The sequence below is a fragment of the Helicobacter cinaedi CCUG 18818 = ATCC BAA-847 genome (genome assembly GCF_000155475.1).
GTDB classification, from domain to species: domain Bacteria; phylum Campylobacterota; class Campylobacteria; order Campylobacterales; family Helicobacteraceae; genus Helicobacter_C; species Helicobacter_C cinaedi.
The window spans coordinates 236,183-293,853 of sequence record NZ_DS990391.1; the positions used below are offsets into that span (position 1 = coordinate 236,183).

At 38.6% G+C, this 57,671-nt stretch carries 55 protein-coding genes, 2 tRNA genes and 3 pseudogenes (2 of these 60 running past the window's edge); 40 read left to right on the forward strand and 20 right to left on the reverse strand.

Annotated elements, in window-relative coordinates:
- The 5 genes in view from HCCG_RS01345 to HCCG_RS01365 are tightly spaced (at most 37 nt apart) and all read left to right on the forward strand, a layout consistent with a single transcriptional unit that may run on beyond the window.
- Positions 1 to 1,027 carry the 3' portion of a hypothetical protein gene (locus tag HCCG_RS01345; RefSeq protein ID WP_002955570.1) on the forward strand. The gene continues 62 nt to the left of window position 1, outside the view, so the window shows 1,027 of its 1,089 coding nt (coding positions 63-1,089); its start codon lies off the left edge, out of view; it ends in the stop codon at positions 1,025 to 1,027.
- 28 nt (positions 1,028 to 1,055) lie between these two features.
- Entirely contained in the window at positions 1,056 to 2,291 is a 1,236-nt protein-coding gene (locus tag HCCG_RS01350; RefSeq protein ID WP_002955571.1) for a molybdopterin molybdotransferase MoeA, read from the forward strand.
- Positions 2,292 to 2,322: 31 nt separating this feature from the next.
- A complete protein-coding gene (locus tag HCCG_RS01355) occupies positions 2,323 to 2,739 on the forward strand; it encodes a universal stress protein (protein ID WP_002955572.1) in 417 nt (138 codons plus the stop codon).
- Positions 2,740 to 2,776: 37 nt separating this feature from the next.
- A complete protein-coding gene (gene traF / locus HCCG_RS01360) occupies positions 2,777 to 4,432 on the forward strand; it encodes a conjugal transfer protein TraF (protein WP_002955573.1) in 1,656 nt (551 codons plus the stop codon).
- Between the two features lies 1 nt (position 4,433).
- A complete protein-coding gene (locus tag HCCG_RS01365; RefSeq protein ID WP_002955574.1) occupies positions 4,434 to 5,987 on the forward strand; it encodes a glycosyltransferase family 2 protein in 1,554 nt (517 codons plus the stop codon).
- A 3-nt stretch (positions 5,988 to 5,990) separates the two neighbouring features.
- On the opposite strand, the gene HCCG_RS01370 is transcribed toward HCCG_RS01365, so the two are convergent.
- From HCCG_RS01370 to rpsU, 5 genes are all read right to left on the reverse strand, one after another.
- Positions 5,991 to 6,203 carry a hypothetical protein gene (locus HCCG_RS01370; protein WP_230197882.1) on the reverse strand — a complete coding sequence of 71 codons (213 nt, stop codon included), beginning with the start codon at positions 6,201 to 6,203 and terminating at the stop codon, positions 5,991 to 5,993.
- Entirely contained in the window at positions 6,172 to 6,966 is a 795-nt protein-coding gene (locus tag HCCG_RS01375) for a glycosyltransferase (RefSeq protein ID WP_002955576.1), read from the reverse strand. Before HCCG_RS01375 ends, HCCG_RS01370 begins: the two co-directional genes overlap by 32 nt.
- Positions 6,967 to 7,187: 221 nt before the next feature.
- On the reverse strand, positions 7,188 to 8,957 hold the full coding sequence (locus HCCG_RS01380) for a phosphoethanolamine transferase (RefSeq protein WP_002955577.1): 1,770 nt from the start codon (positions 8,955 to 8,957) through the stop codon (positions 7,188 to 7,190).
- The gene (locus HCCG_RS01385; RefSeq protein ID WP_014667227.1) at positions 8,954 to 10,924 is read right to left on the reverse strand and encodes a phosphoethanolamine transferase; all 1,971 of its coding nucleotides are present in this window, start codon (positions 10,922 to 10,924) and stop codon (positions 8,954 to 8,956) included. Before HCCG_RS01385 ends, HCCG_RS01380 begins: the two co-directional genes overlap by 4 nt.
- Positions 10,925 to 11,140: 216 nt before the next feature.
- Positions 11,141 to 11,353: a 30S ribosomal protein S21 gene (gene rpsU, locus HCCG_RS01390; RefSeq protein ID WP_002955579.1), complete on the reverse strand. Its 213-nt coding sequence runs from the start codon at positions 11,351 to 11,353 to the stop codon at positions 11,141 to 11,143.
- Between the two features lie 127 nt (positions 11,354 to 11,480).
- Here rpsU and HCCG_RS01395 point away from each other — a divergent pair.
- From HCCG_RS01395 to HCCG_RS01405, 3 genes and pseudogenes are all read left to right on the forward strand, one after another.
- Positions 11,481 to 11,557, forward strand: a tRNA-Arg gene (locus tag HCCG_RS01395).
- A 48-nt stretch (positions 11,558 to 11,605) separates the two neighbouring features.
- Positions 11,606 to 12,034: a hypothetical protein gene (locus HCCG_RS01400; protein WP_002955580.1), complete on the forward strand. Its 429-nt coding sequence runs from the start codon at positions 11,606 to 11,608 to the stop codon at positions 12,032 to 12,034.
- Between the two features lie 16 nt (positions 12,035 to 12,050).
- Positions 12,051 to 12,623, forward strand: a pseudogene (locus HCCG_RS01405) (FkbM family methyltransferase); the annotation flags it as partial.
- A gap of 61 nt (positions 12,624 to 12,684) precedes the next feature.
- Here HCCG_RS01405 and ftsZ read toward each other — a convergent pair.
- From ftsZ to HCCG_RS11630, 5 genes are all read right to left on the reverse strand, one after another.
- Positions 12,685 to 13,824 carry a cell division protein FtsZ gene (ftsZ, locus tag HCCG_RS01410; RefSeq protein WP_002955582.1) on the reverse strand — a complete coding sequence of 380 codons (1,140 nt, stop codon included), beginning with the start codon at positions 13,822 to 13,824 and terminating at the stop codon, positions 12,685 to 12,687.
- Positions 13,825 to 13,834: 10 nt separating this feature from the next.
- Positions 13,835 to 15,208, reverse strand: a complete 1,374-nt coding sequence (ftsA, locus tag HCCG_RS01415; protein ID WP_015453786.1) for a cell division protein FtsA — start codon at positions 15,206 to 15,208, stop codon at positions 13,835 to 13,837.
- A gap of 8 nt (positions 15,209 to 15,216) precedes the next feature.
- Positions 15,217 to 16,707, reverse strand: coding sequence for a peptidylprolyl isomerase (locus tag HCCG_RS01420; protein WP_015453787.1), 1,491 nt, complete (start codon positions 16,705 to 16,707; stop codon positions 15,217 to 15,219).
- Positions 16,708 to 16,999: 292 nt separating this feature from the next.
- Positions 17,000 to 17,076 (reverse strand) — tRNA-Ile (locus HCCG_RS01425).
- Positions 17,038 to 18,180 (reverse strand): FtsW/RodA/SpoVE family cell cycle protein, encoded by a 1,143-nt coding sequence (locus HCCG_RS11630; protein WP_015453788.1) that lies wholly within the window; start codon positions 18,178 to 18,180, stop codon positions 17,038 to 17,040. The genes HCCG_RS01425 and HCCG_RS11630 overlap by 39 nt, the downstream gene beginning before the upstream one ends.
- A gap of 42 nt (positions 18,181 to 18,222) precedes the next feature.
- Here HCCG_RS11630 and HCCG_RS01430 point away from each other — a divergent pair, with 42 nt between their 5' ends.
- From HCCG_RS01430 to HCCG_RS01480, 11 genes are all read left to right on the forward strand, one after another.
- Positions 18,223 to 19,302, forward strand: a complete 1,080-nt coding sequence (locus HCCG_RS01430) for an RluA family pseudouridine synthase (RefSeq protein ID WP_034547882.1) — start codon at positions 18,223 to 18,225, stop codon at positions 19,300 to 19,302.
- A complete protein-coding gene (locus HCCG_RS01435; RefSeq protein ID WP_002955587.1) occupies positions 19,232 to 20,488 on the forward strand; it encodes a fibronectin type III domain-containing protein in 1,257 nt (418 codons plus the stop codon). Before HCCG_RS01430 ends, HCCG_RS01435 begins: the two co-directional genes overlap by 71 nt.
- 21 nt (positions 20,489 to 20,509) lie before the next feature.
- A complete protein-coding gene (gene trmB / locus HCCG_RS01440; protein WP_015453790.1) occupies positions 20,510 to 21,793 on the forward strand; it encodes a tRNA (guanosine(46)-N7)-methyltransferase TrmB in 1,284 nt (427 codons plus the stop codon).
- A 3-nt stretch (positions 21,794 to 21,796) separates the two neighbouring features.
- Positions 21,797 to 22,465 (forward strand): cell division ATP-binding protein FtsE, encoded by a 669-nt coding sequence (locus HCCG_RS01445; RefSeq protein WP_002955589.1) that lies wholly within the window; start codon positions 21,797 to 21,799, stop codon positions 22,463 to 22,465.
- On the forward strand, positions 22,452 to 23,261 hold the full coding sequence (locus tag HCCG_RS01450; protein ID WP_014667235.1) for a hypothetical protein: 810 nt from the start codon (positions 22,452 to 22,454) through the stop codon (positions 23,259 to 23,261). Before HCCG_RS01445 ends, HCCG_RS01450 begins: the two co-directional genes overlap by 14 nt.
- The gene (locus tag HCCG_RS01455) at positions 23,261 to 24,472 is read left to right on the forward strand and encodes a murein hydrolase activator EnvC family protein (protein ID WP_002955591.1); all 1,212 of its coding nucleotides are present in this window, start codon (positions 23,261 to 23,263) and stop codon (positions 24,470 to 24,472) included. Before HCCG_RS01450 ends, HCCG_RS01455 begins: the two co-directional genes overlap by 1 nt.
- A 63-nt stretch (positions 24,473 to 24,535) precedes the next feature.
- The gene (locus tag HCCG_RS01460) at positions 24,536 to 24,928 is read left to right on the forward strand and encodes a FlaG family protein (protein WP_002955592.1); all 393 of its coding nucleotides are present in this window, start codon (positions 24,536 to 24,538) and stop codon (positions 24,926 to 24,928) included.
- Between the two features lie 59 nt (positions 24,929 to 24,987).
- On the forward strand, positions 24,988 to 27,036 hold the full coding sequence (fliD, locus tag HCCG_RS01465; RefSeq protein WP_002955593.1) for a flagellar filament capping protein FliD: 2,049 nt from the start codon (positions 24,988 to 24,990) through the stop codon (positions 27,034 to 27,036).
- A gap of 17 nt (positions 27,037 to 27,053) precedes the next feature.
- A complete protein-coding gene (gene fliS / locus HCCG_RS01470; protein WP_002955594.1) occupies positions 27,054 to 27,437 on the forward strand; it encodes a flagellar export chaperone FliS in 384 nt (127 codons plus the stop codon).
- Positions 27,421 to 27,657 (forward strand): hypothetical protein, encoded by a 237-nt coding sequence (locus HCCG_RS01475; protein ID WP_002955595.1) that lies wholly within the window; start codon positions 27,421 to 27,423, stop codon positions 27,655 to 27,657. The genes fliS and HCCG_RS01475 overlap by 17 nt, the downstream gene beginning before the upstream one ends.
- A gap of 148 nt (positions 27,658 to 27,805) precedes the next feature.
- Entirely contained in the window at positions 27,806 to 28,093 is a 288-nt protein-coding gene (locus HCCG_RS01480) for an HU family DNA-binding protein (RefSeq protein WP_002955597.1), read from the forward strand.
- A 21-nt stretch (positions 28,094 to 28,114) separates the two neighbouring features.
- On the opposite strand, the gene HCCG_RS01485 is transcribed toward HCCG_RS01480, so the two are convergent.
- Positions 28,115 to 29,047 carry an NAD(P)H-dependent glycerol-3-phosphate dehydrogenase gene (locus HCCG_RS01485; protein ID WP_002955598.1) on the reverse strand — a complete coding sequence of 311 codons (933 nt, stop codon included), beginning with the start codon at positions 29,045 to 29,047 and terminating at the stop codon, positions 28,115 to 28,117.
- 35 nt (positions 29,048 to 29,082) lie between these two features.
- The gene (locus tag HCCG_RS01490) at positions 29,083 to 29,796 is read right to left on the reverse strand and encodes a hypothetical protein (protein ID WP_230197821.1); all 714 of its coding nucleotides are present in this window, start codon (positions 29,794 to 29,796) and stop codon (positions 29,083 to 29,085) included.
- A 188-nt stretch (positions 29,797 to 29,984) separates the two neighbouring features.
- Here HCCG_RS01490 and gatB point away from each other — a divergent pair, with 188 nt between their 5' ends.
- The 10 genes and pseudogenes from gatB to HCCG_RS01530 all read left to right on the forward strand — a co-directional run bounded on the left by gatB (position 29,985) and on the right by HCCG_RS01530 (position 38,591).
- Complete coding sequence (gene gatB, locus HCCG_RS01495; RefSeq protein WP_034547885.1) at positions 29,985 to 31,412, forward strand: Asp-tRNA(Asn)/Glu-tRNA(Gln) amidotransferase subunit GatB; 1,428 nt, start codon at positions 29,985 to 29,987, stop codon at positions 31,410 to 31,412.
- Positions 31,409 to 31,612, forward strand: coding sequence for a hypothetical protein (locus tag HCCG_RS12460; protein ID WP_015453794.1), 204 nt, complete (start codon positions 31,409 to 31,411; stop codon positions 31,610 to 31,612). The genes gatB and HCCG_RS12460 overlap by 4 nt, the downstream gene beginning before the upstream one ends.
- Positions 31,524 to 31,730, forward strand: coding sequence for a DUF7149 domain-containing protein (locus HCCG_RS13080; RefSeq protein WP_425591293.1), 207 nt, complete (start codon positions 31,524 to 31,526; stop codon positions 31,728 to 31,730). Before HCCG_RS12460 ends, HCCG_RS13080 begins: the two co-directional genes overlap by 89 nt.
- Positions 31,684 to 35,479: pseudogene (locus tag HCCG_RS13085) on the forward strand (type IIG restriction enzyme/methyltransferase). Before HCCG_RS13080 ends, HCCG_RS13085 begins: the two are co-directional and overlap by 47 nt.
- Before the next feature lies 1 nt (position 35,480).
- Entirely contained in the window at positions 35,481 to 36,002 is a 522-nt protein-coding gene (locus tag HCCG_RS01510) for a hypothetical protein (protein ID WP_002955602.1), read from the forward strand.
- Positions 36,003 to 36,014: 12 nt separating this feature from the next.
- Entirely contained in the window at positions 36,015 to 36,260 is a 246-nt protein-coding gene (locus tag HCCG_RS01515) for a hypothetical protein (protein ID WP_002955603.1), read from the forward strand.
- Positions 36,261 to 36,484: 224 nt separating this feature from the next.
- A pseudogene (locus HCCG_RS13010) lies at positions 36,485 to 36,580 on the forward strand (type II restriction endonuclease); the annotation flags it as partial.
- Positions 36,581 to 36,629: 49 nt separating this feature from the next.
- Positions 36,630 to 36,851 (forward strand): hypothetical protein, encoded by a 222-nt coding sequence (locus tag HCCG_RS01520; RefSeq protein WP_002955605.1) that lies wholly within the window; start codon positions 36,630 to 36,632, stop codon positions 36,849 to 36,851.
- Positions 36,851 to 37,123: a type II toxin-antitoxin system YafQ family toxin gene (locus HCCG_RS01525; protein WP_002955607.1), complete on the forward strand. Its 273-nt coding sequence runs from the start codon at positions 36,851 to 36,853 to the stop codon at positions 37,121 to 37,123. The genes HCCG_RS01520 and HCCG_RS01525 overlap by 1 nt, the downstream gene beginning before the upstream one ends.
- 184 nt (positions 37,124 to 37,307) lie before the next feature.
- A complete protein-coding gene (locus tag HCCG_RS01530; protein WP_002955608.1) occupies positions 37,308 to 38,591 on the forward strand; it encodes a pentapeptide repeat-containing protein in 1,284 nt (427 codons plus the stop codon).
- 107 nt (positions 38,592 to 38,698) lie between these two features.
- On the opposite strand, the gene HCCG_RS01535 is transcribed toward HCCG_RS01530, so the two are convergent.
- Together HCCG_RS01535 and ispG are read right to left on the reverse strand one after the other, a co-directional pair.
- Positions 38,699 to 39,940 (reverse strand): glutamate-5-semialdehyde dehydrogenase, encoded by a 1,242-nt coding sequence (locus HCCG_RS01535; protein ID WP_002955609.1) that lies wholly within the window; start codon positions 39,938 to 39,940, stop codon positions 38,699 to 38,701.
- Positions 39,941 to 40,042: 102 nt separating this feature from the next.
- On the reverse strand, positions 40,043 to 41,113 hold the full coding sequence (ispG, locus tag HCCG_RS01540; RefSeq protein ID WP_002955610.1) for a flavodoxin-dependent (E)-4-hydroxy-3-methylbut-2-enyl-diphosphate synthase: 1,071 nt from the start codon (positions 41,111 to 41,113) through the stop codon (positions 40,043 to 40,045).
- A gap of 82 nt (positions 41,114 to 41,195) precedes the next feature.
- Here ispG and hypA point away from each other — a divergent pair, with 82 nt between their 5' ends.
- The 8 genes from hypA to HCCG_RS01580 all read left to right on the forward strand — a co-directional run bounded on the left by hypA (position 41,196) and on the right by HCCG_RS01580 (position 46,998).
- Complete coding sequence (gene hypA, locus HCCG_RS01545; RefSeq protein WP_002955611.1) at positions 41,196 to 41,552, forward strand: hydrogenase/urease nickel incorporation protein HypA; 357 nt, start codon at positions 41,196 to 41,198, stop codon at positions 41,550 to 41,552.
- 21 nt (positions 41,553 to 41,573) lie between these two features.
- A complete protein-coding gene (locus HCCG_RS01550; protein WP_014667244.1) occupies positions 41,574 to 41,996 on the forward strand; it encodes a hypothetical protein in 423 nt (140 codons plus the stop codon).
- A gap of 9 nt (positions 41,997 to 42,005) precedes the next feature.
- Positions 42,006 to 43,163: a lipid-A-disaccharide synthase gene (gene lpxB / locus HCCG_RS01555; protein ID WP_015453797.1), complete on the forward strand. Its 1,158-nt coding sequence runs from the start codon at positions 42,006 to 42,008 to the stop codon at positions 43,161 to 43,163.
- A gap of 96 nt (positions 43,164 to 43,259) precedes the next feature.
- A complete protein-coding gene (locus HCCG_RS01560) occupies positions 43,260 to 44,033 on the forward strand; it encodes a glycosyltransferase family 2 protein (protein WP_002955614.1) in 774 nt (257 codons plus the stop codon).
- 33 nt (positions 44,034 to 44,066) lie between these two features.
- On the forward strand, positions 44,067 to 45,890 hold the full coding sequence (locus HCCG_RS01565; protein WP_002955615.1) for an LIC_10190 family membrane protein: 1,824 nt from the start codon (positions 44,067 to 44,069) through the stop codon (positions 45,888 to 45,890).
- On the forward strand, positions 45,890 to 46,237 hold the full coding sequence (locus HCCG_RS01570) for a hypothetical protein (RefSeq protein ID WP_002955616.1): 348 nt from the start codon (positions 45,890 to 45,892) through the stop codon (positions 46,235 to 46,237). The genes HCCG_RS01565 and HCCG_RS01570 overlap by 1 nt, the downstream gene beginning before the upstream one ends.
- Positions 46,231 to 46,539: a class I SAM-dependent methyltransferase gene (locus HCCG_RS01575; protein WP_002955617.1), complete on the forward strand. Its 309-nt coding sequence runs from the start codon at positions 46,231 to 46,233 to the stop codon at positions 46,537 to 46,539. Before HCCG_RS01570 ends, HCCG_RS01575 begins: the two co-directional genes overlap by 7 nt.
- A gap of 3 nt (positions 46,540 to 46,542) precedes the next feature.
- Positions 46,543 to 46,998, forward strand: coding sequence for a GtrA family protein (locus HCCG_RS01580; RefSeq protein ID WP_002955618.1), 456 nt, complete (start codon positions 46,543 to 46,545; stop codon positions 46,996 to 46,998).
- An 11-nt stretch (positions 46,999 to 47,009) separates the two neighbouring features.
- Here the strand turns inward: HCCG_RS01580 and HCCG_RS01585 are convergent, their stop codons facing one another.
- Positions 47,010 to 49,289 carry an outer membrane protein transport protein gene (locus HCCG_RS01585; protein WP_015453800.1) on the reverse strand — a complete coding sequence of 760 codons (2,280 nt, stop codon included), beginning with the start codon at positions 49,287 to 49,289 and terminating at the stop codon, positions 47,010 to 47,012.
- A 108-nt stretch (positions 49,290 to 49,397) separates the two neighbouring features.
- Complete coding sequence (locus HCCG_RS01590) at positions 49,398 to 50,267, reverse strand: EamA family transporter (protein ID WP_002955620.1); 870 nt, start codon at positions 50,265 to 50,267, stop codon at positions 49,398 to 49,400.
- Positions 50,268 to 50,444: 177 nt separating this feature from the next.
- Here HCCG_RS01590 and HCCG_RS01595 point away from each other — a divergent pair, with 177 nt between their 5' ends.
- On the forward strand, positions 50,445 to 51,842 hold the full coding sequence (locus tag HCCG_RS01595; protein WP_174694509.1) for a sodium-dependent transporter: 1,398 nt from the start codon (positions 50,445 to 50,447) through the stop codon (positions 51,840 to 51,842).
- A 39-nt stretch (positions 51,843 to 51,881) separates the two neighbouring features.
- Complete coding sequence (locus HCCG_RS01600) at positions 51,882 to 52,259, forward strand: transcriptional regulator (protein ID WP_014667252.1); 378 nt, start codon at positions 51,882 to 51,884, stop codon at positions 52,257 to 52,259.
- Between the two features lie 39 nt (positions 52,260 to 52,298).
- Here HCCG_RS01600 and HCCG_RS01605 read toward each other — a convergent pair whose 3' ends face one another.
- From HCCG_RS01605 to HCCG_RS01620, 4 genes are all read right to left on the reverse strand, one after another.
- Positions 52,299 to 53,198 carry a methylenetetrahydrofolate reductase gene (locus HCCG_RS01605; RefSeq protein ID WP_002955623.1) on the reverse strand — a complete coding sequence of 300 codons (900 nt, stop codon included), beginning with the start codon at positions 53,196 to 53,198 and terminating at the stop codon, positions 52,299 to 52,301.
- Between the two features lie 407 nt (positions 53,199 to 53,605).
- Positions 53,606 to 53,782: a hypothetical protein gene (locus tag HCCG_RS11875; protein ID WP_230197823.1), complete on the reverse strand. Its 177-nt coding sequence runs from the start codon at positions 53,780 to 53,782 to the stop codon at positions 53,606 to 53,608.
- A gap of 14 nt (positions 53,783 to 53,796) precedes the next feature.
- Positions 53,797 to 56,052: a 5-methyltetrahydropteroyltriglutamate--homocysteine S-methyltransferase gene (metE, locus tag HCCG_RS01615; RefSeq protein WP_002955627.1), complete on the reverse strand. Its 2,256-nt coding sequence runs from the start codon at positions 56,050 to 56,052 to the stop codon at positions 53,797 to 53,799.
- A gap of 214 nt (positions 56,053 to 56,266) precedes the next feature.
- Positions 56,267 to 57,235, reverse strand: coding sequence for a phospholipase A (locus HCCG_RS01620; RefSeq protein WP_002955628.1), 969 nt, complete (start codon positions 57,233 to 57,235; stop codon positions 56,267 to 56,269).
- Between the two features lie 220 nt (positions 57,236 to 57,455).
- Between HCCG_RS01620 and HCCG_RS01625 the strand changes: the two genes are divergently transcribed.
- Positions 57,456 to 57,671, forward strand: partial view of a hypothetical protein gene (locus HCCG_RS01625; protein ID WP_002955631.1) — the 5' portion only. The gene runs 123 nt beyond the window's last position; the window shows 216 of its 339 coding nt (coding positions 1-216); it begins with the start codon at positions 57,456 to 57,458; the stop codon falls past the right edge of the window.

The following is a 57,671-nucleotide window of genomic DNA, read 5'->3' on the forward strand; positions in this document are numbered from 1 at the left end:
AAATACCTTGCTTCATTCACAAAATGTCCCTAATCCAAACACGCTTGATAGTGCCTATCTTTCACAACTAAGCCAAGATTCTAAAAACCTTGCCTCACTTTTTTCTAAAACCCACGCTCATAGTTTCAACTACACAAGCAGTGATTTTTTCACTCTTTTTTCCATTTTGCAAACACATCATTTTCATATAATCCTTAGTGTCAGTCTCCACCAGCAAAGCCTTTATGCCGCGAAAGTCAGCAAAGGCATTAAGCTTATCTCCCCAAACCAACAAGGCGTTATACAGAGCATTCCGCCACTGCCAAATGAAAGGAATCTTGCTTTTTTCCTGCCCTTTGTCAATCAAGATATTTTGACTACAAATCCCATTGAATCCTTGCTTGAAACGATTTTGCACACTTATCCAAATGCGTTTATTTTCCTTGATATTTCACTCCTTGCAAGTGTGCTAGATTCTACACAGCTCAAGCGTTTAAGCACACTTAGCCACCCGCAGATTCTATTCTTATGCAATGCTGAAAGCATAGGTTTATCCCGCCCTAGTGGATTTATTTTAAGTGATTTTAATACGCTAGAAAATAATCATATTTTAGATGAGTTTTTTCAGCTCCAGCTCCTGCGTCCTAATCTCTACAAAGCCGCATATATCGCCCTGCAAGATATACTCCAAAGCCTAAAGCCCAAAGATAGCAAAAACGAGTTTTACACAAAGCTTAAAAATCTTTTAGGTAAAAATCTCTCCCTTTTTGCCCCATTAGAATCCACCCTGCCAAATGCCCTGCCCTTAAGATTTTCTCATATCAAAGCAAGGCTTCTCTTACAGGCTTTGAGTGTGGAGGGCATTTTTGCCATTAATGGACAGGATTGCTTATTTGGTAATGCAAAACCATCTTTTGTGCTTGCTTCTCAAGGCTATGATGAGCCAAGCACACGAGAGCTTTTAAGCATAAGCTATAATGATGAAATAAAGCTAGATTCTATTACGCAACGCCTAAGCAATGCGTATTTGCAGCTTACACAATTTTGAATCCCACATCATTTAAAAAGGAGTAAAAATGATAAGTTTCACTCAAGCCCTAAAGCTTGGCACTACCCTACCACGCACAAATTGCACACATAAAATCAAGCTTTTTAACGCTCACAACACCATTTTAAGTCAAGATATTTTCGCTTCTAGGGCGATTCCAGCGTTTGATAACTCCGCAATGGACGGCTATGCGATTTTACTGCAAGATTATGATAAAACTTGTATCAATCGCGGTAAGATTCTAGCCGGGGATAATAGCACGCATATCACGCTGACACAAGGGGAAACCTACAAAGTGATGACAGGCTCAATGCTCCCGCAAAATACCCAAGCGGTTATCCAAATAGAAATGGCACAAGAGCAACAAGGCAAAGTCAGCTTCCCTAGCCTTAAACAGCCCTTGCATCAAGGGCTAAATATCCGCTACAAAGGCGAAGAGATACAAGCAGATTCACTTCTTTTACGCAAGGGAAAAAGGCTTAATCACCTTGATTTAAGCATCCTTGCTTCACAGGGTATAAGCGAAATAGAAAGCTTTGTGCCGCTCAAAATTGGAATCTTTTCAAGTGGCGATGAAGTCATCGAGCCACACCAACACGCTAAAGCGTATCAAATCTACAACACAAACGCCACAAGCCTTTATACACTTTTAGCTTCTCGTGGCTTTGCGTGTAGCTATCAAGGGATTTTACAAGATGACAAACTTGCTTTGCATAAGAAAATAGAATCTTTTCAAAGCTTTGATGTCGTCATTACAAGCGGTGGGGCGAGTGTAGGCGATGCGGATTTAATTAAACAAGCCTTACTTGAGCTTGGGGCGAAATTTATATTTGATGGAGTAAATGTCAAGCCCGGACGACATCTTGGCTTGGCTACTTTGGGAGATACTATCATTATTTTACTACCGGGTAACCCTTTAGCCCTGCTTTTACATACACATACTTTAATCCTGCCGATTTTAGAATCTTTACAAGGGGGCAGTGCCTTTTATCCAAAAGCTTTTACTTTTGAGCTAGATTCAGATTTAAATCTTAAGGCGAATACCACTTCAGCCCTGCTAGGCATGATAGAATCTTCTCGCTTCCTGCCCTACAACAACGGCAAAATCGGCTCAAGCTCCCTTGCTACAATGTGGAAAAATAATGCCATTGCCCTTTTTGATAATCCTAGCCAAAAACCTATGAGCTACGCAAAGGGCAGTGCGATTAAGGTAATTATGTATAATGCCGATTTTTGTGATATAATGGATTTTTTCAATGATTAAAACCCCAAATTAAAACTTCAAAGGAGTGAATATGACAAAGCTATTGTTTGGAGTGAGCGACACACAAGAATGCAGGAGAGCTATTCAAACTATTATCCGCTTTTTTGGCAATAGAGATGAGATTGAGCTAACACTCTTGCATGTCAATCCTGAAATCATCGTCTATGCGGAAAGTGGGATTGTGGATTATGGCACGATTGAAAATATTGAGAATGAAAAGTCAAATGCAATGCTTGATGAGTTTGAAACGGAGTTTAATAAACAAGGCATTACTTGTCAAAAGATTCTAAAAACCGGTAATCCCGTTGATGTCGTGCTAGAAATCATCAATGAGTATGATTTGCTTGTGATTGGTGCGAGTGAATCTTCGCTTTTGCATAGAATCTTTAACTCTCATCAAAATAGCTTTATTAACTCCTCTCCTATTCCTGTTTTGGTAGCAAAATAAGACAAAATTAAAATAAATCAAAATAAGGTGTAGCTTTATGAAAAGACTCTTTGGGTTTATCCTACTTAGTAGCTCATTTGTAAGCCAACTTTGTGCCTTGGAATTTGGCTCAATGGGCAATACCTCTGCGGCAATGGGTGGAGCAGGGGTAGCACTCAAGCACTCCGCTTGGGGGCTATACTACAATCCTGCCCTTTTAAGCTCTGACCCAAAAGTCAAGCTTGGCTACTCGCTTGGCGTAGGCTTAAGAGAGCAGAATCTTGCCAAACTCACTACCATTGATATAAATAATATGAGTAGCACCGCAGAGCGACTTATAATGACTTTTAGTGACAGTGGCACTAGTGCTGTGATAACAGATGTTATACAAAAAGCTCTTCAAAACACCAATAATGGAAGTGGTGGAGGTGGAGGTAGTGGAGGTGGTGGAAGCAATATACAAAATGATTTAAAAACCTATACAGACAAACATTCCGATGGCAATTATAACGATCTTATCCAAAAAATCTTGAGTGAAGTGCAACAAAATAGCTCACTCTCGACAGATCAAAAAAATTTACTTGGCAATATTGTAGGGAACATTGACTATAAGAATCTTGACTTTAGCAATGGTAGTGGCACCACCGGAGGGACTCAAAATGCCCTGCAAAATATCACCATAAGTAAAGGCGGAGATAAAGGCTTAGATAAAGCCGTAGAAGATATTAGCTCAATGCAGGAGATTCTAAAAGATAATAATCTTAATATTGTTAGCCAAAATGGCGTGATTTTGCAAATCTCAAGTAAAACAATGAATGAAAAGCTAGGCTCTTTGGGCGTGGCGTATTTTGCTTCAGCCTATTCTAGTATGTCTATCAACGCAGATTCTAGTAAAATGCGACTTATCATCAAAGGCGGAAGTGGTTACTATGAGCTTGTAGATAATGGCGGGAGCTTTAGCTTCAAGGTTTCAAGCAGTGATGATTATAGCAAATACTCGCTTATTGCTTCGCTAGAAGGCAATAGTGATGCACATAAGCTTGTTACCACAGCCTTTATGCTCTCTGAAGTGCCAATCGGCTATGCAAGGACATTCTACCTTAAGCACGGCAATTTGAATCTTGGCATAACCGGTAAGCTAATGAATGCTATCAGCACACAAAAGCAGATTAATATCAATAAAAATACAGATTTTCAAAAGGAGCTTACAAGCCTTGCTTCACTTGAAAACACCATTTCATCAAATAATTTTGGCGTAGATGTGGGAATGCTCTATGAGCTTGATTTGCCAGAGTTTCGCTATCTCACTTTTGGGCTTGTGGCTAAGAATCTAAACTCGCCTACTTTTGAATCAAGTCTCAATAATATCACCATCAAGCCGCAATATCGTATGGGGCTAGGCTACAACTCTAAGTTTTTAAATGTCGCTTTTGACGCGGATCTAACTCCAAATGATTTACTTGCTTTTAGCAATGTCAAACAACAAAGCCAAATGATTGGCGGAGGCGTGGGCTTTGATCTTAAGGCTATGGATTTAAGGCTAGGTGCGATGAAAGACTTGCGACAAGATACCGGGCTTATTCTTACAGGTGGGCTAAATGTGCTGGGATTCCTAGATATTGCCTTGCAAGTAAGCACAAAGACTACTAAGCTTGATGGAATACCCATTCCGCAATACATTAACCTCCGCCTAGGCGGCAGCTTTAGCTTCTAAAATGCAAAAGCTCCCCATAAGCGTTACAATTTTAGTCAAAAATACCAAAAGCACTTTTAGCGAGTGCTTATCGGCATTAGCTGATTTTGATGAAGTGATTGTGCTTGATAATGGCAGTGATGATGGCACTCTTGATATTGCCAAAAAATTTGCTAATGTCAAAATCTATCAAAGCGAGTTCATCGGCTTTGGTGCGTTGAAAAATCTCGCCATAAGCTATGCTACACACGATTATATTTTAAGCATAGATTCAGATGAGATTTTAGAATCTAGCACTTTAGAGCAGATACGCACAGCCCTAAGCTCCATACAACCCCACCACATCTATGCTATGCCACGCAAAAATCTCTACAATGGCGAGTGGATAAAGGCGTGTGGGTGGTATCCCGACTATGTATGGCGACTTTTTAATAAAACTTTTACGCGTTTTAATGATAACATCATACACGAAAGCATTATGCTACCTAAAAACGCCAAGCTTATTAAACTTAAAAGTGGATTAAAGCATTATGCCTTTAGGGACATTTCACATTTGCTTGATAAACTTCAGCGTTACTCAAGCCTGTGGGCTAAGCAGCACAGCTTCAAACGCTCAAGTCCGCTAAAAGCTCTTAATCACGGGCTATGGACTTTTATAAGAAACTATTTTTTTAAAAAAGGAATCTTATATGGCTACAAGGGCTTTACCATAAGTGTTTGCAATGGTTTGGGAGCGTTTTTTAAATATCTTAAACTTTATGAGTTAGGGCAAACACCGCCAACCTGCTCCCTTATCATCACCACCTACAATCAAAAAGAGCGATTAGCCCTTGTGCTAGATTCTGTAAAAAATTTAGCCTTTTTGCCAAATGAAGTGCTTATTGCCGATGATGGTAGTCTCAAAGACACAAAAGAGCTGATAGAAACTTATCAAAAAAGCTTCCCTTGCCCCCTTAAACATATTTGGCAAGAAGATGATGGCTTTCGCTTAAGCGAAATACGCAATAAAGCCATCAAAGCAGCAAGTGGAGCGTATATCATCATCATTGATGGCGATATGATTTTACATCCGCATTTTGTGAAAGATCATTTACACTTTGCAAAAAAAGGTGTATTTATACAAGGCTCTCGTGTTATCTTAAATGAAAAGAATACACAAGAAGTTATGGATTCTCTCTCCTATCATCTAGCTTTTAAATATGGCGATATAAAAGCTAAAAAAATCCCGCTCCTAGCTAAAATGATTTGTGCAACTTCCACTATCAAAGCATCATATTTTGATAAAAGAGATTTTATCAAAGGCATTCGTGGGTGCAATATGGGCTTTTATAAAGCTGATTGTGTGGCTATCAATGGATTTAGCGAAGAATTTATCGGCTGGGGCAGGGAAGATTCCGAATTTGTGGCGAGATTTTTATTTAATGGTGGAGAGATGAGACGATTAAAGTTTAGTGGCATTGCCTATCATCTCTATCATAAGGAAAACACCCGCTCAATGCTAGAATCTAACCACGCTATCTACCTGCGAACAATCCAAAACAAAAGCACATTTTGCCAAAAAGGGCTAAAAAGCTAGAATCTACAATAAAGATTCTAAACTTTTAGCAGCCTTGGCAACGCTAAAATATTGTGAATGCTCTAAGGCTTTAGCTTCAAGCTCATTTCTCCTTGTTTCTTGGCTATAAATTTCTTGCATATTTTGAGCTAAAGATAAAGCATCACCACTGACAAAAAATGCTCCACAATCGCCCAAAACTTCATTATGTAAAATTTCCTTGCTTGTGGGTATCACTAGCAATAATTGCCTTGCCCAGCACACAAGCTTCAGCTAACACAAGACCATATCCTTCATAATATGACGCCAACACCATACAATCACACATTTTTATGTAAGGGTAAGGATTCTCACAAAAGCCTAAAAACTTCACATTTTTAACCCCCTGTGCTTCTATCATGGAATCTAGCTCTTTTTTATACCGCTCCCCTTCGCCTAAAAGCCATAACTCATACTCTAACCCCTTATCTTGCAATACCTTGTTAGCCTGAAGTAATACATCTAAACCTTTTTGGTGCGTTAGTCTGCCTACTTGCAAAAATGTGAATCTTTGCTTGACTTGAGAGAGTGGAGCTTGGGATTTTTGCAAGATTAAATCCTTATCAACAGGATTATGAATAACCTCTATATGCTTATGTGCTAGCTCCGGATAAAGCTCTAGAAGTGATTGCTTCACATAGTGTGAAACACAGATAATGCTATCAAGCTCTAAATACGCCTTCGTCTCACGCTCATCGCGTTTGTTATTGCGGATTTCTTTCAAAGAAATATGAATGTAGCCTATCTTTTTGCCCCCTTGTTTTTGGGAAATATATATCGTGCTAATCCCCTCTAAAAAGCCAATATTAACATCATATTGCTCTTTAATAAAATAATTAATCAATTTTGGATTCTTCAAAACGCGTCTTTTCCAAAACTTATTTAAAAACCGCACCTTGCCAAAAATATGTGGAAAGCTAAAAACCTTATGGAGATTCTTTTCGCACCATTGCAAATACACATCTTGTTTTTTCTTTTCAATAAGGAATAAATCTATATCTGTTTTAGGATTTATACCCCCCCCCCTCGCTTTGTTTTTGCCAATAGCTCAAAAAATCAATCAAAACGCGTCAGCCCCACCACCACCAATGCCTAGGTTACAAATAAGTATTTTCATCGCTTCTCCTTGTAATTTTGACTAGATTTTGACTAGATTATAATTGTTCGTTTCTAAATTCTCCATTATTTAAAGTAGTTTTTCACAAGCTCCTTATCATAATCTTTGCGATATTCATCATTTCCTACAACCCTTGGACGCGTTTGCAAAAACTCGTTATCACTCAAAATACTCCGCTTTTTATCATAGTCTTTTATCTCAATGCCTAACATATCTAAAACACTATGCAACAAATCATCATTCATATAGCGTTGATTTTGTGCTTTTTGCAATCGCTTATAAAGCTCTGGGTGCTTATCAATAAACGCATCGCTTACATAAATAATAAATGGAATCTCCACTATAAAACGCGACATTTTGGAATTACTATGTCCAGCAAAATCTCCATTCTCATACACCTCTTCTCCGTGATCGCTAAAATACAGCACTAAAGAATCTGAATATTCAAAGCGTTTAATAATCTCTCGTAGCACAAAATCCCCATACAAAACACTATTAAGATAAGCAGCCATTTTATTTTTATCGCCAAAATCCTGCCCTATATCCTTTGGACTAAAAATATCAAACTCCTTTGGATAGCGACTTTCATATCGATCGTGGCTCCCCATAAGATGCAGGGCAAAAAACCGCAAAGGCTCATTGTGGGATTTAGAATCCACCAAACTAAATTGTTGAGATTCTAACGGGGGGGGGGGCAATACATTGTATTGCTTAAGATAAGTATCAAGCACTCCTAGTAGCTCCTCATCAAACCTTGTTAAATCAAAACTATCGCCACAATTTAAGTATTTCACCTCATCCGCCCTATTTAAAATTGTCGCTACACCATTGCCAAAAAAGCTCACTGCCTCTTGATTTGAAATAATCGTGGTATGATAACCCCCAAGACGCATAGCATCAATGAGATTTAAATGCTCATACCATTGCGAATTTTGAGCATTTTCCTGATTTGCAAAGGTTAGCACTTGCGTGAGACTTTCATAGGTTGAGCCTTGAGATGAAATCACATCATTAAAAGCAAATAGATTCTGTGGTTTTTGCTGCTTCAAACTCCATAAAAGCGGGGTAGTCGGCAGCTCATAACCATACAAGCTCATTTTGCCCCTTTGTGTGCTTTCCCCAATGACAAGCACAACATTTGCAATCTTTTCCTTGCTAGGTTTTACTTCAAATCCTTTGGCAAACTCATCAAAATGTGTTTGCAATCTTTTATACTCCTGCATAAATGCAAGGGCGTATTTGAGCGATTTTGACAAAGAAGTATAGCTATGATACAGCACATCACTAAACCGCAAAGACGGGCTTGAAGGACGCACACTCACAATATGTAGCACCATAACAAGAAGAAGTAACAACACATACACAACTTTTAGCTTCAATGTATTGTTTCTCACGCATTTTGGCACTTGAATCTTAAAACACAGCCAAATACCTAAACCAAAAAGTCCATACATTCCAAGCAATTTCATATCTATGTATGTATGTAAAAATTCAAAACTCTCTCGCATATTGCTTTCAAGGGCAATGCTAATCACATAAGAGTTTAAAAGAGTAGAGAAGTTATAAAAGCAAAAAATTTCAGCCATCATACACAAAACACTAAGAGCCACCACCACAAAAAGCAATAGATTCTGTAAAGACTTCCATTTCAGCATATAAATAATGCCAAACAACGCACCATAGCTGACAATAAACATCATCTCTCTATACGAAAAAGTCAAAAAATAATACATATCAAAATGCGTATGCAAAATAGTCTGCTGAGACATCACAATAAGCAGAGTGTTCATAAGCCACAAAAGCACAAAAGTGCGGAAAAATCGTGTATCACTCATTCTTGTTCCTTTGTTTTTGTAGAATCTGCCCCTATACGCTCATCGCTTTTGCACAATCCCTGCTGATAGTAGCTTTTTTGAGCTTTCAGCTCTTTGTCATAATCTTTTATACTTTTTTTCTCACCAACAAGGCGGATTCTGTTTTTGAGTAAAGTTGTGTCATTACTTATTAAACTCTGCTTGGATTCAAAGCCCTGCATTGTAATCCCTGCAATATCAAGCAAAGTATGGATTAAATCATCATTCATATAGCGTTGATTTTGTGCTTTTTGCAATCGCTTATAAAGCTCTGGGTGCTTGTCAATAAATACATCACTTACATACATAATAAATGGAATCTCCACTATAAAACGCGACATTTTGCTATCGCTATGCCCTATAAAATTCCGCCAATCATAAATCTCTTCTCCGTGATCGCTAAAATACAGCACTAAAGAATCCGAATCTTTAAACCGCTCTATAATCTCATTTAGCACAAAATCCCCATACAGCACACTATTATCATAGTGCATATTTTCTTCCACGCTTGTGGTGGCTAGATTCTCCACATCATTAACACGACAAAGCATATCTTCAGTGCTAAGTTTTGCAAAGCTACTTGGATAGCGGTTGTAATACTTCGCGTGATTGCCCATAAGGTGCAGAGCGTAGAATGTCGGCTTAGAATCTTTAGAATCTGCTATGTTTTGTGGCTCTTGTGGTAGATTCTCGCTTGAGCTTGTAGGCTTAGAATCTACATCGCTAAAATCCTCTTGTAAATCGCCCTGTTCCACGCCTACGCCTAGCTCCTCATCTAAAATATCTAAAATTGCTTCATCAAACTTTGTGGTGCTCATCTTGTCATTGACATTGACAAAATGTGCTTCATCAGCACGCTTAAGAATAGTCGCTGCGGCATTACCAAAAAGGCTAATAGGCTCTTGATTAGAAATAGCAATGGTGTGATAGCCCCCAAGCTTAAAAGAATCAATGACATTCATATACTCATACCACGACTTTTGAATCTCGCTGGGCTTGGTGGATTTTGCCTTTTGCTTGGACTTTATCGTCTCTATACCTTGCGTGTTATCTTGATTAGCAAAGGTGAGACTTAAGCTTAAAGATTCGTGGGTTTGCCCGTGAGAAGCGATAACATCGCTAAAAACAAGTAGATTCTTAGGATTATTTTGTTTGATAGAATCTAGATTCGGCGTGGTGGGAAGCGGATAGCCATAAAGGCTTAAGCGGTCTCTTTGAGTAGATTCACCAATGACAAGCACGATATTTTGGATATTGTTTTTTGCTTTTTTTACCTGAAGTGTGGTGGATAGCTCATCAAACTTACTATTTAGCCGCTCATATTCTTTCATAAAGCCATAAGTGCCTTCAATCGCACGATAGAACTGCTTTGTGTAATTATAAAGCATATCGCTCCAATCTTCATTTAGAGGCTTAGTGTGAGTGAAAATCATAGTAAGCACAATACACACACTCACAACAAACCACATATACACAAACCACATACATTTCTTAAGCTTAATGGAAGGCTGCAAAAGTGGAATCTTAGCCCACATCAACACAGCAATGATAAGAAAAAGGGCATATACGCCAATCAAACCAAAATTCACATAATTATGCAAAAACTCCGCACTCTCTTGTGGATTTGTCTCTAGAGCTACGATGACAAGGTAGGAGTTAAGATTCGTATCAAAAGTGTAGAGCAAAAATATATCTACCACAAAACAAATAATGCTTATGCCAAAGATAGCCCACGCCACATACACGCCAAAAGGCAAGAGTGAAAGAATCCAAAATACGCCAAAGTAGCTCACACACAGCAACAACTCGCGGTAGAAAAATGAGCTAAACCAATACAAGTCCCAATGCTTGGTATAGACAAAATATTGTGAGCCAAAAAGAATAATGGTGTTTAAAAAAATAAGTAAAATAAAAATCTTAAAAAGCACAGGGTGGGTGAAAAGCTTCATTGATATGTCCTGCTTTGATGAAAATATAATGAGATTCTGTTAGAGCATTCTAACTAAAAAGGGCAAGGCTTAAATTAACATCGCTTTTGTTAAGTCATTTAATATAGTAAGGGAGTTTAATAAGGTGAAATTGAAAAATGTTTTAGAAGTATTGTGTGAAGTCTCTTAAACCTCCAAAGCTTAAAGCCTTGAAAGTTTAAGAATCTTACTAGAATCTTAGAGTTTTGACTCGTAGCGTCTTAACATATATAGACGCTTAAGCATTTTTTTCTTAGCGTTAATTTTTTGCTTTTTGCGTTTTTCAGTCTTAGATTCAAAGAATCGTCTCGCCCTTAGCTCCGTTACAACAAGGTTACGATCAGTTTGTTTTTTGAACTTTCTGTACGCTTCTTCAAAAGATTCGCTTTCTTTCACTTTAATACCCGGCATAAGCTCACCCACTTTCTTGTAAAATTTGAAAGCGATATTATAAGGAAAATTTATTTAAAAATGCTTAAATCTGCATTATATAAAGTGAGTTTTAAGGATTTTTAGCTAGAATGCCGACTTTACTTTTGTGCTCGTAGCTCAGCTGAATAGAGCAACAGGTTGCGGTCCTGTAGGTCGGGGGTTTGAATCCCTCCGAGCACGCCATTTGTAACTTTTCAGCAACATCAATTTTTCAGTAAAAGGTTTCATATTATGAAATTTCTAGCACAATATATCTATCAACTTCTCTTACACACAAATAACGGAATCTTAGAAAAATTCTTACTCTTAGCAAGAAAGCTTATCCTTAAAATTTCAAATCCTATCATTACCTTAAGCTACAACAACATCAAACTTGCAATGCCATTTTCCCACACCTTACCACTCAATCAAAAAATATATCCAACATATGATATGCAGCTTCATTCCATAGCTCATCATATCTACACAAAAGATGGCAAACTTAATATGATTGATGTGGGGGCAAATATAGGCGATACAGCCGTTTTGACAAATATGCCAAATGCCTCTTATTTGCTGATAGAGGGCGAAAAAAGTTATGCCAATTTAATCAAAACTAACATTTCTTATAATTTTCACAAAGCAACTATCAGAGATATAAGTATGGGGGGGGGGGCATAACAAGAATCTTCCGCTAAATCCTGCTGAAGCTCTCCCATTATTTATCATCTCTCACACTTTTTTGGGTGATAATGATGAGCAAAGTGCATATACCATTTCCTTGCAAGATGGAAGTGGCAAACTTATTAACGACAAACATAACTACTCTAGCGTTCAAATCCAAACTCTTGATTCTGTTGTGTCAAAGGCAGATTTCTCTCCAAACTTTATAAAAATAGATACTGATGGTTTTGATTTTAAAGTGCTTCGTGGAGCTTTCAAAACTTTAACATATTTTAAGCCCACAATATTTTTTGAATGGGACAAAAATCATCTCCAAGCACAAAATGAAGATTTTCTATCCATATTCCCTAGTCTTAACAAGTTGGGATACGAGCAATTACTCATTTTTGATAATTTTGGCGTGTTACTTTGTGTTTTGCAAAGTGATGATTGCAATAATTTAAAATTACTTATGGACTACACACAAGATTCTAGGCAAAATATTTACTATTATGATATTCTTACCTTTCATAAAGACAGCTCTTTCAAGCTCACAGAGTGGCTTAAAGCCAGAAAAACAGAATCTAAAAATCTCACAGATGTGTGAGAGTGTGAAAACCAAAAAAGTAAGATTCTACACTCACACTTCAATACTTACAAGATATAAATTAGTCCTTTTGATTGCGGAGATAAGTTGGGACTTCAAGGCTTTCATTGTCAAACAAACCAGTATCACCCCCAGAGACCTTTCGTGCAAGACGCAAACTTTGGCGAGACTGCTCCAAACCTTGTTCATCACGCATTTGCGGTTGTGGCTCTGTGCTTACAACTTCTCTTTCAAAGCCCGTGGCAACTACAGTTACCTTGACATAGTCTTTTGCTGCATCTGCAAGTGTGCGTGTCCCAAAAATCACGTGAGCCTTATTATCAACAATAGATTCAATCATATTCATCGCTTCGCCTATCTCAATGAGCGAGTATCCATTCATCTCAAAATTCACAAGCACACCCATCGCACCATTAATAGAAATATTGTCAAGCAATGGAGATTCTATTGCCATACGCACAGCTTCACACGCGGCATTATCACCTATGGCTTCGCCAATACCCATAAGTGCTAAGCCCTTGTGGCTCATCACCGTTTTCACATCGGCAAAATCCACATTGATGTCATTTGGACTATGATGTAATATCACGCCTGAAATCCCATTCACAGCACGAGCCAACACACCATTTACAACTTCAAAACTCTCTTGAACACCATAACTTTTAGGAATGATGGATGAAAGCCTATCATTTGGAATAACAACAATACAATCACTTTCTGCTTTTAAATTACGCAATCCCTCTTCAGCAAGTTCAGCGCGTCTGCCACCCTCCCATTTAAAAGGCTTAGTTACAACAGAAATAGTTAATGCCCCAACTTCTCTTGCTGCTTTAGCTACAACGGGAGCTGCCCCTGTGCCTGTGCCACCGCCAAGACCCGCAGAGATAAATACAATATCCGAGCCACTTAGCACAGCTTTTAACTCTTCATAAGTCTCTAGTGCCGCCTTTTCGCCTATATCTGGCTGCATACCCGCACCTAAGCCCTTTGTAAGTTTCTCGCCAAGTTTCATTTTGATATTTGCACTTGTAGTTTCTAAATGCTGAATATCTGTATTTGTCGCTATAAGTTTGATAGATTTGTGCGGACTTGTCCCCACAAGATGATTAATCATATTTGAGCCACCGCCACCAACGCCAACAGCGGTAATAACCGCACCTTCCTGTCTCACTTCCTGAATGTCTATTTCAATATTTTCCATTGTTACTCCCTTAAAATAGTTGGCTAACCCACTTGTAGAATCTCATAAAGATGTTATCGTGCTTATCCTCCTGTGTGGTTTTAATCCCAGATAAATCACCTGTGTTTTGAGTGATTTTCAAGCTACCCAAATCCACTTGTGAAGCGTCTTTGGACAGCCCAATACTACCTACATCATTGTTTTCTATAACACTACTTCTTTTATAGAGAATCTTTTTATCAAAATCCATCTCATAGTTTGTGTGTTGCCCCGCTCCGTGTAAAACTAAGCCAACCGCAGTGGCACTCTGCGTACCTTTTAACCCATCAAAAAGCCCGCCCACAGACATAGGCTTAGAGATTCTCACCGGCTTTCTAAAAAAGATACTTGAAGCAAACTCCTGCATTCCATCAAGATTTGCCATACCGCCAGTAAGTGTAATACCCGCACCGATATTATCTTTTAATCCACTCTGTTCAATGCTTTTTGCTAAAAGTTGTAAAGTCTCCTCCACTCGTGCAGATATAACTGCGTGGACAATTTCTAAGCTTACATTCGTTGTTGCATTCTCACCTGCCATTACAGGCACTTTTATGGACTTTTCCTTATCCTCATCTGTAAGAATGAGTTTTCCATATTCGGTTTTAATCTGCTCTGCCGTACTCGGGTGAGCGTTAAGAGCAGTAGCCAAATCAATCGTAATATTATGCGAACCAACGCTTAGAAAATCACTATAACGCATAGAATATCCGCTATAAATCATTAAATCACAAGTCTGCCCACCCATATCAATACACGCTACACCAAGCTCTTTTTCTTCATTGCTTAGCACTGCAATAGATGACGCATACGCACTTAGCACAATATTTTCAATCTCCACGCCACTTTCACGCACGGCTCGTTTAAGATTCTCAAGTGCTGTTTTCTTAGCCGTTACAATATGCACAAACGCTTCCAACCTTGAGGCACTCATACCCATAGGATCTTCAGCGTAGTTTTGATCATCTAATCTAAACTCATAGGGCAATGCGTGGATAAGCGTGTGATCTTCTGGAATCACAGCATTATAAATAGCTGTTTGCATTACGCGATTAATCTCTTTTAGTCCAATCTCACTATTTGGCACATTGACAACTGCGGATTCTCTAATGCTTTTGGTATAAGCACCTGAAAGAGAGATGATAGCCTTATCTACCCTTTCCCCCGATACCCTAGCAGCGTCATTAACCGCACTTCTTATAGCACGTGAAGCAAGCTCAATATTTGTAACCGAACCCTTTTTAATCCCATCAGCCTTATGAATCCCTGTGCCTATGATATAAGGTGAGCCATCGTCTTTCACCTCAGCAACAATCGCACAAATCTCACTAGAACCAATGTCAATACCCAATATAATCCGACTCACCCTAGCCCTCACTTACTCACATCAATATAAATAGTTGTCTTATAAGTCTCATTCAAATACTCCGCCAACGCATCAAGCACTGCTTCAGACTTCATACTCTTAAATGCCATTGCATCGCCTTGTTTCGCATTCAAAACAGACTGCTCTACTATACGATACAGCACAGCCTTATCTTCAAGCATTACATAACCCTCTTTTTGCTTAGAAGAAAATAAATGCGAGAGAAAACTCATCTTCTGTCCATCATCAAGTGTGAGTATCGCACCATTATAGAATCTATCCACAAACCCAATATCTGTGCCTTGAAAATTTTTTACCCTTTCTTTAGCAAGGGCTAAGAGCTTTTCCCTTTTCTTACTGCTTTCAAAAAGCACTTTTGCTTCAGCCTTTGCCTCTTCAAAGCTTTTTTGCACACTTGGCTTCTTATCAAGAATCCTAAGCGTTACAAAGCCTTTATCAACCTCAATAGGCTTTAGCACCTGCCCCACTTGTGCTACCTTCATATCTTCAATAACCAAATCCACTCCATTTTTCACAAAAAACCGCTCATTCTCTTTTAGACTTAGAATCTCGCCCTTTTTACTTTTATTTTTCAAATCACGATACTCACGCTTTGCCACACTCTCAGCCTGAATCTTTTGCACATCTTTAATAAGCTTTTCCTTACTCTCTTCAAAACTTAGCAAATTCCCATTCTCATCTAAATAATCACTCTTAAAATCCTGATAATGCTTTGTCAAATCCTCATCTGTGGGATTCTGCGAAGCAAAAGGCACTAAAATATACTCTATTTTAAACTCCATAGGGCTTTTCCAATTTTCCGCATTTTTTTCCCAAAATGCCTTTAGCTCATCATCTTCAATTTCAATATTCACCTTATCCATAGGCAGAATCTCCACCCTTAGCCTATCTCTCACCGCATTTGCCATCTCTAATGCCGCCATCTCGCTTGATGAAATAGGCAGCATAGGACCTACTTGAGTGATGTTCATAACGCTAAAAAGCTTTTGGGTAGTTAGAATCTTACGGACCATCTCTTCAAACTCACTCGGACTCATACCCTGCTCTTTCAAAGCCTTGCGATACACTTCTTGGCTAAACTCACCCTTATCATCTACATACACTTTTGCATTGACTATCTCTTCACCTACTTCCTTATCACTTACAACAAGCCCTAAATCATTGGCGAGATTGAGAATCTGAACTTGCTGAATAAGCCTTTGTAATGCCATCTGTGGTATGCCAAACTGCTTTGCTTGAGCTTCATCTAGCATTCCGCCAAATTGCGAGATTTGACTAAACTCATTTAGAATCCTTGCATACTCTCTTTGAAACTCCGCAAGATGTATATCAATATCTCCAACACGAGCAACCTTATCATTACTTGATCCAAAGCCATAAGAACCCCAATTCACCATTCCAGCACCAATAAACGCAATGGCACTAACCCAAATAGTAACAATAAGCCATTTCTTATGCTTCTGCATCCAAGTAATCATTAATCTAGTAACCTTTTTTGTAGTAAAAATCTAAGTGAGTGTTTTAAAAATGCCTATTGTAGCACAAAACTTGCTAAAAATATGCTAAATAAGCTTAATTTTATCAAATTTTTCCCTAAATCAGCCGATTTGTGGGAATTTTCTCTCAAGATATTCCATCTATCTGCTTTATCAAACCCTTAACTCAACATCATTAAATAATAAAAGCATATCTCAAGCCTAACATTAATGGAATTTTATGGATTTTATTCTCATATTTTGTAGCATTTAAGAAAAAGAAGAAAAACGCAAATGGTGGACCTTGCAGGATTCGAACCTGCGACCAATCGGTTATGAGCCGAGTGCTCTGACCAGCTGAGCTAAAGGTCCCCGAGCGTTAGGGGTGGAATTATACTCAAAAACAAACTTAAAGGCAAGAATGTTTTCAAGAATTGCAAAAAGTGTCATAAATGTAATAAAGCTTGTGCCACCATAGCTCATTAACGGCAGGGGAATCCCAACCACAGGCGCTAAACCTATTACCATACATACATTAATCCCTACATATAAAAAAATCAAAATAGCTATATAGCCCGTTACCGCACGCAGGAAATAATCCCGTTCATACACAAACCCAAGACTTAGCACATACACAATCAAGCAAAAAAACAATGCAAGTAAGCCAAAAGCCCCAAATAACCCAAATCGCTCCACAAAATACGCAAAGATAAAATCCGTATTCGCATAAGGTAAAAATTTAAGCTGGGATTGTGTCGCTTCATCTTTTGACTTCCCTACAAGCCCACTTGCGCCAATAGCAATAAGAGCTTGATTCACCTGATATGGATATTTATCTGATACAAAGTCCATAATACGCTTTTTTTGATAATCTTTCAAAGGATCTACGACATACGCCACAGGTGCGAGAAAAGCAACAACAAGCCCCAAACTTATCCAAATCTTTTTATTCACACCAATTAAAAAAAGTGTGCCAAATCCGGTAAGCAAAATCACCATAGCCGTCCCCAAATCCGGCTCTTTGAGAATAATCACAAAAGGGATAAGGATAAAAGCACTAATGATACAAAACTGCTTGACCCCATAGCCATCTTTTGGGGGAGGATTAGTCGCAATATATGAAGCTAGAAGCAACATTAAAAAAATCTTCATAATCTCACTTGGCTGAATGGAAAAGCTTGTAAAAGGAATATCCACCCAACGCTGTGCCCCAAGCTTTTGTGTGCCGATAAAATGCACCAAAATCAACAAAACAAGACAAATTACATAAGAGACGGCGATAAAGCTTTTTAACTTCCTAAAAGGCACAAAAAAGAGAAAAAATACTAACCCACAGCTCAATGCAATATACTTCACCTGTTTAGAAAACAACACAGAATCTAGCTCATTAATCAAAAATAAAGATAGCCCAACCAAAGGCAAAATAAGAAGCAACAAAATATAATCAAAATGTGCTAGAATCCGTCTGTCAATCACAAAAAACTCCCAAAAATTTAAAAACTTAAATATGGCGGACAAATGCGAGAATCTCAAATACAAAAGTTCATTGTAACAGAACTTGACTTAAATAATGGCAAATTGCGGCTTGATTCTTTCCTTACCCTAAAACTGCAAATGAGCAAAAATCAGATTCAGCAACTTATCCAAGCCAACAATATCACGCTAAATGCCCTGCCTTGTGTCAAAAATGGCACTCTGCTTAAGCTCAATGATGAGATTCATATCACATTCCCAAAGCCTGATAGTTTAGATTCTAATACCCAAAATATAAGCCCATCTTTGCAGAATCTCTATGAAAATCTTAGTATTGATATTTTATACGAAGATGATGATATACTCATTATTAACAAGCCACCACATCTTGTTATCCACGATGCCCCAAGTGTAAAAGATTTAACCCTAACTCAATGGCTAAAGCTCCACGCCCACACATTGCATACGCTTAGTGGAAGGGAACGCTATGGCATTATCCACCGCCTTGATAAACAAACAAGCGGTGTGCTTTGCATTGCTAAATCACTTCTTGCCTACGAGATTCTTCCAAATCAGCTAAAATCTCGTCAAATGGGGCGATACTACCTAGCCATCATTGATACACCCTTAAAGCAGAATCTCCAAGTGCAATGCTTTATGGGGCGATGTCCCACAAACCGCTTAAAAATGAGTAAGATTCATATTGACGAAAATGAGAATCCGCCAAAAGGTGTGCGAGATTCTAAAAGCTCTTTTGTCAAACTTGCCACTTCAAATGATGGCTTACTTGAACTCATTGCCATAAAGCTTCATACCGGCAGAACGCACCAAATCCGCACACATCTTGAGAGCTTATCCCGCCACATTTTAGGCGATAGTCTCTATGGCTACAAGCCAAGTGCAAAGAGCTTTTTTTATGAGGGGAGAATCTTGCTTCACGCTTACATTCTCTACCTAGCCCACCCTAAAAATGGGCAAAACCACACTTTTAAAGCCCCCATTTTATTAGATATGCTAGAATTTATACAAAACCACTTCACAAAGGAGCTGCCAAATGGTTGCAAAGATGTTATGGAACTACTTGAGATTGATAACATTACCCGTGCTTTTGAGTGTTTTTCTTAGTGCGTGTTTTTCAGCTTTTAATGCTAACTTGCAAGAAGATTCATCACTGCCACGGCTAGATTCTGTCAATACGCTCGTTGATGTCTCATCTGTGGGCTTTGAGTGGAAGTTCATTAATGATGAAAATGTCAAGGGTTATGTCATCTACCGATCTGAATCTGGCGGAGGTAAAGGCTTACAACAAATTGCTACAATCAAAAATCGCTTTGCAACACATTTTTATGATATTAATCTATCCCCCCAAACAAAATACATTTACGCCTTTGCCGTCCTTGGGGAAAATGACACAATCTCGCCAAAAAGTGAGCCTATACATATTCAAACCTCCTTTATAGATCCGGTGGAGAGTGTCTTTGCAATTAATAATCAGCCAAGAAGCATTAAGCTTATATGGTCGCCCCACCCAAATCCTAGCGTAGATTCTTATCTTATTGAGCGATTAAACAAAGCTGGGGAGTTTAAAACGATTAAAACAATCCCGCATCGCCTTGAAGTCGAATACTTTGATGAAGATTTAAAAGATGGCGAAACCTACACTTATCGCATTGTAGCTAAAAGCCACGAGGGTGTGAAATCTAAGCCAACACAAGGCATTAGTGTAAGCACCATTCCCCAACCCGCACCTATTGAAAATATACAAGCTTCAAGTGATTTGCCCCGTAGCATTCACATCACTTGGGAAGCTGCACCAGATTCTTCGGGGGTAAGCAAAAAATACTACAAGATTCTATTCTCATCAAATGATAAAGACTATAAAGCCATAGCTACTACAAATCAAACAAACTACACACACAAGCTTCAAGCCAAAGATGATGGAGCGACTTATTATTATCAAGTTGTGCTTTTAGGCGATAATGGCTTGGAAGGGCGAATGAGCAACAATCCTGCTAAAGGCTCTTCACTTCCACCGCCTAGCACACCCACACAATTTGAAGGCAAAATGATAGATGGCAAGGCGACACTTTCTTGGCAGATTCCAAGTGATGATCGTATTGTAAGCTATATTGTCTATCGCAAAGAGGGGGCGTTATGGACGCAAAGTGCGAGATTCATTGACATTCACGCAAATAGCTTTAGTGATAAAGAAATGCAAAAGGGAAAAAAGTATAGTTATAGTGTGGTGAGTGTAGATAAGCACGGGATAGAATCTAAGCCCACACAAGAAATTGAGCTGATACTTGAATAAAATTTTGGAATAAGGATCTTTGTGCCACATTTTTTAGCCCCAAGCATTGCTTTACCAAGCCTACCCTTTATAAGTGGAGAGTATGAATTTGCCTATGAAGCTAAATGCAGGGTAGATTCTCATCAAAGCCTTATTTTGGTGCGGTTTAAAAAAGATGATACTTTGCAGAATGATACTTTAGGCGATGAGTTTTCACATAATGATTTTTTTTTGCGTAAAGTGGAGCGATTAAACAAAAATAATAGCATTATCAAATGTGAAAAAAGTAGTAAGTCCCAGCCAACAGGCATTATCAAAAATGCCTTAAAAGCCCTTATGGAGCAGCAAAGCAATCAACATCTTATCACGCACAATCTCAATAATAACTCCCCAAGACAGAATCTCCAATCACCCTTTTTTAAATCGGTGCAACATTTTTTGGATTTTTCTCAAAAATATCCACAAAAATGCTTAATTGAAGTGGGCTTTGGCTCGGGGCGACATCTCTTACACTTAGCACAGAGTAATCCACATCTTATGTGTATTGGTATTGAGATTCACAGCCCTTCTATTGAGCAGATTCTAAGACAGATTGAGCTTTTAGGGCTTACAAATCTCTACATCATTCACACCGATGCTAGAATCTTGCTTGAGATTTTACCCCCTTGTATTGCTTTAGGCATTTATGTGCATTTTCCTGTCCCTTGGAATAAAAAGCCCCATAGGCGTGTATTTTGCAAAGCTTTCTTAGAAGAATCTTTGCGTGTGTTAGATGACAATGCACTATTACATTTGCGAAGTGATGATGAGACATATTTCCGTGATGCGTTAGATCTTGCTTTGTCTCACAAACACATTAATTTGCAAGTGCAAAAAAATCACAAAAATGCCATTGTCAGCAAATATGAAGCAAGGTGGGAGCGACAGAATAAGGATATTTTTGACTTAAAGATTTTTAAAACCACAACACAAGGGCAAGATTCTTGCATAGAATCAGCAAAAAACACACAAAATACAGAAAAAACCTTTATTTTTGATAAGATTCTAAGAAAAAATTTGGATAATTACACAAATTTTCCATATAAGAAAATCACTAAGGATTGGTTTTTACACATTGATAATGTGTATTATACGAAAGATGTGTATGTTTTAGCATTGTGTTTTGGAGATTTTAATCAGCCACAAAATAAATTTTTACAAATTTCTTTTGATACATCTTGTAGCACACATTATGTCGGTGGCGATCCTATTCCAACAAAAGCAGCACATAAGGCACATAGGCATTTAATGGAGGTTTTAAGTGTGGATTCTAAAGACAAGGAGTGAAAGTTGAGTGCAATCATAGAAGCGAAAAATCTTAGTCTTGGCTACAATGATGAGCTTGTGATTAAAGAGGCGACATTTAATATTAATGCTAAAGAGTTTGTGTTTATCACCGGGGCTTCAGGAAGTGGCAAAAGCACGATTCTAAGCTCATTTTTTGGGCATTTGGGTGTGAAAAGTGGGCATTTAAATGTCTTTGGTGTGAGTATGCAAAAAGCTTCAAAAGCTCGCATTAATCATCTCCGCCGAAATATTGGCATTGTTTTTCAAGACTACAAACTCATCAAAGAATGGAATATAGAACGCAATGTAATGCTGCCTATGGTGATTAATGGCTACAAAAAAGAGGTGTGTAAATCTCAAGTAGAAAAGCTTTTGGTGCATATTAAGCTGTCCCACAAGGCAAATAAGTTTCCTTTAGAGTTAAGCGGTGGAGAGCAGCAACGCGTGGCAATGGCAAGAGCCTTAGCTCATAATCCAACCATAATCCTAGCCGATGAGCCAACGGGTAACCTTGATGACTATTCCAGTGAGCTTATTTGGAATCTGCTTAAAGGTGTCAATGAACAGCTTGGAATCACCGTTGTTGTCGTAACGCACAGAATGCCAGATAGGCTAAATATCCCTTATAGGCGACTACATATTGAAGAAGGAGTGGTATATGAATTTGCTTAGGAGACATTTGGCACTTATTATTCCGCTTCTTGCACTGCTTTTTAGCCTTGAAAGCATTATGCTTGTTAATCGTGCGGTGGCAAAGCACGAAAACAAACTTTCAGATAATTACTCCATTGTCATTGCATCAAAAAATGCCCTCACACTTGATAAGATAGAGAGCTTTATCCGTGAGGCAAAGGAGCTAAAAGCAATCACACCTGATTATATGATGAATGAGTTAAAAAAAGACCTTAGCCGCGAGAGCTTAGAGACATTGCAAAGGGAGTTGCCATTTTTCTATTCACTAAAACTCTCCATTTTCCCTGATGAAGAGCGTTTGCAAAAGATAAATGCCACACTCTCAAAGCTTAATGGCGTAACAAAAGTAGAATCTTTTAGCAAAAGCCACTCACAAGTGTATAAGCTATTGCTTATTATCAAAAGCTCCATTGTTGTATTTGCCTCACTCATTGCAATTTTAAGCTACATTCTTATGGTAAAACAAATTGAAATATGGAAATTTGAACACAGCGATAGAATGGAGATTATGGCATTTTTGGGTGCGCCAGCGTGGATGAAAAATGGCATTTTATTCCGCCTTGCACTTATAGACTCTATTATCTCAACTATTGCCATTATCACGGGTATGACCTATCTTATCAATAGCAGTAGAATGCAAGGAGTGCTTAGCACACTTGAAGTAACAAGCGATATTTTCCGTATGGGCAGTGATTTTATCATTTTGCTTTTCACATCTATACTTGTATCTATCGTATCAGTTGTGTTTGTTATCATTAAGCAAAAAGACCTCTAATGAAACAAGGCTTTGCCTCTCTTACACTCTGTGCTATTATTAGCTTATCTTTGGCAAATATTGATAAAGACATTGCAAAAAACAAAGATAAGCTAACAATAGCACAGATCCAAGAGCAAGCTATAAGCAAAAAACTTGATGAGCTAGGCAAAGCCATTAATGCCAAAAATGCCGAGCTTACAAAGCTAGGCAAACAAATAGAAACACTCTCAAAAGACATAAGCCAAAATCAAGGCAAATCCCAAAGCCAAGAAAAAACACTTAAAGATTCACAACGCAAACAAAATCTTCTGCTAGAACAAAAGCGTGAGCTTGAATCTCAAATAATTAAGCTTCTCACACAGGGTATCGCCTTTAGTATGATTATGGAGCGTGAAAAACAACTTGATTCAATAGATAGTGTGGTGGAATATGAAATTTATAGAATCCTGCATAAAAATGCTAAAGATTCTATAAAAACACTCAATGCCAAACAAAGCATTCTCAATAATGAAATTGAAAAAATCTCAAATAATATCTCGCAGATTCAAAACTCTATTAAGATTCAAACAAATAAAAAGGATAGTCTCCAAATCGCTAAAGAGCAGCAAAAAGCCACTTTGAGTAAAATGCAAAGTGAGCTTAAAAGCTATGATGAACAGCTTAAAGCCATAGTCAAAGAGCGAAAAAGCCTTGATGAGATTCTCTCTCGCCTTAACATTGTAAAAGAGCAAAAATCCCAAAGCAAGAACCAACAAGCCTTTATTGATAATCAAAAAAATCCAAACAGCATAAAAGCCCCAAAACAATTTGGCACTTCATACCGCGATGTACCAACAATCGCTTACAAAGGGGCAAAGACTATTCCGCCCCTTGATAGCTACACAATTGAAAAAAGATTTGGACCATATTTTGATCCTGTGTATAAGTTTAAAATCTTTAATGCCGCTATTATGTTTAATCCTAAAAACAGCAATGCCAGTGTGAAGAGCGTACTTGATGGCAAGATTGTCTATGCTAAGGACGCTCCGGGGCTAAAAAAAGTCATTATCATTGAGCATAGCAATGCCATTCACACCATTTATGCATATTTAGACAAAATAGAATCTAATATTAAAGTCGGCTCAAGTGTCAAAAAAGGTGCGATTATAGGCAAAGTCAATGAACGACTAAGCTTTGAAATCACCCAAAAAGATAAGCATATTAATCCAGCAGATTTTATAAAACTCTAATTAAAAAATTTTTTTTTAGCCGATATGTCTTTTGCTTTATTTTAGAACTTCAAGGAGGAAGCTATGATTAATAGTATTAATAGTGTTGAAAACAATAACGATGCTGTTAAGAATCGGATCGTAAATATGGTAAATGCGAGTGGAAGGGCGATCACGGAAGACACCCGTCCAACTGAAGTGCGTTTGCAACAAGAAACTGCACAACACCACGACAAGGAAAATAAAAAACAGCTTGAAAGTGAGTTGCGTGAGTTGAGTAAGAAGCTCAATGAAGAGATGAAAAAAATTGGCACAGATTTGAACTTCTCGTATAATGAAAATATTCCGGGACTTATGGTAACGGTTAAGGAATTTAATGGCGATAAAGTCATTCGGGAGATTCCATCAAAAGAAGCTATTGAGCTTATGAAAAGAATGCGTGAAGTGATTGGCGTGATTTTTGACAAGCAGGGCTAAAAAGAGAGATTAAATAAACTTAAAGATTCTAGAATCTAAAATTTGCGAAAGGAGGTTGTATGGCACTTGGTAGTTTGAGCTCTCTTGGGCTTGGAAGTAAAGTCTTAAATCACGATGTGATTGACAAGTTACGAAAAGCTGATGAAAGCACACATATTGATCCTATTGATAAAAAGATAGAACAAAATGTAGAAAAACAAACCGAGCTTGTTACCATCACCTCAACCTTGCGAGATTTGAAATCAAGCGTAAGCAAACTTGCTGATTATTCAACCTACTTGGGACGCTCAAGCAATATCATTGGCGATGCACTGAAAGCTACCATTTCCACTGGTGTGCCAACCCAAGATATCAAAATTGATATAGATTCAGTGGCGACTTCGGATATTAATGAGATAGGATCAAAATATGAGAGCAGAGAATCTGCATTTAGTCAAAAAGATTCCACACTCAAATTTCACTATAAGGGGCAGGACTATAAGATTGAAATCAAAGCAGGTATGGAATTAGCCGAAGTTGCACAGCTCATTACAGACACTACGAAAGGCGAGGTTATGGGGATTGTGATGAAAACAGGTGGCTCAAATCCCTATCAGCTTATGATAAATTCCAAAGATACGGGCGAATCCTCAAGGGTGTATTTTGGCTCAACTGCTACAGGCTCTGTTATCCCAAGTGGGGCTTTTGAACTTAATGATGGGGATTTTAACATTACTTTAAAAGATAAAAAAGGTATTGATAAAACCCTATCTATCAAGCTTCCAAAGACTGCCACTGAATCTAAAGCACAAGATAACGCACAGGCTTTAAAAGAAGCTGTGATTGCTACCATTAAAGACAATGCTGATTTTGAAGGATTGCTTGATAATGACTTAAACATAGGCATAGGTGGGGCTAATAGCGATATGCTGACCATCAACGATAGGCGGGGCTATGGCATAAAGGTAGAAGGTGCAAAAGCTCAAGCCTTAGGTTTTGGCGAAGATAATAAAAGCACACAAAAAGAAGATCTTATGGTAGCCACCAAAAGTGTGGGTGCTGGGCTACTCACAGGAACGATTAACATAGGCAGTGTCCCACTTGATCTCTCAACCTTAACAAACAAGAAAAATACCGCCAAGCAAAACGCACAAGCCATTGCTGATGCCATTAACAACATCGCTGGAATCTACGGCTCTGTCAATGATGAAGGCAAGCTTGTGATTAACTCCGATACCGGCGAAGTCAATATTTATGCCAACAATGACGCTGAGAGCAAAAAAGCACTAGAAGATTTAGGCTTGAAATCAGGCACAACAATGGACTATGCCAAGACACAAGAAGATTTATTCAAAATACGCAAAGTGCAGACCGCTGAAGATGCGAAATTTTCATATAATGGAATCTCAATGAGACGCCCTACAAATAATATTGATGATATTGTGAGTGGCGTAAATATTGAGCTGCTTACCACAACAGAGCCGGGCAAACCTGCGGTGATTAGTATCACACGCAATGATGAAGAGATAATAGAGAGTGTGAAAAGTTTTGTAGAAACTTACAACGAGCTTTCACTCAAGCTTGATGAAGTAACACGCTATGATGAAGATTCTAAAATCGCTGGAATCTTTAATGGCAATAGTGATATTCGTATGATACGCCCAACTCTCACTAGAATCTTTTCTACAAATATTCCAACTGAAACGGAGATTAAAAGCCTTGTAAAGTATGGACTTGCCCTTGATGAAAAGGGAAAAATGAGCCTTGATACAAGTAAGCTTTCAATGGCTCTAAGCACAGATCCAGAGGGGACACAAGAGTTTTTCTACGGGAGTGTAAAAAGCACAGAGTTTAAGGAGGTGCAAACTGATGGTGTATTCAAAAAGTTTGATCAAGAGCTTGATAAATTGCTTAATGGTGGCAATGCGAGACTTAAGCTACTTGAAGAAAGTCTTACTAAAGATGATAAAAAGCTGCGTGAAGACCGCAAGAAGGCAGTTGAGCAGCTTAACATCCGCTATGACATTATGGCACAGAGATTTGCAGCCTATGATTCTCAAATCTCAAAAACCAATAATGCCTTTAGTAGTGTTCAGCTGATGATTGACCAATCTGTAGCAAAAAAATAAATTCTAAGGAGTAAGCAATGTATGGTAACAACGCGTATAATTTGTATCAACAAAATTCAGTTTCAGTAGAATCTCCAGTTAAACTTATAGAAATGCTCTATGAGGGTATTTTAAGATTCTGTGCTCAAGCAAAGCGGCATATGGAAGCAGAAGATATTGAGAAAAAAATCTACTACATTAACCGCACGACCGATATTTTCACAGAGTTACTTAACACCCTTGATTATGAAAAAGGCGGTGAGGTGGCAAGCTATCTTACAGGACTTTACACACATCAAATCAAGCTCCTTACCCAAGCCAATGTTGCCAATGATACTGCCAAAATTGATATTGTTATCAATGTTGCCAAAGGACTTTTGGAAGCGTGGAGAGAGATTAATCAAGATGAATTGGCACGATAAGCTAAAAGTTGCTCTCCTTAACCAAGATGATAAAAGTGCTTTTGCCCTAGTTAGCAATCTCCCAGAAAATCTCGCCCAAGCACCGCTTGAAGAGAAACTTCAAGCTTTAGAGCTTATCTCTCAAACCAAACGCCTTTTAGAATCTAAACAGCTCCAAGTTAGAATCAATATGGAGCAAATCAAGGCGGCTAAAAAGTTCCTTGAAAACTCTCATCAGTAAGCAATACTTCCGCTCTCAAACCCCAGATATTCCCTATTATATGGCTTTTTTGCAACAAATTTCCCAAAAAATCCGCACATATCCTTGACTTCAAGCCTAAAATCATATAGAATGGGTGCGTTCAAAATTTTAACAACAAGGAGTTGCAATGAACAAGGCAGAATTCGTAGAATTAGTAAAAAAAGTTGGCGAATACGATACAAAAAAAGATGCTGAAAAAGCAGTAAATTCTTTTGTAGATGCTATTTCTCAAGCTCTTACTAAGAAACAAAGCGTTGAGCTTGTAGGTTTTGGTAAATTTGAAACAGCTGTTCAAAAGGCTAAAACAGGTAAAGTTCCCGGAACAAACAAAACTTACAAAACAAGTGAAAAAGCTGTGCCTAAATTCCGCCCCGGAAAAGGTTTAAAAGACCAAGTAGCTAAGGCTAAAAAATAATCTCTCTCATAGCCTTTTAGGCTATGACATTAACTTCTTAAAACTCTCACTTACACTTTTTCCATTCAATATTAAGCTAATCTCTTTTGCAATAGGCGTGTAAATATTTTCTCTCTCCCCAATCTCTGTAATAGCCCTTGCTGTGATAACGCCCTCAGCCACTTCGCCAAGCTCACGCAATATCTCGCTAATAGGCTTTTGCTTTGCTAGTCCAAGTCCTACGCGATAGTTACGCGACATCGTAGAGCTTGAAGTCAAAAATAAATCTCCAGCCCCAGAAAGCCCCAAAAATGTCTCCATTTTCGCCCCAAAATGCTCTCCAAAACGGCATATCTCCACTAGTCCTCTTGAGACCAATGACGCCTTAGCATTTGCCCCAAGATTCAACCCATCACAGATTCCAGCAGCAATGGCAATGACATTTTTATACGCCCCAGCGACTTCTCCGCCCACTACATCAGGGCTTACATACGCTTTAATAAACTTTGGCATTAATGTGCCAAATTCTCGGCTCAAAGCAAGATTGCGTGAGTGAATGACTAACGCACAAGGCAAGGACTGCACCACTTCAGAAGCAAAGCTAGGACCGCACAAATACGCAAGATTCTTATGCCAAATCCACTCTTCCATAATATCACTTACAAACGCTCCACTTCCAGATTCTATCCCCTTGCTCGCACATAGGACTTTTATATCTTTTGGCAACTTCACACGCACAAGCCACTCTCGCAAAGCACTTGTAGCAATCGCCATAACAAAATATTGTGAATCTAGCCCATCTTTATAATCTACCTGCATAATCGGTTTAGAATCTTGTGCCAATAAACGCTCATTTAAAGGTGCTAGAAGTGAGCTAAGATCTCTCCTTGAGATAATCCGCACATCATTTTTTTCTGCCAATGCAAAGGCTAACGCCCTGCCCCACGCTCCACCGCCAAATACACTTATTTTCATTCCCCTATCCTTATTCATCAAAAATATATCAAATGCTAAAATGTATAACTATATGTCAAAAAAACCTGTGTTGTCAGCACATAAGGGTTCGCATTCACAGCAGTGTTTGAAGCGACATTGCCTACAATAGGCATGCCACTCACATTTGGTGGCATAGTCTGCAATGGAGCTTGTGGCATACCTTGCGAAGCACTCATAGCCAAAAGTGCGTCATTAGTGGAAAGCTGTGTTTGCTTTAAAGTCAGCATTATGCGATGAGTTTTCAAAATCGTAATCTTCATACCTATGCTATTCACCCACGCAGGATACATAACCTTATTGCCATAGTTATAGGCATTTTCCTCATACCTTTGCACTGTGTCATACGCCTTTATCTTACCGCCCCTTCTTTGGGTATTAAGCTCCACCGTGTTAGAGACAAATAGCTCTAGCTCCACACGGGAATCTGGCTTTACAGAATAGTTTAGCTCCACTCCCGCCCCATAGCGAGACATCGGCGTATCAAGCTCGTTAAGATTTGCTTTGCCGGTTTCAAGCTCCATTTCAGAATATCCATCATTGACAAACGCATCAGCCTTTATGGAAAGATTCTTGCTGACTTTCGCTCCTTGATTCTCTTCACTCTCTTTTTTTTCAAGCTGTTTTGTAAGCGGATTTGCAGGAGATTCTGTATTTGTCTCGTGGAGGACAAGCTCTTCAGCCCCACCAAAAACAAGCACAAAGCCCAATACACACATTATCTTTTTCACGCACCGCACCTTTAGCTATCACTTCCCATTAAATCGGCTTTTTTCTGCCACTTTTTGTAACCCTACCCAGCCCCAAAAATCATATTTTCATTTTATCTCAAATCTTTTTAAGAATTTATAAATGTTTTATACGCTTTTGCCTATACTTGCAGTCTTTATTCCTAGATTCCACTAAATAAGGTTATAGAATGTCAGCGTATGAAACTATTATCGGGCTTGAAGTCCACGTCCAACTCAACACCGCCACAAAGATTTTCTGCTCCTGTGCCACAAGCTTTGGAGAAGAGCCAAACAAAAATGTCTGCCCCACTTGCCTAGGGCTTCCGGGTGCATTGCCTGTGCTAAACAAAGAAGCGGTAAAAAAAGCCATTAGCTTTGGAGCTGCAATTAACGCCACAATCAACCAAAACTCCATATTTGCGCGTAAAAACTACTTCTACCCTGATTTGCCCAAAGCCTATCAAATCAGCCAGTTTGAGATCCCAATCGTGGGGCGTGGGGAGATTGAGATTGAAGTAAATGGAGAGCAAAAGACTATCGGCGTTACTCGTGCCCACCTAGAAGAAGACGCGGGCAAAAATATCCACGAAAGCGACTTTTCAAAAGTGGATTTAAACCGCGCTTGCACGCCGCTTTTAGAGATTGTAAGTGAGCCAGATATGAGAAGTAGCGATGAAGCGATAGCTTATCTTAAGAAACTGCATTCCATCGTGCGATTTTTAGGCATAAGTGATGCCAATATGCAAGAAGGGAGCTTCCGCTGTGATGCCAATGTCTCTATCCGCCCAAGGGGAGATTCTAGGCTTTATACACGCGTAGAGATTAAAAATCTAAACTCCTTTAAATTTATCCAAAAGGCCATAGAATACGAAGTGGAGCGGCAGATTGAAGCGTGGGAAGATGGCAAGTATGAATCACAAGTCGTGCAAGAAACGCGCCTTTTTGACACCGCAAAGGGCGTAACCCGCTCAATGCGTGGCAAGGAAGAAGCAGCAGATTATCGCTACTTCCCAGACCCAGATTTGCTGCCTGTGTTTATTGATGAAGAGTTAATGAAACAGGGCAAACAAATCCCAGAAATGCCAGATGAAAAAGCACAGAGATATGTCAAGGACTTTGGCATTAAGCCCTATGATGCCGGTGTGCTGACTTCTAGCCTAGAGCTAACAAAATACTTTGAATCTATGCTAGATTTTGGTGCAAGTGCAAAAGGCTCACTCACTTGGCTAACTACCGAGCTTCTAGGGCGGCTAAAGGGCGAAAACACACTGCAAACTTGCGGTATAGATTCTGCCACACTTGCCACACTAGTTAAACGCATAGATGAAGGCAAAATCAGCGGCAAAAGCGGCAAAGAAATCCTAGATGTGCTTGTGGAAAATCGCGGCGGCGATGTGGATTCTCTCATAGATTCTATGGGATTAGCACAAGTGAATGACGATGGTGCAATCCTAGCTGCCATAGATTCTGTGCTAAGTGCCAACCCTGATAAAGTCGCAGAATTTAAAAGCGGTAAGGATAAGCTTTTTGGCTTTTTTGTAGGGCAAGTGATGAAAGCAAGCAAAGGTGCAAACCCCGCTCGTGTCAATGAGCTTTTAAAAGAGAAGCTACAATGACTTATACGCTTATACCCTTAGAAGACTTTCTATCAAACGCCCATAGTCCAAGTGAGAGTGAGCTAGAATCTTTTAGCAAACATAGGGATAAGCTTTTACACACAAAAGAAAATGAGAGTGAAGAGCATCAAAAAAATCGCTTTGATAGAGTTTCTAGCCAAAAGCTTTGCCTACGAGTGCAATACAAAAAATCGCATTGATTTAAGCATTTATGAAGACAATAAAGCTAAAGTGCTTTTTGAAGTCAAAAGCCTAAGCAATAAGATAGAGTTTGTTTCTAGCGGGGGGGGGGGATACACTACTTTTACAAGAATATAGCCTAGAATCCAAAGCCTTTTATGAATCCATTCTCTACTTTTTACGCGAGTATAAAACCCATAACAACAACGACATAAAGCACATTATCCTAACAAACACACGAGATTTCTATCTCATAGACGCTAGAGAGTATCTCACATTTGCTAAAGATAAAACAATCCTAAAAGCCTTTGATAACTGCGATAAGAATCAAGGCACAGACACAAGCACAAGCAAGTTTTACGCCACACTTAAAGACTATTTGCCCTCCCTTAACTCCACACTAAAATTTACCCATTTTAATATACAGACTACACCCCTGCCCCTGCTCTATCAAGCCCTAAGCCCACAAGTGCTACTCAAACAAAAAAATTGCATTGACGCCAACACACTCAATCAAAGCTTTTATGATGAATTGCTCTACATTCTAGGGCTAAAAGAGATAGACCAAAAAGGCAAGATTCTAATCCTCCCCACCACAGAGCAAAACACGCTTTTAGATTCTATCTGCAACAAACTAGGACTTGATAGAGACAAAGACTTTGAGACAATCTTTTCCCTGCTTACCACTTGGAATAACCGCATATTATTCCTGCGACTTTTAGAATCTATGCTTTTAAGCTTCAAGCATATTACAAAGCCCTTTTTAGACATTGACACATTGCAAAACTTCACAGACTTAAACACACTCTTTTTTGACATATTAGCCCTTAAAAAAGAGAAGCGAAAAACCGACTTAAAGCTAAAAGATTCTATCCCTTATCTTAACTCAAGCCTTTTTGACAAAACAGAATTAGAAAAGCAAAATAACGAAATAAGCCACCTAGATTCTAATCATCTCGCCATTTTCAAGCACTCAATCCTTAAAAAAGACAAAGATTATAAAGACACACAATCCCTGCCCCTTTTAGAATATCTCTTTAAATTCTTACACGCCTATGACTTCACCACCACGCCAAAAGATATTATAGACCATATCAAAACAAACCACGACAAGCTAATAAATGCCGCTGTGTTAGGACTAGTCTTTGAAAAGCTAAATGGCTACAAAGAGGGCAGTTTCTACACGCCTAGCTTTATCACTAGCTATATGTGTAAAGAGTCGCTAGAAAAAGTCGTTATAGATAAGTTTAATGAAAGAAAATCGTGGGAATGCGATAGCTTAGAATCTTTAGCACAAAAGCTAGACAAACTCACAGATTCTGTAAATGGCTATAAAGAGGCAAATGCCATTTTTGATTCCATAAAGGTTTGCGATCCAGCCGTTGGTAGCGGACACTTCCTTGTATCTATGCTAAATGCTATGATAGAGCTAAAATTCCGCCTTAAGATTCTCTGTGAGATTCACATTGATGATAATGGAGAGCGAGACTACAAGCGATTAAAAGACATAAGATTACGCCTAGAAAATGATGAGATTTTAATACAAGATTCTAATAACACCCTGCATACTTATCAAACCCCAGCCCACGAAAATATAGAATCTCACATAATCCAAAAAGCCCTATTTCACAACAAACGCATTTTGATAGAATCCTGCCTTTTTGGCGTGGATATAAACCCAAACTCTTGTGAAATCACAAAGCTAAGATTATGGATAGAGCTACTTAAATACAGCTTTTATATCTTTGATTCTAATGGTAAGAATACAGGCGATTTAGAAACCCTGCCAAACATTGATATAAATATTAAATGTGGAAATTCACTTGTAAGCAATATCGCCCTAGATATGACAAAAGAAAGCTTAGAAAAAGATTTAAAAAATCGGCTCAATGATAACGCCACCCTAGAATCTGCAAATGAGATTCTATCTACAATCAATGATATACAAAATAAGCTCCCACATACTATACAAGATTACAAAGACGCCGTGAGTGCCTACAAAAACGAGACAAACGCCGAGCTAAAATCACTCCATAAGCAAAAAATCCACACCACACAAAGCTTTATCATCGCTATATTTCACAAAACAAGCAAAGCCTACCAAAACTTCAAAAATGCCCTATCTAGCTACCTGCAACGCTATGGCTACAATGGCATTGATAACGCCACCTTGCAAAACGAAAGCCTAGATTCTGCCCTTATAAAAAGTCTCAACGACTACACGATAAATTTTAACTTCCACAAGAGCCTAGACATACCCAAAGAGTCGCAAGGTTTTGTAGAAAAAGAGCTTATAACACTTATAGAATCTATGCGAGAATATGAAAACTTTACACAAGATACAAACGCATTTGAATGGCGGTTTGCATTCCCTGAAGTGCTAGATTCTAATGGCGACTTTCTAGGCTTTGATTTAGTCATCGGCAATCCGCAAGCCACAACTTCAAAAAGCCTTTAGAATCTACAAAGGCACAAGCGATATTTACACCTACTTCTACGAGCAAGGACACAAGATTCTAAAACACAATGGAATCTTAAGCTTTATCACAAGCAACAAATACTGCCGAGCAGGATATGGCGAGCCTTTAAGAGAGTTTTTGCTTGAAGCCACCGCCCTGCTTTACTACATAGAACTAAATGGTATAAAAGTCTTTGACTCCGCCTCTGTGGATACAAGTATCCTAAGCTTTATCAAAACAACGCCAGATTCTACACATACATTTGACTTCGCACACCCCAAAGACTACGATACTAAAGCCAATGCCCCACTGCAAGAATACATCACACCACAAAGCCTTTTGCAATCTAGCTTAACTAAAGAAAGCTTTATTTTCCAAGACAGCACCAACGCCGCCCTTAAAGCTAAGATTGAAGCCATCGGCACACCGCTAAAAGAATGGGATATTTCTATAAATTATGGAATCAAAACAGGCTATAACGAAGCTTTTATTATAGATTCTGCAAAAAGAGAGGAGATTTTAAGGAATTGTGTGAGTGAAAATGAAAGACAAAGGACAAGCGAGCTTATAAAGCCCATTTTGCGTGGCAGAGATATTAAGCGGTATAGCTATGAGTGGGCAGGATTGTGGATAATCATAGCCAAATTTAACTCTCATCAATATTTAGAAAAAGATTATCCAGCAATATATAACTATCTCTTACAACACAAAGATAAGCTACAAAAAAGGGGACAATGCACCAACAAACCAGCCACAGATAAAAAGCCATACACAGGGCAACACCATTGGCTAGAGCTAGACAACAACCCTACAAATGAATACTTAAGCAACTTTGAAAAAGAAAAGATTGTGTGGAATCCTGTAAGTGGAGAGTATTTTTTCACCCATATTAAAGAAACAATGTATTTTAACAATTCGCTTTTTATGATGACAATAGGGAATACATCATTGCAAGGCGTGAGTGAAACGAACAACGAAGCAATGAAATCTCATCAATCGCACGAAGTGCCACCGCTTGAAGCGTCGTCGGGGGTTTGGGGGGTTAAAGGGGGGATAAGGGGAGCGACTTCGCAATTCAAGCCCCCTTGTCCCCCCTTAAAAAAAATGAATGACAAATTGCTTTACATTCTAGGGCTTATGAATAGCACTTTGTATAAGTGGCTTATCACGCAAATGACAAATTTAGTAGAAACAGGAAAATACGCTTATGGTGCTAAAGATAAGATAGAGCAACTCCCTATTCCGCAAATCACAGAATCTAATAAGCCCCTATGCGATGAGATTATAAAATGTGTAAATAAAATCCTAGAAATTAAAGCTAAAGATTCTACCCTTGACACAAAAGAGTTAGAATCCAAAATTGACTCTTTAGTCTATAAACTCTACAATCTCACAAATGACGAGATAGAAATTATTGAAAAGGAGTAAAATGGATCAACCAACAAAAAACACCATTACGCAAGAGTCTTATGCAGACAATCCTACAGCTAAAACTACCGCTCTAAAATCAGATAGTGAAGCAGAAGTGACAGAAAGACAAAGAATGTATGAATCTTTTTTTAAAGATGCAATGAATAGAGCAAAATCTAATCAAGAAGCACAAGACAAGATGATTCTAACAATATCTGCCGCATTGTTCGGAATAATGCCGTTTATCCTAGAAAAATTACAACCAACCTGTTCCAATAAAGTTTTTATATTTATTTTTTTATTATCCAATACGCTTTGTCTTATTTCTGTAATACTCTCATTTTGGTTTTGTGCAAAAGGAAATATGAAAGATGTGGAATTTGCCGAGAAGTATTATTTGCAGGGGAAAGAAAAATCTTTTAACAAAAAAAGTAAATGGACAAAATATGGAGAAAAGTGCAATCAATTGTCTTTAATTTCTATTATAATTGTTTTCATTGTTTTTGCTATAATGATGGGCAAATATTTCATCAATAAATAAGAGGAGTGTAATATGAGTGATAAAAACTCTCAAAGTGAAGCCACATTAAATGGGCTACCAACACAAAATCTGCAAAGATTCCAAGATGGTGTGTCTTCCGCAATGATGCTCAAACTACAAACAGAAGGAGTAAGCACGAGTCCAATGATAAAACCAAGCCAACCACAACAAACAATAGCTCAACAACCCAATTTTAATCAACAGACCTTGCCATCAACACCAAATAATGGAGCAGAAACAAAAGCAAAAAATAAATAGACTTTATTATCATTATTATGAGTTAATGAAGTCAGCATAGCTCCATTCCAACAATCATACAAAATGCTGTCAGTAGTGGGGGCAATAGAAAATCTCTTATTTGTGTTGTATAGCATTATAATGTTTTTACTTTTATTTTCACTCCAAAAAACCGCACGCAAAAACTCCATAATCCCACACTAAATATGCTAAACCTTGGATTCTAAAGAAAAGTTTCTACCCTTGACACAAGCAAGTTAGAATCTAAACTTGACTCTCTAGTCTATAAACTCTACAATCTCACAAACGATGAGATAGAAATAATAGATTCCAAAACATAAAAAACTAATGCTAGAATTTTAAGCAACACAAAAGCCCAAAGGATAACAAATGACGCTGATTATAGAAAATGCTAGTAAAGAGCTTTACACTGCGATAAAAAGCCTAGCAAAGATTGATAACGCAAAATGCAAGGTGCAAAAGCCAAAGCTTACAAAGTTTGAAAAAGAGATTCTAAAGGCAAAAGCAGAACTTGAAAAAGAGAAAAGAGAAGGCACACTAAAGACTTATGCTAGTGCGAAAGAAGCGTTTGAAAAAGAGGGCTTACTCTAATGTATAAAGTGCATTTGACAAAGAGTTTTAAAAAAGACGCAAAAGCCCTAAGCCAAGCAGATAGAATCTTATCAATGCAGATTATAGACACACTAGCTAAAGGAGAGAAGCTAGAGTCAAAACACAAAGACCACGCCTTAAGCGGCAACTTGCAAGGCTTTAGAGAATGCCACATTAAACCAGACTTGTTACTCATTTATGAGCTATGCGATGATATTTTGCAGCTTAATGCCTTGCGTGTGGGAAGCCATAGCAAATTGTTTAAAAAATAGTAAGTTATGAAAGGCTAGAATCTAGCAATAAACCCCTTGTGTGATGAGATTATAAAATGTGTAGATAGAATCCTAGAATCTAAAGCAAAGATTCCGCCCTTGACACAAGTAAGCTAGAATCTCAAATTGACTCTTTAGTCTATACACTCTACAATCTCACAAATGATGAAACAAGGCTTATACTATGAATGATATAAAAGAAAAGATATATACAGAGCAAAATATTAATGGAGCTGATGTTACACCAAGTTATCAACAAGTAGGGATACAAGAGATAGCGAAAGCCTTGCAAATAGATGAAACAAATATTAGATACAGCATAGATATCTTTGAAATTTCTCCAAGATTACCAACCAACCACAATAATGAGACCACACAACCATCACAACAAAATAAATTGCAAATAAAAGATTTTAATGCTCTCTTGCTATATCAATACAAACTCCTATTTAGACAATGTGAATTTAATGTTAGCTTGTCAATAAACTATGGGTTAAAATGCCGTCAAGTAGCATTTTATGATTGTGCTTTTAATGATAAATGGCTTATAAAAAATCTATCAGTTGATGATACATTTTCTATGGAAAATTGCACTTTTAATAAAGATGTTGATTTTTCTAATGGAAAATTTTTAAATAATGTTTATTTTAATAACTCCCATTTTAAAGGCTATGCTGATTTTCACGAGTGTGAATTTGAAAAAACTGCTTGTTTTTATGGGGCAACCTTTGATAACCCCCCAAATTTTTCACAAGCTATTTTCAAAGAGAATCTAAACTTTGTGAATGTGAAATGTGATTTTGAGTTTGAGAATCTAAAAGAGAGAATCAAACAAGAAAAAGAGCAGGACAGCAAGAAAACTTTAGATAAATTTGCCAACGACTTTAGAGATTCTTTTAGGCTTATTAAAAATGCTTTGATAAAAGATAATAATCTCCTAGACGCTTCAAACTTTCACAAATACGAACTCTATTGCAAAGAAATAGAGCTAGATTCTAAAAATCCTAAAATATTTTCAAAAGATTGGATAGACAAAATACAGCTTTGTTTCTATCGTAAGCTTTGCAACCATCACACAGATTTGATATTAAATCTAAAATGGCTAGTGATAACCATAGGCTTATTTACTATACTATTTTTTGCTTCAAAGATTATTCAAGGTAAAGAAATTTTGAATCTAAACCATTATGGTATAGCTTTAAGTGCTTCATCGTGCATAATGATAGTGCTTTTATGTTTATTTGACTATTTAAAGCTATTAGGTGGTTTTGCTTACTTGAATCTAGTAGCTACTCTCTGGTTAGTTTGTTACAATCCAAAATTAATATTTGGTGTGGTAAATATTCTAGGCGATTCTTGTTTCAATAGTTTTGAAAATATCGTAATGGTAACTTATACAATAATGATGTTTCTAGTTGTTTTCTCACTCCAAAAAACCGCACGCAAAAACTCCATAATCCCACACTAAATATGCTAAAGCCTCTAATATAGCTCAAAGCCAAGCCGCAAATAGAATCTAAGCAGAATCTAGCAACGCAAGATTCTTGCCAAGCTTCAAATCTCGCCTACATTACCCTACTCTCGCACTTCCCCATTGCCTACAATGCAATACTTATAACTTCGCAGAGATTCTATCCCCATAGGACCACGCGCGTGAAGCTTAGAAGTAGAGATGCCTATCTCTGCTCCAAAGCCAAACTCCCCGCCATCGCTAAATCGCGTTGAAGCATTTGCATACACACACGCCGCATCAACATTGCTTAAAAACTTCTCGCACACCGCCTTATTCTCACTCACTATACATTCAGAATGCCCCGAGCCATAGCGTGATATATGCTCCAACGCCTCTTCAAAGCCCTCCACAATCTTAAGATTAATAATCCTATCCCCCCACTCTTTAGTAAAATCCGCCAAGCCATCAAGCTCCGTGCCTAGAGATTCTAGCAAAGCTTGTGTTTCAAATCTCACGCTGACTTTATGTGAATGCAAACTCTCCACTATCTCGCTTAAAACCTGCTCCCCAAGTGCAGAATCTACAATCACACATTCACACGCATTGCACGCCGCAGGATAGCTAAGCTTTGCATTTAGCACAATCGCCTTCGACTTTTGCAAATCCGCGTCCTTGTGGATATAGGTATGACACACGCCCTTATCGTGCTTAATAATAGGAATACTCGCATTATGCTTTACAAACTCTATAAGCCCCTCTCCACCACGCGGGATAAGCAAATCCACATACTTATCCATTTTGACAAATGCCAATACAGATTCTCGCGAAGTATCTTGTATCATACTCACGCATTCTTTTGGGAGATTGTGCTGTTGCAAGGCTTGTTGCAAGGCAGAATGAATTGCTTTGTTAGAATGATACGCCTCTTTGCCACCTTTTAGCACACAGGCATTCCCACTTTTAAAGCAAAGGGCAGCCACATCGCTTGTAACATTAGGGCGAGATTCATAAATCACGCCAACCACACCCAAAGGCACACTTATTTTTGAGATAAGTAGCCCCGCCTTGCTTTGCCACTGCTGCATTATCTCCCCCACCACACAAGGCAAACTCACAATATCCCTTATCCCTTGAGCCATTGCTAGAATCTTGCTGTGATTAAGCTCTAAACGCTTTTGCATAGCTTGTGGTAGGGCAGAAGCTAACTTTAAATCCTTAGCATTTTCTTCATAAATATATTCACTTTGAGATTCTAGAATCTCTGCCATAGAGAGTAGCACGGCATTCCTTTGACTATCTTGCATAGTGTTTAGAATCCTAGCACTCTCTTTAGTCAGGCTAAGTTGTTTTTCTAGTTTTTGCATAGGTTTTCCTTTTTGTAAAATGTAGATTCCGCAGGGGGGGGGGTTTGAGTTTGTAGATTCTAATTTACACCCTTAAGCCCCGCACCCAAATTTGCTTAAAAATTAAGATTCCATCTCTGCTTTTTCTTTTGCCAAGGCTTCCACCTCAGCGATAAAACGCTCTAAAAGCAGCTCTTCTTTGAGCTTACATAAAATCTTGCCTCCTTTAATAATCAGCCCATCTTTATTCCCAAAAGCAATGGCAATATCAGCGTGCTTTGCTTCACCTAAGGCATTCACCGCACAGCCCATAACGCTCACTTGCAGTGGTGTTTTAATATGCTTTATGCGAGATTCCACTTCCTGCACCATTTTGACAAGATTCGCTTCAATCCTCCCGCAAGTGGGGCAGGAAATAAGCGTTACACCGCTTTTTTGCCGCCCAGAATATTGCAAAATCATACGCGCTACTTTGATTTCTTCTTCAAGCTCCCCTGTGATAGATACTCTCATCGTATCGCCTATACCCTCCATAAGTAGCCCACCTAATGCCATTGAGCTTTTTACCATAGAATGTGGCAAAGTCCCCGCCTCTGTAACACCTAAATGAAAGGGGTATTCCACCAAAGGACGGAGCATTCTATAGGCTTCCATTGTGCGTAAAACATCACTTGCTTTAAGTGAAACCTTGATATTGCTAAATCCAAAATCCTCTAAAAGCTTAATGTTATACAACGCAGATTCCACCATACCCTTGGGCGTTGCACCATATTTCTCATCAAATTGCTTCTCCAAGCTTCCGCCATTAACCCCTATGCGGATAGGAATCCCACAAGCATTACACGCATCTGCCACGGCTTTTATCCTATCTTTTGAGCCGATATTCCCCGGATTAATACGGATACAATCCACAGATTCAGCTGCAATCAAGGCAAACTTATAGCGAAAATGAATATCGGCAATCAAAGGCAGTGGCGAGACTTTTTTAAGATCTTTTAGTGCATTGGCATCTTTTGGATCACTCACCGCCACACGCACCATATCCGCCCCAGCAAAATACAATCTATCTAACTGCTCTTTTGTGGCTTGTATATCACAGGTTTTACTAAAAGTCATACTCTGCACGCTAATTGGTGAATCGCCCCCCACAGCCACCGAGCCTACATAAATTTGTTTTGTTTTTACCCTTTGCATATAAAAATCCTTTCGCATTTTTTGCTTTATTTTATCACTCTTGGGTAAAATTCCACCACACATTAAAGACTTAAGGGCAAATATGCACGAATATTCCATTGTAAATTCTCTCATTGAGCTGTGCGAAGAACAAGCCAAAGCCCACAATGCTAAAAGCGTAGAGGAAGTGCATATCGCCATTGGGGAGCGAAGTGGAGTGGAAAAAGCCTTGATTGAAAGTGCCTTTGAAAGCTTTAAGCTTGAATCTAGTATGTGTCAAAATGCCAAACTTTGCGTTAAGATTCAAAGCGTGGTGCTAGAATGCAAGGATTGTGCTTTAAGCTTTGAGATAAAAGGCTTAAACCTTGCCAAATGTCCGCAATGTCAAAGTCAAAATATCCACATCATACAAGGCAAAGAGCTTCATCTCTTATCCCTTGAAATGAGTGTGGAATCCTAGTTGCATATAGAAGGAGTGAAAATGCAGCAAGATAAACCCTTAGCCCAAAAGCTTGATGAACGCGTTTTTGAGCAGCTTTTGAAATATAATCCCAACACGCAGAATCTGTGGGATATTGTTGGGCTTTTTGAAAATGAACGGCAGAAGTTACGCCTTGAAGTGGCACAATATCACCAAGATATTAAAGATTCTCAAAGCACGCTTAAAGCTCTACGAGCCGAGATTACAGTAGCCAAACAAACACTTCATTCCCTAGAGCAACAGCTAAGGGACGCCCCGCAGATTCCAGAAAATGAAGAACACACACAAATGCTACAAAAAATGACCGAACTTGAGCTAGAAAATTCCAAACTCCGCGTGGAGCTAAGAGACTTACGCAGTGAGTTTGAACTAGAAGAAAATCTCCAGCAGTTTGAAGCTGAATCTAGCAAAGAATCTCATTAAAGAATAAAAATGCCAAGCAATATAACACAAAAAAAGCACAAACGCCTTTTTGTTAGTGCGTGTGAGCCTAGCTCAAACCTGCATTTAAAGCACTTAGCCAAGCACCTTAGTAAAGATTTAGAGATTTGTGGTGTTTTTGATAGAGAGACTTTTATAGATTTTGAGAAAGCCATGCCTAGCTTTACGCTTAAAGATTTTGCGGTGATGGGCTTTTTTGATGTGATAAAAAAAATAGCCTTTTTTAAAAAAGCCATAGCCCAGATGAGTGAGTTAGCAAAAAATGCAGATTGTGTGCTGCTAATGGATAGCTCAAGCTTCAATCTCCCCATTGCCAAGGCGTTGAAAAAAAGTGGAATTAAGGTGCCTATTGTGTATTATATCTTACCGCAGGTGTGGGCGTGGAAGCCTTGGAGAGCTAAGAGTATAGAGCAGAGTTGCGATTATCTATGTGGAATCTTGCCTTTTGAACTCACAATGTATAAAAATGCGTTGGCACAAAAAAGGGCATTATATGTGGGACACCCCTTGATGGACGAAATCACAGAGTTTAAGAGTAAGCCATTGCCACACAAAACGGCTCCTATTGCCTTTATGCCCGGTAGCCGCAAAAGTGAGATTAAGAAAATTTTCCCTATTTTTGCTAAAGTGGCTAAGAGCCTACCAAATAAAAAGATTCTTATCCTGCCCGAGCATTTTAAAAGGCTTAATTCACAAGCGTTGAATGACATCTATGGCGATGAGATAAAGGCATTTGAGATAAGCTTTGAAGCAAATAAAGCCTTGCTAGAATCGGGCTTTGCTTTTATATGCTCAGGCACAGCGACACTTCAAGCCACGCTCATAGGCACACCGCTTGTGCTAAGCTACAAGACAAGAGGCATTGAAGTGCTGATAGCTAGAGCATTTGTAAAGCTTAAACACATAGGACTTGCTAATATTTTATATAACGCTTTGTATTCCAACGCCCCACATTCTAATATGAGAAATGGCACACAGCAGATTCACGCCGAGCTTATTCAATCTCAACTCACAGCAGAAAATCTACTCAAAGCCTTTGAAGAGATAGATACAAAATCTTTTAGCACAAAAGCCCAAGAGTTAAGAGACTATCTCAAACACGGCAGTGCCAAGCAAGTAGCTCAAATTCTTAACACACTCCTTAATTAACATATTTTTTAGTTTTGTGCTGTTACAATGCCGAAATTTAAAATCAACTTAAAGGCTAGTATTTTATGGATTCACAACTTTTAAGCAAACAATTAAATGGGGGGGGGGGCAGAACAAGAATCTACTAATCCCACATCTTTTACATTACACACTTTACACGGATTTCATACACTTTCAATCATCATTCCCTGTTTTAATGAAAAATCTACCATTTTAGATATTTTACAAGTGGTGCAAGATGTGCAGATCCCCTATTATAAGGAAATTATCATTGTTGATGATTGTAGCAGCGATGGCACAAGGGAGATTCTATCCACTCTTCAATCTATCCAAGAAAACTGCTCTATCAAAGTGCTTTACCACGAGAAAAATCAAGGCAAGGGGGCGGCTTTGCGTTCAGGCATAGCAGAAGCAAGTGGGGATATTGTGCTTATCCAAGATGCGGATTTAGAATATGACCCAAATGAGTATCCAAAGCTTTTAGCTCCATTTGAAAAAGGTGTGGCTGATGTGGTGTTTGGCTCAAGGTTTGTAAGTGGGGAATCTCATCGTGTGCTTTACTTTTGGCACAGAATGGCAAATGGGCTTTTGACACTGCTTTCAAATATGATGACAAATCTCAACTTAACTGATATGGAGACTTGCTACAAGGTTTTCAAACGAGAGATTATACAACGCATCACCATAGAAGAAAATCGCTTTGGCTTTGAGCCTGAAATCACAGCAAAAATCGCTAAGATTAAAGGCATTAGAATCTATGAGGTTGGCATAAGCTATTATGGCAGGACTTATGAAGAGGGCAAGAAAATCGGCATTAAAGATGGCTTCCGTGCGTTGTGGGCAATAGTGAAGTATAGATTCAAAAGATAAAATATAGTGAAGTATAGATTCAAAAGATAAAATATGGAATGGATTATAGTCAATCTTAAAATTACATTTGTGCTTTTAGGCTGGATTCTAGCCACTTATGGTTTTGGACTAGCATTTTTTGCTTTGCTGACAAAACTTTATGATGTCTTTATTGCACCTCTTACCTACTCAAATACAAACTTTAATGCCCCACCCAAACAAACATACGCACATTACTACAAAAATTTACCTTTTGCTTTAGAAATGCCTATTGTCGGTTTGCTTGGTGTGATTTGCATAAGCGTTTTGGTGGGGTGGATTCATATCTTTATGCCTATTAATGCTTTTGTATCACTCATAGGCATTGCTCTTGGGATGGGCTTTTTATGCTTTTTTAACACACAAGGCGTGTTTAAAAAAATGTGTAGTAAGGCGTATATTTTTGCCTTTATCATCGCTTTTTTATTTGTCGCGTGGGTGGGTTGCCTAAATGAAAATGCGTATGACACAGGACTATATCATATACAAGCTACAAAATGGGTGCAGGAATCTCCGCTTATTTTTGGAATCGCTAACATTCATACGCGTTTTGGATTTAATAACATTCTTTATAATTTTTCAGCCATAAGCGAAATTTCACACATAGTTGGCATTCGCAGTTTTATCACAAATGAGATTCTTATCTTTTTCATGCTTATGGCTTCTTTGGCTGTGTGTTTTGGTTTGCGTTTTGATAGTATTTATCGCTGCTTTATTGCTCTAGGCTGGGTGTGGCTTCTTGCCGTATTTCCAAATCTTAAAGGATTATATGCGGAGGGGTATTTGGGGCTTATGGGATTTTGTATTGTGAGCTATCTCATTTATATTTTAGAATCCCGCAAACAAGATTCTCATTTTGATTTTCTCCTTATTTTTATTCTCGCATTTTTTAGTGTGTATATTAAAATATCTGCTGTTATGCTTATCCCTTGTGTGCTTGTGCTATTTTTTCAATACTTTAAACTTTCAAAATACTCTTTTAAGATTCTTGTATTTTTGCTTGTTGTTCCTTTGTTTCTTGGCATTATATGGGCGTTAAAGGGTATTTGTGTATCAGGAGCGGTAGCCTATCCAGCGGGATTATTCTATTTTGAATCTTTGCCTTGGGCAGTGGATAATATTACAAGAGCTGGAGAAGTTGGAGTTATTCATAATTGGGCGAAAGTTGGAGGTGCACCAAATCCACAGGAACTACTTGAAAGCGGAAGATGGCTGGGATATTGGTTTTATCAATTCATTATGCCCTTATCATATAGAATAGGGCTTATCTTGTCTATATTTGGGATCTGTGTTGGCGTAGCCTTAGCATTAAGCCGTAGAAAAACTATATTTAAGCCTTATATGCCACTTTTTGCGTGCTTATTTTTAGGTATTCTTTTTTGGTTTTTTTCAGCTCCCGATCCTCGTTTTGGGTGGCAGTATTTTGTGCCATTTTTTGGACTTTTACTTGCTATGGGGCTTTATGGCGTATCGCATAAAATTATCTTAAAATCCCAAAATATCCTTTTTGCTTGTGCCTTGCTGGGTATAGGCGGAATATATGCTTTTAGCTTCAACAATGAGCCTTTCAATGTAAAAGCAATCAGTGGTTTTAAAGATACAAGTAAGATTCCACTTATCCCATTGCAAACATATACAAATACCAATGGCTTAAGCTTTTTTATCCCTCCTGTTGGTGAAGATAGGGTATATGACGCTCCACTTCCCGCTTCCACTTCTCCACGACCAAACCTTGCCAAAGGCACATTTTTGGGGCGAGATATGTATTATATACAAGCACCGAAGCAAGAGCAAAAAGAGCTAGATTTAACCTCATCTTCACTTTCAAAGGATAAGTAATGAAAGAAGCCCTGCTAGAATCCACACTGCGTAAAATGCGACTAAATCGCGTTTTGCCCACAATCAAAAGCTTTAAAAATCCAAATGTCCTAGATATTGGTTGCGGCTGGGAAGCGAGACTTTTGCAAGAGATTGAACCTTATATCGCTAAAGGCATAGGCATTGACTTTAAAGCCCCAACAATTAACACAGATAAGATTCAAACCTTTGCGTATTATTTTGAATCTAAGGATACAAAAAGTATGAATTTTAACGGGGGGGGGGTAATGCTATTTTTCCACAAGATTCCTTTTCGCAAGATTCAAAATGTCATCTGCCATTTGAAAATGAGAGTTTTGAAGTGGTAACAATGTTGGCTGTTTTAGAGCATTTAAACCACCCATTAGATATGCTTAAACAAATCACTCGTGTATTAAAGCCAAATGGCGTTTTAATCCTTACCGTGCCTAGCCATTTAGCCAAGCCTGTGTTGGAGTTTCTAGCCTTCAAGTTAAAAATCGTCAGTGAAGCAGAGATAAGAGACCATAAAACCTATTACAACAAAAAAGATTTACACCATCTCATCGCTCAAATCCCAAGCCTACATTTAAAAACCCACAAGTATTTTCAATGTGGTATGAATAACCTTGCCATTGTGAGTAAAGCCTAGCCTATGCCCCCACATAATTCACAAAAGCAAGATTCACAAAATCTGCATAATGCTAACGCCACTTCCACAAAAGCATTTTACACATCATTTTTTACAAAACTTTATAAATACGCACTCGTGGGTGGCTCTGCTGCACTTATTAATTGGCTTATCTTTTATATCACCACAGAATCTGGGCTATGGTATATCCTAGCTGGACTCCTAAGCTTTATCCTAGCGACTTTGTGGAACTTCATTTTTGCTAAAATTTTTATTTTCAAACATTCTAAGCACCATATTTTTAAAGAAAGCATTCTCGTTTATGTGGTAAGTTTTATAGGGCTATGTATTGATATGGGCGTGTTGTTTGTATGTGTGGAGTTTCTAGCTTTTCACACTATGCTAAGTAAAGTCATCGCCACAGGCATTGCTTTTATTTTTAATTTTTCTGTGCGTTTTTTTGGAATCTACAAGGAATAAAATAGAATTTATTAAAATGTATAACCAATTGAGACGGAGAATAAATGCAACTGCCCAAATCCACCTGTTTGGTAAATGCTCTTTCTACCATCTTTAAGGCTAAGCGAATATGCCAAGCCTATATTCCACTTATCACTTGTCTGCTTTCTCACACCTAAGCCAAACACATATGCGTTACTATCTGGAATCCCTAGCTTATCTTGTGGCACAGGGCTTTGATCAAAAGCAAACGAACCCATTAAAAAGTAATTTTTCTTAGTCAAATAGCTAAGTCCCAAACGCAAGGCAATCGTGTCATTCCACCCATCACCCATAGCCACCGCACCATAATCAGCTAAATCCATCATACCACTTAACTGCTCTGGGCTAAACTGCATAACCATACCGCTTAAGGGCGTAAATCGTGGATTGCTAAAATTAAAGGCAAATTTATCGCCCTTGCTCCAATATATCTTTTCATATACAAACTCCACGCCAAGCCGTCCAAAATTGTACATAAGGGCAATTTGCATACTTGAAGGTAGCGTTACTGCAAGATTCAAATTCGCCTTCATATTGACATTTCCCATAGAGCCACCAATATAGGTTGTTGCGTCTAAATCCCCTTTGAGATTAAAAGTAACAGGCGAGGTATAAACAAAACTTAGCGTTGTGCTTTTACTCTCAAAAGGACGCACACTCACCGCCGCCTTATACCCAAAGGCAAAGTCCGCCCCTTTGCTCTTTTGATCCACTTTTGTAGCTCCTACAAGATTTGTAGTGATATTCATATCACCCATACCAAATTTTTCAGACAACTCTTTGGCGTCCATAAGCGTAGCATAGCCCCTAGGCACACCATTTTCATCGGTCTCCGTTGGAGTAGGATAGGCACAAGGACCGGGATTGCTTGTTTGCAAGTTGCCATTATAGTCATAAAATGTCCCCGTGTAGCAATTTACATACGCTCCAAGCTCTTTTGCTTTCTCCATTGTTTCACCCATATTTTGGCAGCCAAAAAATCCACTTGTTGTATGTCCATTTTGGATACAATAATTCACCCCATTAACAAATTTATATCCCGTTTGTGTTTCTCCATTAAGTGTAGTCGTGTAGGTTTTATTCGGCACAGGATTAAATACTGTTGGCAAACAAATCGTAGTTTGACTAGCACAAGTCTTATCATTATAACGCCACTCAAGATTCCCATTCTCCCATTCTCCCTTATAATGCTCCCAATTTTTCTTAATTGTCGCATTGATTTCTTCCACCTTTGCGTTATATCCCGCCACATCAATGCTTTTTTTATCTTCATTAATAAACTCATCAAACACGCTAGGATCAGCCATACCAAACCACGCTTCAGGATTAAAAAGTGTAGGCAGCTTATAGCGAAGCTTATTATCTAAATGCTTTCCGCCACCTATGCCAATCCCTGCTAACGCAGCTAGGGCATTGCCTTGAGCAGTATTTACCGCATAGATAAGCTCCCCCATAGCCTCCGGAATCATACTTGAAGGAATCTCATCAAAATCCTGCAAGTTTGTTTCAACCTTGCCGGGCTTTTGTGGAGTGCCTAGAGGCACAAACACGGTGTTTTGGAAATTCCCCATTCCATAAAGGATTCTAGGGGAGACGCCAATAGATATGCGTTCATTATAATTCCAGCTAAGTGAAGGGCTAAACTCAACCATAGCAATCATTACATTACGCAAAAATGCTCCAGCCTCGCCATTCCAATTCATCGCTAAACCGCTTGGTGCGGTAAAGCTTACGCCATAATTCCAATTTCCAAATGATGATTTTGCTGTTTTGCTTTTATAAAAAACCTTAGGCACGGGGAAAAATGTCGGGTCAGCTGAACCTTCAACTAAAGCTCCTTTTTCACTGAATCCATAAGTGCCGTGCTGATTTTTCTCTTCTGAATCTACTTTGATGGGTGCTTTGAGATCTACGCCTAGGAATGTATTTGCCAAGTTTGCCATATTATCTGGCACACCAAGGGTTGTTTCTGTGCTTAAGCCCCAGTTGATTGAGCCTTGCCCTATGTCCTTTCGCCCCGTATCTGTGGTGAATGAAAAACCGGGTATGTAAATACCTGTGAGTGTAAGTTCTAGCTCACTTTTATCATTTGATGATAATTGATGGGTAAAGCCCATATTTGCAGGATTGTAATACGCACTATCAGCACCAAAAGCCCCTGCCACATACGCAGAGCTAAGTGCAGTGGCATTAAGACTTTGTTCAGCAATCTTAAAGCCAGAAGCCAAAGCATAGCAACAACACAAACAAGCGATTAAAAATGCTCTCATTTCCTATGACTCCATTACAGGCGAATCTTAAAAGTTGCATATACAACTATTTTTAAACATTCTATCAAAAAAAAATCAAAGTCAAGTTTTCAAGCTAAAAATATTCTCTCAATATCGCTTTAAGATTCTATAATGCCACCAAAGAGATAGGGCAATCAGCAATGAGCCAAGCAAAAATTGTCCCAGATTCTCTATGCTCTGCCCCCACACAAGAGCATTAGCCACAATCGCCAAAGGAATAAGCACATTATTCATAATCGCTAAAATCCCACTATCCACGCCACAAGCCCCCTTGTTCCACCAGAAATACCCAAGCCCAGAGGCAACAACCCCAAGATAGAATAAAATCAGCCATTGATGAGTTTCACTAGGCAGCATATTGACATTGCCAAAAAACGCATAGCTTAGTAGCCCCACACCCAACGCCCCGATATAAAAATACCCAAACACCTGCTCCTGATGGGGCAAGGCAAATCTTTCCATCACAAACTTATACGCACTCTGCCCGATACCAAAACACATATTCGCCCCCTGAATCCACAAAAACCCCACAATAAAATCATCACTCACATCACCATATTTAATGATATACGCCCCAAGCACGGCTAGAGCGATACTTGGCAAATATCGCCAACGCATAGAGCGTTTGCATATATCATAAAACACACTCACATAAAAAGGCGTAAATATCGTAAACAACGCCACTTCGTGAATCTGCAAATACTTAAATGACTGATAGTAGCAAATATACATTATGCCTATCTGCACCGCCCCTATGCTAATAAGTGAAAGTTTTAGCGTATTTGAGATATTTCTAAAGCGGATAAAGGGCAAAAATACAAGTAACGCAAGAGTAAATCTCGCCACAATCACAAAGTAGCTATCCACTGGGTTTGCCACATTTCTCCCCACAAGATAATGCCCGATTAAAGGAAAGGAAAATGCCCAAATCACACTCACAATTACCAAATACCGCATTCTGCCCCTTTATTAGAATCTTTTTTAATTCTCAAAGATTCTAGAATTCTAGCTTAATTTAGTAATATTTAATAAAAACTCAAGTAACATTAGCCCCTTTAGCTCCTTTTCAAATTATACTACTGACGCGTCTTGCGATATGCTGTAATTTGGGTAATTTATACTTTTAAAAGGTTTATGATGAATAATTTTAGTAAAATCGGCTTTATCTTGGCTGCCCTTGGTAGCTCCATAGGTTTGGGGCATATTTGGCGTTTTCCCTACATTGCAGGAACAAATGGTGGTGGTGCGTTTGTGCTACTCTATCTGTTTTTAGCCCTTACCATAGGCATTGCTATGCTTGTGGGTGAAATGCTTATAGGCAATAAAGGCAAGGCAAATGCGTTTAAAAGCTATGAGAATCTTGACCCAAGCCCTAGCAAAAAATGGCGATATGCTGGGCTAACGCTCATTGGCGGACCTATTATCCTTTCATTTTATGCTATCATTCTAGGCTGGGTGTTTTACTACCTCTTTATGGTGAGTCTTAATCTCCCTAGCGATATGAAAAGCTCTGGGGCGGTGTTTGGCGAACTCTATAAAAATGGCTTTGTGCCTCAAACGCTAGGGCTACTTTTTGTTATGGGCTTGACAGGCTGGATTATCTCTCGTGGGGTAAAAAGGGGTATTGAACTTTTGAATCTTATCCTTACACCTTTGCTTTTTATTATTTTCTTTGGGTTGCTTATCTATGCGATGAGTATGGATTCTTTTGGCAGGGCTGTGGAGTTTATGCTAAGCTTTGATATACAGGAGGCTAAAAAGGCTCTTAGCCTTGATGTGTTTGTTGATTCCTTAGGGCAGGTGTTTTTCTCGTTATCTCTTGGAGTTGGGATTATCATCACTTACGCGGCAAGTTCAGATTCTAATCAAAACCTTCTAAAAAGCTCACTTTGGATTGTGTTATCCGGCATTGCTATTGCGATTATGGCGGGGCTTATGATTTTTACCTTTGTGTTTGAGTATGAAGGCGTTGTCAATAAGGGGGCTGGGCTTATCTTTGTAACCCTACCTGTGATGTTCTCTCATCTTGGAATCTTAGGTAACATCATCGCCTTTTTGTTCCTTATCGCCTTTAGCTTTGCTGGGATCACTTCTACTATCTCACTGCTTGAACCTGCTGTAATGTATATGAGTGAGACTTATGGCTGGAGCAGGGCGAAGGCGACTTGGAGCATTACACTTGCTATCATCGCTCTTGGAATGGTGATTGTCTGCTCTATTTGCACACCTGCGGCGGATTATTTGGCTGTTGGCGGAAAGTCGCTTATGGATATTATTGAGTTTCTTTCAGCAAACTTTCTTATGTCTATCGGTGGGCTTTTGGCGGTGATTTTTATCGGTTGGGTCGTGCCAAAAGAAAAATTAGAATCTTACACTGCCCACTTCTTTGGGAATTTTGGCTTTAATGTGTGGTATTACCTTATGCGTTATATCACGCCACTTATTACTATCATCATTCTTTTAGCAAAAATCGCAGAATTTTTTATGGGCGAAGATGCGGTAAAATCTATCATTGAGAGTATGGGGCTTTAGGACTTAAGATTCCAAAAATGCTTAGATTCCTATCCTGCTATGGCGACTTCAAAAGAGTATAAGGACTATGTGCTGGAGCGTTTATGCGAGTATATGACGGATTTGAGCAAAGATTCTAAGGGCGGAGTAGAATCTTACACTGTTAGTGCGAGAAAAATGTTTGGGGAATATTGCGTCTATATACAAGATTCTAAATCTATGCAAAAGCCCAAAGCACTTTTCCTGCTTTGCGATGAGTGTGTATTTGTAAAACAATATAAGCTTTTAGAATCTCTTTTAGCCCACTCTCAAAAAGCAAAGCCATATCCGGGTGCAAAGGAATGGTATATGATTGATATTGATTCTAAGGAAGTGTTGCAAGAGATTATCACAATTCTTGCCCCGATTTTATGTGCTAAAGATTCTAAAAACACTTAAAACAACACAGAATCTAGCAAAATTTATCACGCACTTTTTTTACACAAACTCCCTTAGCAAACTCGGTTTATTCGCACTCATAAAGTGGAATTTATTATGCAATGTTTGTAAATCCTTAAAAAGCTTGTTTGAAAGCTCTAAGCCGATTTTTCGCTCTTCTTCCTTGCCTTTAATACTCGCCTTTTCTAGCTTTTGCACCCATTCATCTGGAATATACACGCCGGGCAGTTTATCCCGCAAGAATAACGCCACCTTATAGCTTGGCACAGGGAAAAATCCTAGAATCATCACGCAGTTTTGCCCTAACTCTTTATTTATAGATTCCATGCTCTCAAGCAAAAACCTTGCGGATTCAAGTGAGAATACAGGTTGAGTGAAAAGCCCTTGCACTAAAGAATTACTAAGCTTTTTTAGCATTTTCTTTTTTAAAGATTCTGTGTTGTTGGCATAGGAATTAATAACTGAAAAATTATAGATTGTCTCCACGCTATCCTTTAGCACCTTGCCATTTGCCGCTATGCCTTGATTTAACCCATCTATAATCCTGCCTAGCTTCAAAGAACTCTCTTCAAACACACCCTTAGCCCCTGTGCAATCGCCATTTTTCACCCCATCGCCACTAAGGCTTAAAAAGGAGCGAAGTCCAAACTCATTTGCCCCCAAAATATCGCCACACAAAGCAATGGAGTTTCTATCTCGCATTGAAAGCGTGCAAATCACGGGCTTTTGCAAGGCATTTTGCAGCTTGATAGAGCTTAGGATTGAAGAGGGTTTCAGCCGTGCAAGTGGGGAATCTGTGCAGACAAAACAATCTGCTTGACTTAAAGATTCTAACTCATCTATTACGCCCTGCCCAATTGTAGAGCTAAGGCTCGGTGAGACTTCTACGCTTAAAAATGGCTCGTTACTTTTTAGTTTAGTGATGAGTTGGTCTAACATTTTTTATCCTTTTTATTTTAGTTTTTTACGAATCTCCTGCCACTTGCTAAATTTTCTAATTTCTCTTTATTTTTCTATGCTTTCTTTTTTTCGCAAAAAGGGGTTTATCCCCTCCCCGCCCCCCTTAGCCCCGAAAAAGTCGCCACTTTTTCGGCAATCAAGGGGAGAGCCTCGCTATTCCCTCTCTAGCTTCGCTTTGGCGGTGGCACTGCTGCCACCTTATTCCCAAAGCTACGCACCACGAGAGGGGCGAGATACGGATTGCACACCTTGTGTGCTATATTGATTTGGATTTTACTAACGCAAAATCTCTGTGGTTGTAGAATCTTCTTGAGATTCTGGAGTCTTAGAATCTGCCATTGTGGAATCTGATTGAGATTCTAAGCCTTTTAGATTTTTCGCCTTTTTCAAAGGCTCAAAATGACAAAAAACATAGAATTTGCGTAAGATTCTGCAATGCTAGAATCCACAATTCTAGTATTTGCGGTGGTGCTAGTGGGGCTTTTTGTGCATTTTAGGGGGGAGCTAGACATAGAGTCTGCGGTTCCCCTAAAATGCACAAAATCGCCACTATGACTACCCAAAGACGAATTGCCCCTTAGCCCCTTACTTGCTTCACTGCCTCTACTATGTTTTGGAGACTTGGCTTCACCTCTTCCCACTTCCTAGTCTTTAGCCCACAATCTGGATTTATCCATAACTGCTCTTTTGGCAGCACTTCAAGCAAAGCTTTAATTTGTGCTACTAGCTCTTCTACGCTTGGGATTCTAGGGCTATGTATGTCATACACTCCCGGTCCCACTTCATTTGTATAGCCAACTTGCTTAAAGACTTTTAATAGCTCATTGCCACTTCTAGCCGTTTCAATGCTAATCACATCAGCATCAAGGGCTTCAATGGTTTTAATAATATCATTAAACTCGCTATAACACATATGCGTGTGAATCTGCGTCTTTGGATCGGCAATTGCCACTGAAGTTTTAAAACACGACAATGCCCACGATTCATAATCCTTAATATTTTCAGCTCTCAAAGGATAGCCCTCTTTAAACGCTGCCTCATCAACTTGAATGACTTTAATCCCAGCCTTTTGCAAGTCATCAATCTCATCGGCAATACACAAGGCTAACTGCTCACAGACTTCCTTTCTACTCAAGTCATCACGCACAAAGCTCCAGTTCAAAATCGTTACAGGACCTGTCAGCATTCCTTTCATCACTTTTTGTGTCAAACTTTGCGCGTAAGTTATCCACTCAACAGTCATAGCCTTTGGTCGCTCCACATCGCCATAAATGATAGGGGGTTTCACACAGCGGCTACCATAGCTTTGCACCCACGCATTTGTGCTAAACACAAAGCCGCTTAGCTGCTCCCCAAAATACTCCACCATATCATTTCGCTCCGGCTCCCCGTGCACCAACACATCAAGCCCGATAGAATCTTGAAACTCCACACAATCCTTAATATACGCCTTTATGCCCTTTTCATACTCTGTCTTATTTATTTCGCCCTTTTTATAGCCTAGACGCAATGCCCTTATTTCGCTAGTTTGCGGGAATGAGCCAATGGTAGTAGTCGGCAAAAGCGGAAAATTGAGTGCTTCTTTTTGAATCTTAATGCGTTCTTTAAAAGGCAGACTTCGCTCTTTTATACTATAAGATTCTACCCTTTGGCGTATAGCTGTATTATGCGTTTTGCTAGAGTTTTTGCGAGATTGATTTATCGCTTTATTCTGCTCTAAAAAGCTTTGCGTAGCAGAATCTAAGCTCCCTTTATACGCCTTTTCTATCGCACAAAGTTCAGTAATCTTCTCCCTAGCAAAGCTTAGCCACGATAAAATCTCTTTTTCAATCTTGCTCTCTCCCTCTTTACTAAAAGGCAGGTGCAAAAGTGAGCAAGAAGCACTCACTACAATCCTATCCTTTGGCACAATGCTACTAATAGATTCTAAAAGCTTCAATTTAGATTCAATATCTGCTACCCAAATATTTCGCCCATCAACAACCCCAGCGTAGAGAATCTTATCACTCTGTGCGATTAAATCTAAACTCTCTTTATTTTTCTCTCCATAGATAAAATCAAGCCCAAGCCCTGCAATTTTTGACTTTACAAGTATTTTTGTAAGCTCATTACTATGCTCAAAAAATGTGCTTACAATCGCCTGTATGCCTCTTTCAGCAATGGCGTTATAAACACTCAATACTTCAGATTCTATATCAATGCCACTAAAAATATCTTTGTTTAGCCCACGCACAAAAAGCGGCTCACTAAACTCAATAGCGACTTTAGAATCTAGCTTTGCTATCTCTTTTATTAACTCCAAATACGCCGCTTTTAGCTTATTAAAAATAGTAGCACCATTGCCATTTGTAATTTTACTTAGCCCAAAGAATGTAAAAAGCCCAATGAGTGAGATTTTAGGGCGATAGCCTAGCGTTTTTGCCTCATTATAATAAGCTTTAATATTGTTTATATCTGCCTTGTAGTTATCATCTTCACTTAGCTCTGGCACGACATAGTGATAGTTTGTATTAAACCACTTTGTCATCTCACACGCCACACCGCTTTTATGCCCTCTTGCCATTGCAAAATAGCCCTCTAGCCCACTTAAATCCCTAAATCGCTTAGGCTTTGCGTTTAACGAGTATGCTAAATCTAGCACATTATCATACAAGCTAAAGTCATTCACACATACAAAGTCCAAATCCTTTTGCTCCGCCCAATGCTTCTCGCACAAAGCCTTTGAGACAGATTCTAAGTCGCTTTGTGTGCTTTTACCACTCCAAAAGCTCTCCAACGCCTTTTTTAACTCTCTATTTTGTCCAACTCGTGGAAATCCTAAAATACTACTCATAGCAGTCTCCTTAAAGTTTAATTTTTTACACCGCTATTTTTGCATAAAATTTTTAAATACAATATGTAATTTTAATTTTTTGTAGATTATTTTGCGTAGATTTAGAATCTCATCTTGTAAATCGCCCTAATAAAAGGCATTTTCAGCAGAGATACAAAAAGTAACAAATACAATATGTAATTTTAATTTTTTGAAAAATGAAATATTTTTAAGCCTAATTCCACAAACGGAATCCTAGCCCCAAACGATGTGAGTGCATTTTATATTCAAAGAGATTATCGCCATAGCCATTGACATATTGACAATAGATTCCCATATTCTTAGAAATACGGAGAGTATAGCCAAGCTCTACATAAGGATAATATCGCAATGCCACAGGCGGACGCATATACAATTCCAAAAGATGCTTATTTGTTTTGTAATACAAATGTAAGTCATTGTATCCACGATACAGGGGCAAATCGCGATTATCGTGGATAAAGCCCTCAAAATTTGTCCCAATATACGCCCACGCTCCAAGCCTTATGCCAAAAGTGCCTTTGTTTGCAGTATCGTATTCCCACAACACACGGAGCAAAAGGCGATTTTGTGTGCGAGAACGCAACGCCCTTTCGCCATTAGAAGTGTGATTGTAACCAAATGATATATCCTTAATCGCCCCACCCAAAAAGGCGATGGGGGCTTCATAGCTATAAAACAGCTCGGGCTGATAGTCAATATCGCGGAATGGGCGAGAATCTTCCTTGTTGTAGTTTTGAAACCACGCAGTTTGCGTATAGGCAAAATACAAGCTCCCATAAGGTGAAAAATGCCCTTTTATCACAGGCATTTTAAAGCTAAATTGAAACTTCGTCTCCGTGTCATTATTCCCCACAGCAGGGTCACTAAAACTATGATAAAAAGGCAAAATATACACTGATTTATGACGATAAAGGGCTAGATAATGGCTTGAAAAATTAGAATCTTCAGTGATTGTAGAAACCGCATTTGATGTGTTATGAGATTCTGCTTTTTTATCATCTTGCTGTTTGTTTTGTGAATCTTGGGATAAAAGCTCTAAGGATTTATCTGCGGGATTTTCATTCTCCGCATTTTGTGTATGCGTTTGACTTTCATCTGCCCATACAACACAACACATAGTAAAAGCACAACACACAACTCGCCATATTATATTTTTTCTCATCTCTACTTATCCCTAGCACCTTAAAGTTTAAAGTTTTATCAAATGATGTAAAATGTATCAATAATTTTAACATACACGAGGCAATACACAAAAAGTAGTATTTGACTTAACAAAACTATGTCAATAAAGTTTGTCCCACAGAATAAAATAGCTTTATTTAAGCTTGTCAAAAAAAACACCATACTTAAATCTTTCATAAAATACGACATAAGGAGAAAAAATGAAAGTTTCAAAAGCATTAGTGGCATTAAGTCTTATAGACAGTTTAGCAAGTTTAGCAATAGCAGATGATATAGATTCTGAAATTGCAAAGCTTAAAAAGGAAAATGAGCTTTTAGAATTACAAAAGAAAAATCAAAATCTTAAAAAAGGTAGTGGTAGCTCATCTAGCTCACAAGATGGATTAGCAAGTGAATTGACAGGGTGGTTTGTAGGA

Bases quoted from the DNA above. Each gene is read 5' to 3' on its own strand.
- HCCG_RS01560 (WP_002955614.1), top strand. From the start codon at position 43,260: ATGGGGGGGGGGGCAGAACAAGAATCTACTAATCCCACATCTTTTACA.
- HCCG_RS01450 (WP_014667235.1), top strand. From the start codon at position 22,452: ATGAATTTGCTTAGGAGACATTTGGCACTTATTATTCCGCTTCTTGCA.
- HCCG_RS01475 (WP_002955595.1), top strand. From the start codon at position 27,421: ATGAATTGGCACGATAAGCTAAAAGTTGCTCTCCTTAACCAAGATGAT.
- HCCG_RS01350 (WP_002955571.1), top strand. From the start codon at position 1,056: ATGATAAGTTTCACTCAAGCCCTAAAGCTTGGCACTACCCTACCACGC.
- HCCG_RS01420 (WP_015453787.1), bottom strand. From the start codon at position 16,707: ATGATTACTTGGATGCAGAAGCATAAGAAATGGCTTATTGTTACTATT.
- HCCG_RS01455 (WP_002955591.1), top strand. From the start codon at position 23,261: ATGAAACAAGGCTTTGCCTCTCTTACACTCTGTGCTATTATTAGCTTA.
- HCCG_RS01355 (WP_002955572.1), top strand. From the start codon at position 2,323: ATGACAAAGCTATTGTTTGGAGTGAGCGACACACAAGAATGCAGGAGA.
- HCCG_RS01380 (WP_002955577.1), bottom strand. From the start codon at position 8,957: ATGAGTGATACACGATTTTTCCGCACTTTTGTGCTTTTGTGGCTTATG.
- HCCG_RS01550 (WP_014667244.1), top strand. From the start codon at position 41,574: ATGCAGCAAGATAAACCCTTAGCCCAAAAGCTTGATGAACGCGTTTTT.
- hypA (WP_002955611.1), top strand. From the start codon at position 41,196: ATGCACGAATATTCCATTGTAAATTCTCTCATTGAGCTGTGCGAAGAA.
- HCCG_RS01570 (WP_002955616.1), top strand. From the start codon at position 45,890: ATGAAAGAAGCCCTGCTAGAATCCACACTGCGTAAAATGCGACTAAAT.
- fliS (WP_002955594.1), top strand. From the start codon at position 27,054: ATGTATGGTAACAACGCGTATAATTTGTATCAACAAAATTCAGTTTCA.
- ispG (WP_002955610.1), bottom strand. From the start codon at position 41,113: ATGCAAAGGGTAAAAACAAAACAAATTTATGTAGGCTCGGTGGCTGTG.
- HCCG_RS13080 (WP_425591293.1), top strand. From the start codon at position 31,524: ATGAGAGTGAAGAGCATCAAAAAAATCGCTTTGATAGAGTTTCTAGCC.
- ftsZ (WP_002955582.1), bottom strand. From the start codon at position 13,824: ATGGAAAATATTGAAATAGACATTCAGGAAGTGAGACAGGAAGGTGCG.
- HCCG_RS12460 (WP_015453794.1), top strand. From the start codon at position 31,409: ATGACTTATACGCTTATACCCTTAGAAGACTTTCTATCAAACGCCCAT.
- HCCG_RS01600 (WP_014667252.1), top strand. From the start codon at position 51,882: ATGGCGACTTCAAAAGAGTATAAGGACTATGTGCTGGAGCGTTTATGC.
- HCCG_RS01430 (WP_034547882.1), top strand. From the start codon at position 18,223: ATGCGAGAATCTCAAATACAAAAGTTCATTGTAACAGAACTTGACTTA.
- HCCG_RS01620 (WP_002955628.1), bottom strand. From the start codon at position 57,235: ATGAGAAAAAATATAATATGGCGAGTTGTGTGTTGTGCTTTTACTATG.
- HCCG_RS01435 (WP_002955587.1), top strand. From the start codon at position 19,232: ATGGTTGCAAAGATGTTATGGAACTACTTGAGATTGATAACATTACCC.
- HCCG_RS01605 (WP_002955623.1), bottom strand. From the start codon at position 53,198: ATGTTAGACCAACTCATCACTAAACTAAAAAGTAACGAGCCATTTTTA.
- HCCG_RS01485 (WP_002955598.1), bottom strand. From the start codon at position 29,047: ATGAAAATAAGTGTATTTGGCGGTGGAGCGTGGGGCAGGGCGTTAGCC.
- metE (WP_002955627.1), bottom strand. From the start codon at position 56,052: ATGAGTAGTATTTTAGGATTTCCACGAGTTGGACAAAATAGAGAGTTA.
- fliD (WP_002955593.1), top strand. From the start codon at position 24,988: ATGGCACTTGGTAGTTTGAGCTCTCTTGGGCTTGGAAGTAAAGTCTTA.
- traF (WP_002955573.1), top strand. From the start codon at position 2,777: ATGAAAAGACTCTTTGGGTTTATCCTACTTAGTAGCTCATTTGTAAGC.
- HCCG_RS01510 (WP_002955602.1), top strand. From the start codon at position 35,481: ATGGATCAACCAACAAAAAACACCATTACGCAAGAGTCTTATGCAGAC.
- HCCG_RS01580 (WP_002955618.1), top strand. From the start codon at position 46,543: ATGCCCCCACATAATTCACAAAAGCAAGATTCACAAAATCTGCATAAT.
- HCCG_RS01535 (WP_002955609.1), bottom strand. From the start codon at position 39,940: ATGCAAAAACTAGAAAAACAACTTAGCCTGACTAAAGAGAGTGCTAGG.
- HCCG_RS01595 (WP_174694509.1), top strand. From the start codon at position 50,445: ATGATGAATAATTTTAGTAAAATCGGCTTTATCTTGGCTGCCCTTGGT.
- rpsU (WP_002955579.1), bottom strand. From the start codon at position 11,353: ATGCCGGGTATTAAAGTGAAAGAAAGCGAATCTTTTGAAGAAGCGTAC.
- HCCG_RS01525 (WP_002955607.1), top strand. From the start codon at position 36,851: ATGTATAAAGTGCATTTGACAAAGAGTTTTAAAAAAGACGCAAAAGCC.
- HCCG_RS01520 (WP_002955605.1), top strand. From the start codon at position 36,630: ATGACGCTGATTATAGAAAATGCTAGTAAAGAGCTTTACACTGCGATA.
- HCCG_RS01590 (WP_002955620.1), bottom strand. From the start codon at position 50,267: ATGCGGTATTTGGTAATTGTGAGTGTGATTTGGGCATTTTCCTTTCCT.
- HCCG_RS01385 (WP_014667227.1), bottom strand. From the start codon at position 10,924: ATGAAGCTTTTCACCCACCCTGTGCTTTTTAAGATTTTTATTTTACTT.
- HCCG_RS01585 (WP_015453800.1), bottom strand. From the start codon at position 49,289: ATGAGAGCATTTTTAATCGCTTGTTTGTGTTGTTGCTATGCTTTGGCT.
- HCCG_RS01460 (WP_002955592.1), top strand. From the start codon at position 24,536: ATGATTAATAGTATTAATAGTGTTGAAAACAATAACGATGCTGTTAAG.
- HCCG_RS01565 (WP_002955615.1), top strand. From the start codon at position 44,067: ATGGAATGGATTATAGTCAATCTTAAAATTACATTTGTGCTTTTAGGC.
- HCCG_RS01365 (WP_002955574.1), top strand. From the start codon at position 4,434: ATGCAAAAGCTCCCCATAAGCGTTACAATTTTAGTCAAAAATACCAAA.
- lpxB (WP_015453797.1), top strand. From the start codon at position 42,006: ATGCCAAGCAATATAACACAAAAAAAGCACAAACGCCTTTTTGTTAGT.
- gatB (WP_034547885.1), top strand. From the start codon at position 29,985: ATGTCAGCGTATGAAACTATTATCGGGCTTGAAGTCCACGTCCAACTC.
- HCCG_RS01480 (WP_002955597.1), top strand. From the start codon at position 27,806: ATGAACAAGGCAGAATTCGTAGAATTAGTAAAAAAAGTTGGCGAATAC.
- HCCG_RS01530 (WP_002955608.1), top strand. From the start codon at position 37,308: ATGAATGATATAAAAGAAAAGATATATACAGAGCAAAATATTAATGGA.
- HCCG_RS01400 (WP_002955580.1), top strand. From the start codon at position 11,606: ATGAAATTTCTAGCACAATATATCTATCAACTTCTCTTACACACAAAT.
- HCCG_RS01515 (WP_002955603.1), top strand. From the start codon at position 36,015: ATGAGTGATAAAAACTCTCAAAGTGAAGCCACATTAAATGGGCTACCA.